The following is a 55535-nucleotide window of genomic DNA, read 5'->3' on the forward strand; positions in this document are numbered from 1 at the left end:
CGAGCCCCGCCGTGCCCGCGGCCGCCGGTGCGGGGGCCCGGCCGCGGACGTCCGGCGGGCGGCTGAGGCTGGGCGGCGGCGAGTTCGACCCGCGCACCGGCCGCCTGCTGCGCCTGTTCGGCCTCGACGTCGAAGGCCCGCGCCTGGACCTCTACCGCGCCCCCACCGACAACGACCGCTACGGCGGCCTGGGCCGCAGGTGGCGTGAGCTCGGCCTGCACCGCCTCACCCACCGCGTGGACGGCGTGCGGACCGGTGACGGACTCGCCGTCGAGACCAGGGTCGCCCCCGCCGCCACCGACCTCGGCATGCGCGTCGCCTGGACGTGGACCGCGCCCTCCGGCGACGCCCTGGAACTGACCGTGGACGTCGAGCCCGAGGGCGAGTGGCGCGACCCCATCCCGCGCCTGGGCGTGCATCTGGCGCTGCCCGGCGAGCTCACCCACGTCACCTGGTACGGCCGGGGGCCGGGGGAGGCCTACCCCGACACCGGCATGGCCGCCCGCGTCGGCCGCTGGAGCGCCACGATCGACGACCTCCAGACGCCCTACGTCTACCCGCAGGAGAACGGCCGCCGCGCCGACGTGCGTTGGGCCGAGCTCGGCGGGCCGGCCGGGACGCCCGGGTTCCGGGTCGCGGGCGAGCCGGCGTTCGGGCTGACCGCGCGCCGGTGGAGCACCGCCGAGCTGGAGGCCGCCCGCCACCGTCCGGACCTGGTGCCCGGCGACCGGGTGCACCTCCACCTGGATCTCGCCCAGCAGGGCATCGGCACCGCCACCTGCGGCCCCGGCGCCCTGCCCCGCTACGACCTGCACGCCGCCCCGGCCACCCTGCGCCTGCGCTTCACCCGGGCCTGACCCGCAGGGCGCCGGCCGGGGTCCCGCGACCCCGGCCGGCCCCGCCCTCCAGGACGGGCGCCCTACAGCGGGATCCACTCCGTGGACGTCGTGATCTCCTCCAGCACCGACGGGATCGGCTCGACGCCGAGCCCCGGCCCCGTGGGCACCTCCAGATGGCCGTCCACCAGCTCGAACGGCTCGGTCACGTCGGTCGCGAAGTAGCGGCGCGACCCCGAGGTGTCGCCCGGCAGCGTGAACCCGGGCAGCGCCGCCAGCGCCACGTTCGCGGCCCGGCCGAGACCGGTCTCCAGCATGCCGCCGCACCACACCGCGATGCCGTTGGCCCGGCACAGGTCGTGGATGCGCCGCGCCTCCAGGTAGCCGCCGATGCGGCCCGGCTTGATGTTGATGATCGAGCAGGAGCCGAGCGCGATGGCGGCCGCCGCGTGCTCGGCCGACTCGATGGACTCGTCCAGGCAGATCGGCGTGCGCAGCTGGCGGGCCAGCGTGGCGTGCTGGACGAGGTCGTCGTTGGCCAGCGGCTGCTCGATCAGCAGCAGGTCGAACGCGTCGAGCCGGGCCAGCCGGCGGGCGTCGGCCAGCGAGTACGCCGCGTTCGCGTCCACCTGGAGCAGCAGGTCGTCGCCGAAGCGCTCGCGCACCGCGCGCACCGGCTCGACGTCCCAGCCGGGCTCGATCTTCAGCTTGATGCGGACGTACCCCTCCTCGACGTAGCCCGCCACGGCGTCGAGGAGCTGCGGGATCGAGTCCATGATGCCCACCGACACCCCGCACGGCACCCGGTCGCGGGCCGCGCCCAGGAAATGGCCGAACGACTCGCCGGCGGCCCGCAGCTGCGCGTCCAGCACGGCGGTCTCCAGCGCGGCCTTGGCCATGCGGTGGCCCTTGATCGGTTCGAGGGCGCGGCCGACGCCGTACGCGTCCACGGCCGGCGGCAGGGCGGGCAGCAGGAACCGGCGGATCACCTCGGCGGCGCCGTCGACGTACTCGCTGGAGTAGAGCGGCTCGGACATGGCCACGCACTCGCCCCACCCCTCGGCGTCGGGGGTCACCACCCTGACCAGCAGGACGTCCCGGGCCGTCTCGGTGCCGAACGACGTGCGGAACGGCGCCACCAACGGCATCGCGATCCGGCGCAGCTCTACTCCTGTGATCTTCACACTCTCTCCAACTCGGTCGGCGCGCAGGTGCTCCCTGGCGACCGTACGACATGCGGCGACATCAGGGTTCGTGCCGGGCCACCAAAGGCCGGCGGTTCTTCGTCGCCGAGCCCCACAGCCCCCCGTGAGCCTCAGACGACGATGCCGGGGGTGCGGGCGATGCGGATCCGGCACGGCGTGTCCTCGCTGAGCCGCACCGCCTCCAGCGGCACCGTCACCTCCGGTGTGCGGTACCGGCCGCCGGAGAACGCCGCCGCCACGCGGGCCCGTACCGACTCGGCCGGCATCTGCCCGTCGATGGAGCCGGCGCCGTCGCGCCCGATCTCCGCCACGCACGCGCCCGGTTGCGTGGCCAGCGCCAGACCGGCCACCGTCGCCCCGGCCAGGGCCGACACGTCGCGCCTGGTCCAGCCGTAGTGCCACATGCCGGCCGCCACCACGGGCGCGGCCGGGCAGGCGGGTTCGGTGATCACCACGTCGAGACCCTGGAGCAGCGCGGCGGCGATCTGTTCGGCGCCTATGAGCGCCCCGGACCCGATCCGCAGGCCGGGCAGCTCGGGCAGCGGGCCGCCGAGCGTGTAGATCAGCTTGATGCCGGTGGTGAAGGGGCCCGGACCGCTGTCGTGCCAGCCACAGGCCACGACGCCGACCGACGGGGCGGCGCCCAGCGTGCCGATCCGCAGCATATGGAAATGACTACCCTCTGCGGCCCCCGATCACACACCGTCAACCCTCCGGTGGACGGATCGGGGCTGGTCAGCGCATGCTCCGGGCGTCGAGGGCGCGCAGCACCCGGGAGACCACCTGGGGGTCGGTCCGCGGGTCGCGGCGGGCGTCCAGCACCGCCTGCCGGGCGGCCGACATCATCTCCTCCTGCACCCGCCGCACCAGCCGGGCCCGCCGCGCCCGCTGCTCGAACGCCTCGCGCCGCTCGTCGTCGGCGGCCTCGGGGCTGATCCGCAGCCCGAGGTCCATCATGCGCCGGCCCAGCAGCTCGACCACCTCCTCGGGCAGGTCCTCGGCCTCGTCGATCTCCCGCAGCCGCCGCTTGGCCGCGTGGGCGGCCCGGATCGCCAGGCGCTTCTCCAGATCGCGCTCGGCCGCCGTGTCGGCCTTGACGCCGAGCCGCGCCACCAGCCACGGCAGCGTCAGCCCCTGCACCACCAGCGTCACCAGGATGACCGCGAACGCGATGAACACGATCACCGGCCGCTGCGGGAACGGCCGCCCGTCATGGATGCGCAGCGGGATGGCCAGCGCCAGCGCCACGGACGCCACGCCGCGCATGCCCGCCCACCACATGACGACGGTCTCGCGCCAGCTCATCGGCACCTCGGTGTCCTCGCGCCGCCCCTTCTTGGCCAGCCACGCGGCCGGCAGCAGCCACAGCAGCCGGACGACCACGACGACGCCCACCACGGCGGCGCTCCACCACAGCACCTCGCCGAACCGGCCGTGGACCGTGCCGAACACCGTGTGCAGCTCCAGCCCGATCAGCCCGAACGCGACCCCCGTCACCAGCGTGTCCACCACCTGCCAGAACGTGGACGAGGCGAACCTGCCGAACACGTCGTCGGCGTCCCACATGCGGTCGCTGAGGTAGAAGGCGGTGGTCAGCACGGCCAGCACGCCCGAGCCGCGCAGCTCGTCGGCCACCGCGTAGCTGACGAACGGCACCACCAGCGACAGGCCCACCTGCAGCGTCGCGTCGCCCAGCAGCGCCATCAGCTTCCCGGCCGCCCAGCCCAGCGCGAACCCCGCCGCCACGGCCACCCCCGCCGACAACACGAACTCGCCCAGCGCCCCCGGCCAGGAGAACACGCCGGTGACGACCGCCGCGACCGCCACGTGGTAGAGCACGATCGCGGTCACGTCGTTGAACAGGCCCTCGCCCTCCAGCAGCGACACCATGCGCCGCGGCAGGCCCAGCCGCCCGGCCACCGCCGTGGCCGCCACCGGGTCGGGCGGCGCGACCAGCGCGCCCAGCGCCACCGCCGCCGCCAGCGGCAGGCCGGGGACGAGCGCGTGCGCCGTGGCTGCCACGGCCGCCGTCGTCACGAACACCAGCGCCACCGCGAGCAGGAAGATCGGCTGCCAGTTCGCCGCGAACTGCCGCCAGGACGTACGCCGCACCGCCGCGTACAACAGCGGCGGCAGCAGCAGCGGCAGCACGATGCCCGGCGGGATGTCCACGTTCGGCACGAACGGCAGCACCGCCAGCAGGATGCCCAGCAGCGTCATCAGCACCGGCGCGGGCAGCCCCAGCCGCTCACCCAGCGGAACCGTGACCAGCGCGCCCAGCAGCACCAGCATGAGCAGCACGAACTGATCCACGACGCCCCCCGGTGATCGTCGTCACCCAGCGTAAGCGCAGGCCGCCTCAGCGGTCGAGGACGTGCAGGGTGTGCGGCCGCGTGCCCAGCGGCACCGGCTCGGCGGCCGTGCAGGCCACCACGTCGGCCACCCGCGCGCCGAACAGGTCGGGCACGTAGATGGCCGGTTCCAGGCAGACCGTCATCCCGGGGGCGAACACCGCGTCCTCGCCGGCCCGCGGCCCCTCGTCGTGGCCCAGGCCCACGCCCCGGCCCACGTGCGGGGCGGCGAAGCGGCCGTACCCGCTGGCGTCGATGACCTCGTGCACCGTCCTGGCCAGCTCCGCGAACGGGACCGACGGCCGCAGCGCCGCCAGCGCCGCGCGGTGGGCGGCCAGCACGACCGAGTACATCGCCTCGTAGTCCTCCGGCGGCTCGGCGACGGCGAACACCCGGCCCGCCTCGGCGCAGTAGCCGTCCCAGCGGCCGCACACCGACACCAGCAGCGCGTCGCCCGGGTTGATCACGCGCCCGCCGGGCACGTGCTCGGGCCGCGCGGTGTGCTCGCCCGCCGACACGCGCAGCGAGATCACCTCCTCGCAGCCCGACTCCAGGGCCAGCAGCCGCAGCCGGCGCGCCATCGCCCGCTCGGTCGCGCCGAACCAGGCCAGCTCGGCCGCCTGCGCCAGCACCGCCTCCGCCGCCGCGACCGCCCGGCCGAGCGCCGTCAGCTCGGCGGGGTCCTTGCGCAGCCGCAGCGGCGCCAGCACCGCGGAGGCGGGCACCAGCTCGGCGGCGATCGCCAGCCGGAACAGCTCGCTCGCCCGCATCTCCGGGTCCACCCCCACCCGGCGCGCGGAGGCGGGCACCAGGCCCGCCGGGTCGCGGGTCTCGACGATCGCCTCGGCCGTCACCACGAGGAACACGCCCGGCCCGGCGCCGCCGTCCGGCGAGCCGTCCTCCGGCAGGACGCCCTCAGGGGAGGTGGCCCCGGGGGAGGCGCTCAGGAACCGGAAGTCGGGCGAGGGCCGCAACACCAGCACGTCGATGCCCTCCTGGGCCATCGCCCGCCGCACGGCCGCCACCCGCGCGGCGTGGCTCCGGCTCACGCCGGCTCGTGCAGCCAGCAGGCGACCGGCCCGAAGTCCGGCTCCTTCTCGCGGCACACCTCCATCACCAGCGGGCAGCGCGGGTTGAACCGGCAGCCGCCCGGCGGGTTCGCCGGATCGGGCACGTCCCCGGCCAGCTCGGCGGGCAGCACGCCCATGCCGTCCGGCTTGGGGATGGCCCCCAGCAACGCCCTGGTGTACGGATGTTTCGGGTCGTCCCACACCTCGGCCGTCGCGCCCACCTCGACGATCTTGCCGAGGTACATGACGGCGATCCGGTCGGCGATCAGCCGCACCACCGACAGGTCGTGGCTGATGAACAGCAGCCCGGCCCCGGAGTCCACCGCGAGGTCGCGCATCAGCCGGGCCACCTGGGCCTGGGCGGAGGCGTCCAGCGCGGAGATCGGCTCGTCGCCGATGAGCAGCCGGGGCCGGGCCGCCAGCGCCCTGGCGATCGCGATGCGCTGCCGCTGGCCGCCGGAGAACTCGTGGGGGTGCCGTCCGGCGAACTCGCGCGGCAGGCCCACCCGCTCCAGCAGGTCGGCCGGGTCGGTACGGGTGTCATCCGCGGTGCGCAGGCCGTCGGCGATCTGGTCGCCCACCCGGCGCCGCGGGTTCAGCGACGCGTACGGGTCCTGGAACACCATCTGGATGCCCGTGAGCTTCCTGCGCCGCAGGCCGAGCGGCGTGACCCGCTGCCCCTCGAACGCGATCGACCCGTGGGTGACCGGGTTCAGCCCGCAGACCGCCCGCGCCAGGGTGGACTTGCCGCACCCCGACTCGCCCACCAGGCCCACGACCTCGCCGGCCCGTACGGTCAGGCTGGCCCCCGCCACCGCCCGCACCACCGGACGCCCGGGGGAGCGGTGCTCGACGACCAGGTCCTCGATGTCCAGCATCAGCCCTCCACGTCCGAAGCAGAATCAGGCAGCGAGTCCAGCAGCGCGCGGGTGTAGGGGTGCTCGGGGTCGCGCAGCACCCGCCCGCGCGGCCCGGTCTCCACGACCAGGCCCTCCTTCATCACGCTCACCTCGTCCGCGACCGCCGACATGACGCCCAGGTCGTGCGTGACCAGCAGGACCGCCAGGCCCAGCTCGTCGCAGAGCCCGCGCAGCAGCCGCAGCACGCCCGCCTGCACGGTCACGTCCAGCGCCGTGGTCGGCTCGTCGGCGATCAGCACCTTGGGCGAGCAGGCCAGCGCGACGGCGATCGCGATGCGCTGCCGCATGCCGCCGGAGAACTGGTGCGGGAAACGCCCGTACGCCTCCTCGGCGCCCGGGATGCGCACCTTGCCCAGCAGCTCGACCGCCCGCGCCTTCGCCTCGGCCTTGCCCAGGCCCAGGTGGTGACGCATGTGCTCGGTGAGCTGCCGGCCGATCGTGAGCATCGGGTGCAGGCTGGTCGCCGGGTCCTGGAAGACCATGGCGACCTCGCCGCCGCGCACCTGGTTGAGCTCCTTGGGCGGCAGCGTCAGCAGGTCCCGCTCGCCGAGCCCGATCCGGCCCGAGACGCGCGCGCCGTGCGGCAGCAGCCCCAGCACGGCCAGGCCGGTCATCGTCTTGCCCGACCCGCTCTCGCCGGCCAGGCCGTGCACGCGCCCGGCGGCCAGCTTCAGGTCGACGCCGCGCAGGATCTCCTTGCCGTGGATCGACACCTTCAGGCCGGTGATGTCCAGCGTCACAACGCACGCTCCTTGATCGCGCGGGCCGTCCGCGGGTCGAGCGCGTCCCGCAGCGTGTCGCCGAGGAAGTTGAACGCCAGCACCACGGTCAGGATCGCCAGGCCGGGGAACGTCGCCACCCACCAGCTGTCGAAGACCTCCACGCCGGAGGCCACCATCGCGCCCCACTCGGGGGACGGCGGCTTGGCGCCCAGGCCCAGGAACGACAGGCCGGACAGCAGCAGCAGCGCCGTGCCGATGTCGAGCGTGGCCAGCACCAGGATCGGGCCGGTCACGTTCGGCAGCACGTCCACCCGCAGCGAGCGCCACACCGAGAAGCCCAGCAGCCGCCCGCTCAGCACGAACTCCCGCTCGCGCACGCCCAGCACCAGCCCGCGGGTGACGCGGGCGTAGGCGGGCCAGGCCACCACCAGCACGGCCAGCACCGCGTTGCCCAGGCTCGCGCCCAGCGCCGCGGCCACCACCATGGCCAGGATCACCGTCGGGAACGCGAACACCAGGTCCGCGATCCGCATGATCGTCTCGCCGACCCACTTGCCGAAGTACCCGGCGCACGCCCCCAGCAGGCCGCCGACCAGCACCGACAGCACGACCAGCAGCAACGTCAGCGGGATCGACACCCGCGCGCCGTACATGACGCGGCTCAGGATGTCGCGTCCGAGCTGGTCGGTGCCGAACCAGTGGCCGGGCCCCGGGGGCGCCAGCCGCGGCAGGTCCTGGGCCAGCGGGTCGTGCGGCGCCAGCCACGGCGCGGCCAGCGCGATCACCAGCCAGGCCACGGCCAGGACGGCGCCCGCGACGGCCAGCGGCTGCCGCCACGCCTCGGGCAGCCTGCCCAGCAGCCCCTTGCCTCTCATTGCAGCCTCACTCGGGGATCGATGACGCCGTACAGCACGTCCACGATCAGGTTGATGACCAGGTAGACCACGCCCACGACCAGGCCGACGCCCATCACGGCGGGCAGGTCGAGGCTGGTGGCGCTCTTGTAGGCGTACTGGCCGACGCCGGGCCAGGCGAAGATCGCCTCGACCAGGACGGTGCCGGACAGCAGGCTGCCGAAGGCCAGACCGGCCACGGTGATGATCGGGACCAGCGCCGAACGCAGCACGTACCTGAACAGGATCACCCGGCCCGGCAGCCCCTTGGCGCGGGCCGCCCGGACGTAGTCCTGGCCCAGCACCTCCAGCACCGCGGAACGGGTGAAACGGGTCAGCAGGCCGATCGTGTACAACGCCAGCACCAGCGCGGGCGTGATCAGATGGCCGACGGCGGAGGTGAAGATGTCCCACCGGCCCGCCAGCAGCGCGTCGACCGTCTGCAGCCCGGTCACCGCCGGCGCCGAGCCGAGCGCCGCGTCCACGCGGCCGCTGCCCGGCGTGATCTGCAACCGGAAGAAGAACACGTAGAACGCCACCAGCGCCAGCCAGAACGTCGGCACCGAGATGCCGACCAGGCTGACCAGCCGCAGCACGTGGTCGGACAGCCGGTCCCTGCGCAGCGCGGCGACCACGCCGAAGGCCACGCCCAGCACCAGCGAGATCAGGATCGCCGCGCCCGCCAGCTCCAGCGTCGCCGGGACGAACTCGGCCAGGTCCTGGCTGACCGGGCGGTGGCTCTGCTGGCTCATGCCCAGGTCACCCTGGACCAGGCCCTGCAGATAGATCGCGTACTGCTGCCACAGCGGCTTGTCCAGGCCGTGCTCGGACCGCCACTGGGCCACGATGGCCGGGTCGCCCAGCGCCCGCTGGCCCAGGTTGGCGGCCACGGGGTCGCCGGGCACCAGGTTCGTCAGCAGGAACGTGACGAGCGTGATGCCCCAGGCCAGCAGCACGGCGATGAGGATGCGCCGGATGAGGAAGCGCGCCAGCGGGTGCACCCCCCGCCGCCGCGCGCCCGCGGCGGCCGCCTCGACCGGGGAGCCGGCGCCGGGGCGCGGCGGTGAGCCCGCCGCGCCCAGGTTGTCGGACACCTGCCGGTCTCCTTACTTCGCGCCGAGGTCGGCGACGTCCACGGTCCAGACCGGGTGGTACTCCAGACCCGTCACGGACCCGGCCGACACGATGTTCTGGCTCGGCTGGATCAGCGGCACGAACGGACCGGAGGTGTTGAGCTTGGTCTGCAGGTCGGCGTAGGCCGTCTTGCGCGCCTCGTCGCCGATCGCGGTCGCGGCCTTGTCAGCGGCGGCCTCGATCTCCTTGGCCGCGCCTTCCTTCCAGCCGGCCCGCAGGCCCACGGTCTTACCGGGCGCGAAGGCCAGGTAGTCGCTCGGGTCCGGGTAGTCCGGGCCCCAGTACCACAGGCCCATCTCCTCCTTGCCGTTGCGGTAGTTGTCCAGCGCGGTCGTCACCGGCGCGGGCTGGAGGTCCACCGTGATGCCGACCTCCTTGAGGTTGGCCTGGATGCGCTCGGCCAGCGGCTGGAACGACAGGCCGTTGACGGTCAGCTCGCTCGGGAACTCCAGCTTGACGGTCGGGTTCGACACGCCGCTGGCCGCCAGGGCCGCCTTGGCGCCCTCGACGTCCCGCTTGGGCGCCTGCTCCGGCGGCAGCGCGCCGAGCAGCTGCGACGGGATCACGCCCGGCGCCTGCGTCGAGCCCTCACCGGCCAGCTCCAGCAGACCCGCGTAGTCCACGCCCTTGCGCACGGCCTCGACGAACTTGGCGTTCGGCGTGGTCTTGCTGACGCCCGAGTCCTGGTTGGCCAGCAGGAAGATGACGTTCGCCGAGGCGGTCTTCTTCACCTGCAGGGTGGAGGGCATGTTGGTGACCTGGTCACCGGACAGGTTCAGCGCCACCTGGCTGTCGCCGCGCTGCACGTTGAGCTTCTGCGTGGCGGCCTCGACGTTGCGGATGACGACCTTGTCGTAGGCCGGCTTGGTGCCGTAGTACTTGGGGTTCGCCTTGAGCGTGACCTGGCTGCTCACGTTGAACGACTCGATCGTGTACGGGCCGGACCCCGCCGAGGAGGCGTTCAGGTACTGCTCGGCCTTGTCCTGGGCGTCGGCCGTCGCGCCGTGCTCCTTGGCGACCTTGCTGTTGAGGATGCCCAGCGCCGGGTTCGGCAGGATGTAGGGCAGCGCCGGGTTCGGCGCCTTCGACGTCAGCGTGATCGTCGAGTCGTCGGTCTTGGCCACCTCGACGCCGTCCAGCAGGAACGACGGGGTGCCCTTCATGTCACGCACGCGGTTGAGCGAGAACACCACGTCGTCGGCGGTGATCGGCGAGCCGTCGGCGAAGGTGGGGCCCTTCTTGAGCTTGAGCGTCAGCGTCTTGCCGTCCTCGCTCAGCTCGTAGGACTCGGCCAGCGCCGGGACCGGCTTGGTCACGTCGGAACCGTCGAAGGTCAGCAGCGTCTCGTAGACGGCCTTGCCGACGATGAGCCCGGTCGGCTCGTAGGTGCGGCCGGGGTCGGCCGTCTTGAGGTCGAACGACGTGTCGATGACGAGCGTCTTCCCACCGCCACCGGAGGCCGCCGGGGTCTGCGAGGTGCCGCCGCTTCCGCAGGCGGCGAGGGCGAGCGCACCGGCGAGCAGCACTGCCGCCGTCTGCGAGCGGGTCGCCATGGGGTCCTCCAAATTGGACGTTCGGGAGAAGGATGTCGAGGATTGTCCGGCAGAACGTCCAGGTCATGTGCGGTCCGCGAGACGGATATAAATGGTCGAGGTGTAATGATGAGTGATATTTCCAGAAATGGTGCCAGCGGCAGCGGTCAGCCTGGACGGATCGGCATCGGTCTCGAGCTGGACGACGTCCACATGAAGATCCTTGAGGTCCTGCGCGAGAACGGCAGGATCTCGGTCGCCGCGCTGGCCGAACGGGTGGGCATCTCCCGCGCGAACGCCTACACGCGCTTCGAGGCGCTGCGCGCCGACGGCGCGATCAAGCGCTTCACCGCGGAGATCGACCACGTGCGCGCCGGGCTCGGCATCACCGCGCTGATCTTCGTGACCGTGCGCCAGCAGATGTGGAAGCAGTTCAGGGCCGAACTGGCCCGGATGCCCGAGGTCGAGTACTGCGCGATCACCACCGGCCAGCACGACGCCATGATCCAGGTACGGGTCTCCGACGTGGCCGCCGTGCACACCATGGTGACCGACCGCCTGGCCAACATCCCGGCGGTCAAGGCCACCGAAACCGTGTTCATCCTGGACGAAGTGCTCAGGCGGCCGTACGTGCTGCCGTCCGACCGGGACGCCTCCCGTCCCGCGCGCCGCACGCCCCAGGAGACGCAAGGGGACGTGCCGCTCGGCAAGATGCGCTTCGTCGGCGCGGCCGAGGGACGCGCCGCCCTCCGCAAGGACGGCTAGCCACCGCCCTGCCGCAAGGAGGGCCGGTCGCCGCCTTCCATGAGGGGGCCGGGCGCTGCCTTTCGTGAGGAGGGCCGGGCGTCGCCTTCCGTAACGGGGCCGGGCGGTGCCTTCCGCAAGGACGGTTGGGCGCCGGCCCTGCGCCGAGGCGGCCGGGTGGCGGGGCGGCCGGGCGGCCGGGTGGGCGGTGCGTCGTCCGCTTCCGGCCGATCGGCCCCCGGCCTTCCGGCTTCCCGTCGGAGGGCCGGTCAGGAGGCCGGGACCTCGGCGCACACGCTGACGTGCAGCGTGTCGTCGCCGTCGAACCGGAACTCCTCGACCAGCCGCAGCAGCCCGTCCTCACCCTGCTCGACGCGGCTGCTGCTCTGGCCGCCCGCCTTGCCGCCCGCCTTGAGCGCGTGGGCGTAGGAGATGGAGACGTCGGCGCCGTCGCGCGTCCCGACGAAGCGGCCGTGGGTCACGGTGTCGCCCGTGTAGCTGCCCCACACCACGCCGTCGGCCTCCCAGTACTGGAACTCCGTCGGGCTATCGGGGTCCACCGCGCTCGCCGTCGAGCTCACCATCACGAATTTACGGCCGTTGAGATTCACGCCGTCCATAGTCACCATTTTTCTGGATCATCACCGACCGGCTGGACGTTTGGTCAGAACACCCGGTCATGATCAACGATCCGTCCAGCGGCGGCGCCGCCCCGGACCCCTGCGCGAGCAGGTTCTCGACCTCCCTGGGCCGCCCCCGGCTGTGTCCTCCGCCGACCTCTCGGCGGCCGACACGCTTGCCGCGACTTTACCTGCCGGTAGCTGACACCAGCGTTGCATAGTGTGATAGTCATGTAACACTGTGTATTCGAGAAGATTTGGGAGATCTTCATGTGGGCGTACACGCTCTCGATCGTGGCGGCCGTGGGCGTGGTGGCGCTCACCGCGCTGGTGTTCCGGCTCACGAAGAAGGGCAGCGAGGATGCCGAGCCCGACGGGGTCTCGGCCGGTCACGCCGGGTCGATGTTGTCGGCCCTGTTCCTGCTGGTGTTCGCGATCGCGATCATCGTGCCGTGGACCACGGCCGACGCCGCCCGCCAGAACGCCCAGGCCGAGAGCCAGGCCGCGATCGACGCCTACTGGGCCGCGGCCGACCTGCCCGGCACCGCTCAGCAGACGGTCCGCACCGCGCTGCGCGACTACGTCACCTTCGTGGTCAGAGACGAGTGGCCGCTGATGGCCGAGGGCCGGATGGACCCGGTCGGCGCCGCCCGGCTCGACGCCATGCGCAGCCGGGTGAGCGCCGTCGCCGCCAAGACCGACGACGACAAGGACGCCCGCGACGCCGTGCTCGAACGCGTCGCCGCGATCGCCGCCGCCCGGTCCCAGCGCTCGATGGACGCCGCCGCCACCCCGCCCCAGGGGCTGCTGTTCCTGACCGTGCTCACCGGCCTGCTGGTCGTCGTCTTCCCCTACCTGGCCGGCGCGCGGCCACGCGGCCTGGCGGTTCTGCCGCTGCTCGCGATGGCCGCGATGCTCGGCTTCGGCACCTATCTGACCTGGGACATCTCCCACGCCTTCGCCGGGCCGCTGGCGGTCGGGCCCCAGGCGTTCCAGGGCGCGCTGCAGGAGTTCTCCCGCATCGCCGGGGGAATGTGACCGTGGGCGTCAGGCGCGCGCCGCTGCTGCTGGCCGCCGCTCTGCTCGCCGCGAGCGCGGCCGGCCCGGCGGCGGCCGACCTGCAATCCCCGGCCTCCGGCACCGTGCGCGTACGTCCGTCGCAGCTCCCGAGCCCGGGGATCACGATCCACGGCGGGCGGGGGCACGACGGCCGTACCGGGCCGGTGGTGTCGGTGCCGGGCGCGCAGATCCGGGAGGACGGTCCGGGGCCGCGCGTGTCGGTGCCGGGCGCGCAGATCTGGGACGATCCTGAGCCGCGGGGGTCGGCGCCGACTTCGGAGGCGATCCGGCCCGGCGGGCGGGCGCCGCGTACCGGCGTCCCCGCGCCGCGCGTGTCGATCGGTCCCGGCTCGGTGTGCGTGTACGGGCCGAGCGGCAGCGTCGAGGTGGGCGACTGCGACGTCCGCCCGTCCCCGCCGCCGTCCCCGCCTCCGCCTCCGCCGCCTCGCTCGTCGCCACGGCCGACACCGCGCCCCACGCCTCCGCCCACTCCGCCGCCGCACACGCCGAGGCCGGTGCACCATCCGACGCCCCGGCCGGTGCGCGTGGCCCCTCCGGTGCGGGTGCCCGTCCAGGAAGTCACGCCGACGCCCAAGCCCACCCCGAGGGTCGCTGTGCGCAAGCGGGTCAAGCAGGTCCAGGCGCCGCCGCGACGCAAGAACCCGCTCGGCACGGTCCTGGTCATGGTGGTCCTGGTGACAGCGATCGCCTCCACGACCGCCGTCGCCTTCAGACCCCGCTGACGCCTCCCTCCCGGCGGGGCCGGGGCTCGACGGCGGTGGCCGGTGCGCGCCGGGATGCGAGGATGGCGGGCGTGTCCGAGGGTGACGAGAAACTGCTGACCGGTGGTTGGTGTGATGGGGAGCCGCTGACCGGTGGCGGTGTGAACCTGGTGGTGCGGGTCGGTGCCACCGTGCGCCGGCCGACCGGCCCCTGGACGCCGGCCGTGCACGCGCTGCTCGCCCACCTGGCCGCCTGCGGCTTCACGGGCGCGCCGGCCGGGCACGGGATCGACGCTCAGGGCCGGGAGGTGCTCGACTTCGTCCCCGGCGAGGTGCCCGGTGATCCGTTGCCCGCCTACGCCCGTTCCGACCAGGCCCTCGGCAACGTCGCTCGACTGCTGCGCCGCTATCACGACGCCACCGAGGGTTTCCGGTCCACCACCGGGGCCGACTGGTACTTCCCGCCGCGCGAACCCGCCGAGGTCATCTGCCATGGGGACGTAGCGCCGTACAACTGCGTGTTCCGCGACGGGCGGCCGGTGGCCCTGATCGACTTCGACACGGCCCACCCGGGGCCGCGTGTGTGGGACGTCGCCTACGCCGCCTACCGGTTCGTCCCGCTGAGCGATCCCCGCCACGACGGGGCCGACCCAGTGCAGGAGCAGGCACGCAGGCTGCGACTGTTCGCCGACGCCTACGGCCTGGCCGAAGGTGACCGTCCGGCGCTGCCCGCCACCGCCGCCGATCGGCTGGCGCACCTCGTACGGCACATGCACGAGCGCGCGGCGGCGGGGGACCAGGCCTTCGCCGCGCACATCGCCCGCGGCGACGATGTGTTGTACGGCGCCGACCGCGAACACATCCTGCGCCACCGCGCTCTGTTCGCCACGGCGCTGACGGAGCCGCCACCCGCCTGATCCGGTGGGGTGTCGCCACCAGACCGGCCGGGCGTCGTTTGCAGGAACGGCCCCGGCGTCGCTGCCTGAGGGGCCGTGTGTCGCCACTGGACCGGCCGGGCGCCGCTGCGGGTCGGCTGGGGTGCCGCTGCTGGGACGGCTGGGTGGGAAGAGCGGGCGGGTGTGTGGGGTTGCACTCGACCGTGGAGACGACCGAGGTTGTGGTGATCGGGGCCGGGCAGGCGGGGCTGTCCAGCGCGTACTTCCTGCGACGGTTCGGGATCGGGACGACCGTGCTCGATGCGGCCGTGGGGCCCGGGGGCGCGTGGCGGCATCGGTCGCCGTCGCTGACCATGGACAAGGTGCACGGGATCTTCGACCTGCCCGGCGTGCCGGACGGGGTGGCGGCGGCCGGTGACCGGCCGGCGGCGGAGGTCGTCCCGGAGTACTACGGAGACTACGAGCGGCGGGTGGGGCTGGAGGTCCTGCGGCCGGTCAAGGTGACGGCCGTCCGGGAGGGTGAGGACGGGCGGCTGGTCGTGGCGGCGGACGCGGGGGAGTGGGCGGCCGGGGCCGTGGTCAACGCGACCGGCACCTGGACCCGTCCGTACTGGCCGTACTACCCGGGGGCCGGCGACTTCCTGGGCGAGCAGCTTCACTACGCGGGTTATCGCGGGCCGGCGGCGTTCGCCGGTCGGCGGGTGGTCGTGGTCGGGGGCGGGGCCTCGGCGATGCACGTGTTGTCGGAGGTCGCCGGGGTCGCCGCCGGCACCGTCTGGGTCACCCGGCGGCCGCCCGTCTTCAGGGGCGACGACTTCGGCGAGGACGCCCGACGCGAGGCCGTCGCCCTGGTGGAGGCGCGGGTTCGGGCCGGGTTGCCGCCGCAGAGCGTGGTCAGCGTCACCGGGCTCGGCTATAGCGTCGTCGTGCGGGAGGCGATGGCCAAGGGGGCGCTGGAGCGGTTGCCGATGTTCCGCCGCCTCACCCCGTACGGCGTGGAGTGGGCGGACGGGCGGCAGACCGCGGCGGACGTCGTCGTGTGGGCCACCGGCTTCCGGTCAGCGCTCGACCACCTCGCGCCGCTGCGTCTGCGGGAGCCGGGCGGCGGCATCAAGGTGGACGGGACGCGGGTCGTCCGGGAGCCGCGGCTGCAACTCGTCGGCTACGGGCCTTCGGCCAGCACGGTCGGAGCCAACCGCGCGGGCCGCACCGCCGCCCGCAACATCCGCACCCTCCTGACCCCCCGCCCAGCCATCCCGGCCGCCTGACCCCGGCCCCAGCCATCCCGGCCGCCTGACCCCCGGCCCCAGCCATCCCGGCCGCCTGACCCCGCGGCCGGTGGTCCCTTCGCGCGGCTTGGCGCGGTGGGTCAGTTCTCGGCGACGCCGAAGGCGGTCCAGCCGAGGTCGGGGAAGCCCGCCGCCTTGGCGACGGCGGCCGAGGCGGTGTTGCTGACCGCGTGCATGTACGTCGGCACCGCGCCCTCGTCCAGCACCCGCCGCGCCGCCTGCGCCACCAGCCGTCTGGCCAGGCCGCGCCCCCGGGCCTCGGGCGCGGTCACCACCGACAGCTCCCGGCCGAACCGGTCGTGCCGCTTGATGCCCACCCCGGCCAGATGCTCGCCGGTCTCGGGGTCCACGGCCACCAGCACCTCGCCGCCGAACACGCGCAGCCATCCGGGGACGGCCTCGTCCGTCGCCGGGACCCACTCGCCGGCGTCGGGCAGGGGCGCGGGGTCGGTGGTCCACCGGAAGACGGCGTCGAACCAGCCGCGATCCCCATATCCGATCAGCCCGGGGATCTCCCGGAGCGTCCGCGCGGCGCGTACCCGGGCGACGTGCTCGGGCGGCACCGACAACACCGCCCCCTCCGGGGTGCCGACGCCGACGGCCGGGTGCACGCGACCGTCCCAGGCGGGCAGCGTACGCAGCGGCGAGCCCGTGACGTCGAGGTTTCCCGTGGGCGGCCAGGCCCCGAGCCATTCGCGCAGATGATCGGTGAGAGCCACGGACCTACTATAGGAAGTAGGAAAAATACCGATTGGGACAGGGGGTCGGTTACTCCAGCGAAGGGACTCGACACGGCCTGTTACCTTCGGCTAGCGTCCTGACATAAGGATCTTTATCCGGTCAGGAGGCCCGACATGGCTGTTCCCGGTTACACGGAGATCCGGGAACTCGGTCACGGAGGAACCGGCCGCGTCATGCTCGCCGTCCGTGACTCCGACGGCTTACCGGTCGCGATCAAGCACCTGTCCGAGTCTCTGCGCGCCGACGGCGAGTTCGCCGCCCGCTTCCGCGCCGAGGCACGGGTCATCGGCGAGATCGACAGCCCCCATACCGCCCGCCTGCTGGACTACGTCGAGGCCGGGGGCACTTCCGCGATCGTGATGGAGCTGGTCGACGGCGTCACGCTGCGCCGCCTGATCGCCGCCGAGGGCGGCACCGGCGTGGAGGCCGCGCTCACCCTGCTGAAGGGGGCCCTGCTCGGCCTCGCCGAGGCGCACCGGCGCGGGGTGGCGCACCGCGACTTCAAGCCCGAGAACGTCATCGTCACCCCGGACGGCGACAGCAAGCTGGTCGACTTCGGCGTCGCGACCCGGTTCGGCGAGACCGGCGCCCTGGCCGGCACCCCCGCCTACATGTCCCCCGAGCAGTGGGAGGACGCCCCGGCCGGCCCGGCCTGCGACGTGTACGCCGCCGCCCTGGTGTTCTACGAATGCCTCACCGGCCGCCGCCCGTTCACCGCCGCGAACCTGGCCGCCCTGGCCTTCCAGCATCAGCACATGCCGCCCCCGCTGGAGCACGTGGACGGACGCCTGCGCGGGCTCGTCGAGCACGGCCTGGCCAAGGACCCCGCCCACCGGCCGGCCTCGGCCGAGGCGTTCCTGGCCGAGCTGGAGGAGGTGGCACGCGGGACGTACGGCGCGGGATGGGAGCTGCGCGGGCGGTCCGGCCTGGCCGTGCTGGCGATGCCGTTCGCCGCGCTGCTGCCGTCGGCCGGGACCGGCGGAGGGATGGGCGAGGGCCTCGGCGGCGGGATCATCGGGAGGAGCGGTGCGGAGAACGGCGTCGCGACGGGCACCAGCGTGGTGCGCAGCTCGTTGGGACCGCCGGCCAAGCTGGCGGTGACCGGCGGGCTGGTGCTGGCGACGGCGGCGGCGGTGGCGTCGACGTTCGTGATCTGGAGCGGCTCGCCCTCGCCCGGCAGCGGCATCGCGATGCCGCCGGAGTCCACGGAGAGCTCGTTCACGACGCCGCCCGTCTCACCCGATCCGGAGCTGCCCGTGCCGAGCGGGTCAGGGACGGTCCCGCCGTCCTCGACGGCCACGGCCGGGCCCAGCGGAGATCCGACCGCGGCGACCGTGCCGACGGTGCCCGGCGTGCCGACCGCGGGGCCCGCGTCGTCCGCGCCTCCGGCGCCGCCCGTCACGAAGGCCCCGAACAGCCGCCCGCCGAGGCCGACCAACGGGCCGTCGGAGTCGGGGCCGCCCAGGTCCGGGCCGCCTTCTGTGCCCCCGAAGTCGGAGCCGCCTTCGGGGCCGCCGTCCACGCGGCCGTCGCCGACATCCACCCGGCAGTCCGCCACCGGCGGCCCGGTTCCCAGACCGCCCGCCACGAGCGCCCCCGCCCCGGAGCCCTCCGCCAAGCCGCCCGCCAAGGGCCACGAACCGCTCCTGTCGGTCTCGGTCGGGTTGTCGCTCGGCGGCTCGCTGCTCGGCCGCGGCGGGGGCGGGCTGCTGGACGCCGACCTCGACGTCGGCCTGGGCTCCAGCCTGCTCGGCATCCTCGTGGTGCCCGGATCTGCCCTGCTCGGAGGCCGTATCGCGGTCAGACGCGCACGAAAATCACGTAGTCAGGAAAAGTCATGAGTTGCGGGGAATGATGCTTGATCCCCTACTATCAGCGTCGGAAAGAGGGCGTCCCGGACTCTGATTAGCTCCTGACCGGAACCTGCCCTGCGGCTCAGGCTAAGGAGGACAGTGGCGGTCGCCTCCTCCGCCGTGGGCCACGTGGCGCGGGCCGTGCTCGCCGTGCTCGTCGCCATGGTCGCCACGATCGCCGGGCCGCCGATGGCGGCGGGCAACGCCTCGGCCGGGCGCGCGGCTCCCAAACCCTCGGTGAAGCAGCTCAAGAAGGAGCTGGCCGCGCTGAGCAAGGAGTCGGACCGGCTCATCGAGGAGTACTACAACAGCCGCCGCGCCCAGCAGCAGGCCGAGAAGACGGAGAAGAGCGCGCGCGAGCGGCTGGCCGCCGCCCAGGAGGTCTACGACCGCGAGTCCCTCCAGCTCAGGACGCTGGCCGTGGCCCAGTACATCGGCGGCGAACCCAACCAGATCGCCCTGTTCACCGGCAGCCAGAACCCGGACGCGCTGCTGAGCCGCCTGGCGCTGAGCCGCCACCTGATCGACGTCCAGGACGCCCGGCTGCGCGGCTACGCCAAGGTCAGGGACGAGCGCCTCAAGGCCGAGCAGGAGGCCGCCGCCCGCGCCGAGGAGCTCGGCACCGCGGTGGCCGACCTGGAGGGGCGCAAGAAGAAGGCCGAGAAGCTGATCGAGAAGATCAGGGACCGGATCGACAAGCTCTACACGGCCCCGGGCGTGCGGCGTCCGGACGGCACGTGGGTGCCGCAGCTCCCGGACGGCTCCGAGAACATCACCCCCCGCATGCGCCTGGTCAAGACGTTGATCAAGGAGCGGTTCGTGGTGCCGTACGGGATCGGCTGCTACCGGACGATCCAGGACGGCGGCGAGCACCCGCTCGGCCGCGCCTGCGACTTCATGCTCAGCCACGGCGGCGCGATGCCGTCGGCGGCCGAGGTCAAGCGCGGCTACGAGATCGCCGAGTGGGCCATCAAGAACTCCCGGCGCCTCGGGATCATGTACATCATCTACCGCCAGCGCATCTGGCACGCCAGGACGGGCACCTGGCGGACGATGTCGAACCGCGGCGGCACGACGGCCAACCACTTCGACCATCCGCACATCTCGGTCTACTAGCGCGTCTCCGGGCGTACCCGTCCGCGCGGCTTCAGGCGGATGGAGGGCAGCGCCGGGGCCGGCAGCGGCTCGCCGTCGAAGCCCTCGACCGCGCCGAAGCCCTCGCCCTCCGCCCACTCCTTGCGGAAGGCGGCGATCTCCTCGTGGGAGCGCCCCACGAAGTTCCACCACATGACGATCTCCTCGCCGAACGGCTCGCCGCCGATCAGCAGCACCCGCCCGCGGCCCGACAGCGGCAACGTGCCGGCGCCCGGCGGCAGGTAGCGCAGCGCTCCGGGCACGGCCTGCTCGACCTCCCCGTCGAGCTGCAGCAGCCCGTGCTCGAAGGCGGGGTCGAGGGGCACCTCGCCGGTGCCGTCGACCGTCACCTCGGCGCCCACCAGCGGGGTGTAGGTGGTGGCGGGGGAGGTCACGCCGCCGAGCGTGCCCATGATCACGGTGGCGTCGAAGCCCGGGCCGGACAACACGGGCAGGGTGGCATGGTGCTCGAAGGCGGGGGCCGTGCGCCGGTGGGCCTCCGGCAGGGCCACCCAGAGCTGCACGCCGTGCAGCGTCGTGCCGGGCGACTCCTCCGAGTGGGAGATGCCGCGCCCGGCCGTCATCAGGTTGAGCCGGCCGGGACGCACCGTGCTCAGGCTGCCGACGCTGTCGCGGTGGAGCACCTCGCCCGCGAGCAGCCAGGTCACCGTCTGCAGGCCGGTGTGCGGGTGGGGCGGCACGCGCATCAGCGCCGGCTCCGGGCCGTAGGCGTCGACGAAGCACCAGGCGCCGATCATCCGCCGGTGCACGCCGGGCAGCGTCCTGCTCACCCGCATCGCGCGTGGGCCGCCCAGCGGTACCTCGCGTCCGGTCAGCACCTCGCTCCGGTCACCGCCGTCGGCGGCGCAGCGGAGTTCGCGGGGGTCACGTTCCATGTTGCTCACCCCACGACTGTAGGGGGCCGTACGGCCCCCCACACCCGGCGTCACCCGGACGTGATGGCTGTCCCGCGGTCTCCCACCGGCTGTCCACGGATGGGACGGTTATCCCAGGGTCTCCCACCGGCTGTCCACGGATGGGACGGTTATCCCAGGGTCTCCCACCGGCTGTCCACGGATGGGACGGTTATCCCAGGGTCTCCCACCAGCCGTCCACGGACGGGACGGCGGTTACGTCGACGCCCTCGCCCGGGCGGGGCACCACGATCTCGACGTCGCGCGCCTTCGCCTCCCGCCACAGCCGGTCCACCGGCTCGGCCCACGGGTGCAGCGCCAGCGTGAACGTCGCCCAGTGGACCGGCAGCAGCAGCTTGCCGCCGAGGTCGAGGTGGGCGTTGACGGCCTCCTCCGGGTTCATGTGGATGTCGGGCCAGGCCGGGCTGTAAGCGCCGATCGGCATCAGGGTCAGGTCGAACGGCCCGTGCGCGGCCCCGATGCCCCGGTAGCCCTGGAAGTATCCTGAGTCGCCGGCGTAGAACACCCGCTTGTTCGCCCCGGCCACCACCCACGAGCCCCACAGGGTGTCGTTCCTGGTGAAGGCCCGCCCCGAGAAGTGCCGGGCGGCGGTGGCGACGAAGCGCAGGCCCGCCACCTCGGCCTCTTCGTCCCAGTCGAGCTCGATGATCCGGTACAGCGGCACGCCCCACCGTTCCAGGTGCGCCCCGATGCCCAGCGGGACCAGGAACGGCGCCTTCTGGGTGCGCGTGAGCGAGCGCACGGTGGCCATGTCGAGGTGGTCGTAGTGGTCGTGCGAGATCGCGATCGCGTCCACCTGCGGCAGGTCGCCGATGTCCACCGGCAGCGGGTGGTGCCGCTTGGGGCCGACGAGCTGGGACGGCGAGACCCGGTTGCTCCACACCGGGTCGAACAGCACCCGCTTGCCCTCGATCTCCACCAGGGTGGAGGCGTGGCCGTACCAGACCGCGCGCAGGCCGTCGGCCGGCGGCGGGCCGGACGGCGGCAGGCGCAGCGGGATGGGCCCGGCGGGATGCCGCTGCTCCTTGTTCCTGGCCATCTCGGCCAGCAGGCCCACCGGCGGCGTGGTCATCAAGGCGGTCGGCTCGGACATGGTGTTGACGAACGTGTCGCCCCTGAACTGCGGCGAGCGCCGCATCCTGCTCACCCGGTCCGGCCCCGACGTCAAAGGCCGCACGCCCAGCTCGGCCGGTATCCCGCGCAACGCCCACCCGGCCGCGGCGGCGAGCGCGCCGCCCGCGAGGATCCGCCGTGCGGTCCGCATTCCTGCCATTGCCCACACTCCCCTGGAGATGATGTCCATCCCGCCCAACCGGGCGGGATTCCCCGGTGTTCCCGTTCTACGATATATCGCGATAGTTCATACCGTCTTGATCGCTCCGCCGTCGATGACGTAGTCGGCGCCGTTGACGCTCCCGGCGTGCGGCGAGGCCAGGTACGTCACCAAGGAGGCGACTTCTTCCGGTTCGACGAACCTACCGGTCGTCATTCCGGTGGCCGACGGCAGCCCCGCGAGCAACTGCTCGTGCTCCATGCCGAGCGAGGCCGCCAGGGCGGCGCCGTACCCGTCGGGGGCCTCCCACAGCGAGGTGCGCGCGGCGCCGGGGGAGACCGTGGCGACCCGCACGCCACGCGGGCCGAACTCCTCGGCCAGGGCCTTGCCGAACGCCGTCAGCGCGGCCTTGGCGGTGGTGTACACGACCGGCCCCATGTGCGGCACGCGGGCGCCGTTGGACGAGACGTTGATCACGGTGCCGCCCCGCCGCAACAGGCTGGGCATCGCGGCTCTGGTGGCTCGCACGGCGCTGAGGAAGTTCAGGTCGTACGACTGGCGCCAGGCGTCGTCGTCGAAGCCGAGGAAGCCGTTGACCTGCCCTTCGCCGCCGTCGCCGCCGCCCACGTTGTTGACCAGGAGGTCGATCTCGCCGAGCTCGGCCAGCGCGCGTTCGACCAGCTCGGCCGGGCCCGCCGCGGTGGACAAGTCAGCGGTCACGGCGATCGCGCCGGTGCGCTCGAGCTCGGGGGAGATCGTGCGGGCCGCGGCCACGACGCGCATGCCTTCAGCCGTCAGCGCCTCGACGATCGCCAGCCCCAGCCCCCTGCTCGCCCCGGTGACGACGGCGGTCTTGCCGGTGAGTCGCATGTCCATGTGAGTCGCCCTTCTTGCATCAGTGGTGATGCGACGACTCTAGAACTTGCAACACTGATGATGCAACTTCGATTCGAAGAGGAACTGTGCTGTACCCTCTGAGGTGTGAGTGGGACTACACGGGCCCTGCGGTCCGACGCGGAGCGGACCGTCCAGGCGATCCTGGAGGCCGCCGAACGGGTGCTCAGCAGGAACCCGGCGGCCAGCATGGAGCAGATCGCCGAGGCGGCCGGCGTGGCGCGCACGACCGTCCACCGGCGCTTCGCCTCCCGGGAGTCGCTGGTGGAGGCCATGACCGAGTGGGCCACCCGGCAGTTCGCCGCCGCCGTGGACGCCGCCCGTCCCGAGCAGGCGCCGCCGCTGGTCGCGCTCTACCAGGTGACGGCGAACGTGCTGCGAGTGAAGATCGACTGGGGGTTCGCGATGAGCCGCGGGCCGTCGGCGGGGGCCGAAGTGGCCCGGGTGCACTCCGAGGTCGAGGCGAGGTGTGAGCGGTTGTTCCAGCAGGCGCGGGCGGCCGGGGTGCTGCGGGAGGACGTGGAGCCGGAGTGGGCCCGGCGGGTGTACTACGCGCTGATCCACGAGGCGGCGCAGAGCCGCGACGGCGAGCCGGAGGCGCTGGCGGGCCGGCTGGTGGACACCTTGTTGCGCGGCGTGGGCCCAGGCTCCGGCCTGCCCTCCACTCCGCTTGCCGCGCCGAGCCCTCCCTCTGGGGTGCCCGCCGCTGCGAGTTCTCCCTCTGTGGCGCCTGCCGCTGGGAGTTCTCCGTCTGTGGCGCCCACCGCTGGGAGTTCTCCTCTGTAGCGCTCGCCTCCGCGAGTTCTCCGTCTGCGGCGCCTGCCTCCGTGAGTTCTCCGCCCGCTTCCGCGAGTCCTTCGGAGTAGGAGGTTCGCGGCTCTCGGGCTCGCGGGTCCCGCCTTCTGTCAGGGGTTGCGGGTCAGGGCGTCGCGGCGCTCGTCCGGGCGGCGTTCCGGGTGGGGCCACGGGTTCGGACGGCAGCGGCCCAGCGACTTCGACTGCTGGACCATCACCGGAGCCGGCAGGCCCGGCCCGGGGCAGGCGCGGTGGCCGTGTCCCAGGCTGTGGCCGACCTCGTGGCTGATGAGGTAGTCGCGGTAGGCGGCCAGGTCGCCCTCGTACTGCGGGACGCCGTCGGCCCAGCGGAGCGCGTTGATGACCGAGCGCGTCCCGTTCCAGCACGACAACGTGCCGCCGGTGCGCAACGGCAGGCACTGGCGGACGGTCAGCCCGGGGCTGGACAGCGCCACCCGTACCCGTACCGGGCCGTGGTCGACGCGCTGGAAGCGGGCCCAGCCGCGCGGGTCGTTGAGGGTCCGGTGCACGGCGGCCGCGAACACGGTCCCGTCGATCGGCAGGCCGCGTTCGACCTCCACCAGGTACCGCACCACCTCGCCCTCTCCCGGCCGGGCGGGCGCGCCGCCGGGCACCACGGCGTACGAGCCGGAGGCGGCGTAGGGGACCTTGACGTGCGCGGCGGGAAGGGGGATCGGCGCGGGGACCGAGGGGCGCGGCGGAGGGGTGACGGCGGGAGCGGCCCGTTCAGTGGGGCTCTGGGGGCCTTCCGCCGGTTCCGGGGCGGTGGCGCATCCGGCGGCCAGCAGCAGGACGATCAGCAGCGCGAACAGCGGCAACGCGGCCTCCCCACGAGATCACGGTGGGGAGAAATCCACCATATCCGCGCAGCACAACCTGGATCATGCCGGGGTCTCGCTAATGCCGACTTACCGCCAATGCCCAGCAGCCGGACGCGGCAGGGCCGCCGTTGGCCGCCCTTTGAGCTGGTTCAGCCTGCTGTCCGAACGCGGTACGGCTGGCTTTCGTCGTGAGGCGTGCCTGCACTTTGGGTGGGGAGTGGTTTCGCTGGGCCGCTCTTCTCGTGGTTCGGTCTGCAGTCTGGATGCGGCATGGCTCCGCCGGCGGCTGTCGTTCCTGGGCCGGCCTGCCGTTTGGGGGCGGTGTCGTCCTGCTGGAACGCTCTGGAGCGGCGGCCGATGGATGCCTTCACGCCCGGTTGGGCCTCACCCGGCTCCACGGGTCGGCCTGGTCGGTGCGGGGCCCGCGCCGGCCAGGCCGGTGGGTCAGGCGGTGCGGGGTGCGTAGGGGGTGAGGTCGATGGGGGGTTGTTCGTCGAGGGCGAGCTTGGCGACGAGTTCGCCGGTGAACGGACCCGCCGTCAGCCCGTACGCGCTCAGCCCCGTCGCCACCACCACCCGCGGCGTGAGCCGCCCGATGAGCGCTGGGCCGGGGGCGTTGACCGGCCGCAGGCCGACCCTGGTCTCCGACACCGTCGCCCCGAACAGGCCGGGCGCCACCCGCAACCCCGCCGCGATCACCTCTTCGAGACCGCCCATCGTGACCCGGGGCGCGAACCCGACGTCCTCCACGGTCGCGCCGATCACGACCCGCGATCCGGGGAACCCCAGCAGGTACGGCCCGCTCCTGGGCAGCACGATGGGCCAGAACGCGGTGTCCACGCCGTCGAGGGTGGCGTGCAGGATCTGTCCGCGCCGGGGGAACACCGGCAGTTCCACCCCGAGTGGACGGCACACCTCGCCCGTCCACGCCCCGGCCGCCACGATCACGACGTCCGCCTCCAGCGGCACGCCTTCGCCGGCGGGCACGCGTTCGGCCACGGAAGGGGCGACGGGTTCGGCCGGTGGGACGGGCACGTCCGGCTCCACGGGCGGGACGGGCGCGGGGACCGGGGCCGGTCCCTCGGGGGAGCCGTCCGGAGGGCCGCCGAAGGGGGCGTCGCCCGCTGCGCCGACCGGTCCCTCGGCGGACGCCTCAAGGGGGCTCTCGGTCAGGTCGCCGGTGGCGGACGGCGGGTAGTCCGGCGTGAGGGGAGCGGCCTGGCGCCACGAGGTCGTCCGGCCGCTCACCGCGCCGGCTCCAGGCCCCGGCTGGGCCCACCGCGGCCCGCTCCCCGCCGGGATGTCCTCGTCGGCGGCGTGCAGGCGCACCTGCCCGTCGGGGGTGAGGACGGCGCTGCCTTGCAGCACCTCGGTGCCCCGGGCGACGGCGGCGCGCAGCAGCGCGTCGCGCACGGCGCTGCCGTCCACCCGGGCGGCGCCCGGCACGAGGAGCGCGCTGAGGTCGTCGGACAGCGGCGGGAACAGGTCGGACGGCGTCAGCACGTCGGTGACCTCGCCCATCTCGGGCGCGTCGGCGTAGCGGCGGCGCAGCAGGGCCCGCACCGGTTCGAGGTCGACCGGGTCCTCCGCCACCAGCAGGGCGCCGACCTTGGCGTAGCCGATGTCCTCGCCCAGCGCCTCGACCAGCCTCGGGTAGTGGCGGGCGCCCTCGCTGGTCAGCCGGTACCAGGAGTCGTCCTCCGGATGGTCCACCCAGGGGCACACGATGCCCGCGCCCGCCTGGGTCGCCTGGCCCTGGGAGCCGCGGTCCACCACGGTCACGGCCACGCCGCGGCCGCTCAGGTAGTAGGCCGCACTCGCCCCGACGATCCCGCTGCCGATCACCACAACACGCATGCACCCATGATCGCAGGCGCGGGCGATCTCGGACGATGACCGGATCGTGCGCTTACCATCCGGATACTCCCTCACGCCCATCCCGGGAGCTACGGGCCCACCCGCCGTAACGGGACCACCCGCCGTAACGGCCCACCCACCGCTAAAGGACCGCCCGCTCTCGTGACGGGACCGCCCGCTGCTACAGGACCGCCTGCTCTCGTGACGGGACCGCCGCCACTGCGGGCGCGAGCGGGGGCGGTGCGGGGAGGATCGGTGCGGGCGTGGGACGACACGGGCGCGGCCGTACGTGGGTCAGCCCACGCCCCACCCGTGCGTCTGCATGAGGACGGAGGCCACCCGCGCGAACCGGTCGCCGTCGAGAACCGCGCCCTCGCGGCGGATGTCGTCCTCGTCCAGGACGAAGACCCGGTCGAGCCGCAGGTACGACACCCGCCCGTCGCGGCCCCACGCGCCGATCTCCAGCCAGTCGGAGCCGTCGTCGCCCTTGCTCGACAACATCATGCCGAGAAGCCTGCGGCCGGTACGGCCCACGACCAGCAGCGGCCGGTCCTTGCCCCGCGACGGATCCTCCTCGTACGGCACCCACGCCCACACGATCTCCCCGGGATCGGCCAGGCCGTCGAGGTCGGGGGAGTAGGCCAGGGCGACGGGACCGTTGAGTGAGTGGACCTCGCGTACGACGCCCCGGGCGGGCCGGGGGTCCTCACCTGCATCACGCATTGGGGGAGCTTACGGTGGCAGGCGACCCGAAATCCACCCGTCCGTGGGGAGCGGAGGAGGCCAGCAGGCGGCGTAGGACCGTCGGGGTGTGGCCGACGTGGCGGCGGATCGTACGGGTCAGGTGGGCCTGGTCGGCGAAGCCGAGGTCGGCGGCGAGCGCGGCCAGGCCGGTCTCGCCGTTCTCCAGCCGGTCGAGCGCCCGGCTCACCCGCACCCGGTTGCGGTAGTGGGTCAGCGAGACGCCCAGCTCGCGGGTGAAGGCCCTGCTGAGCCGGTAGGGGGAGACGGCCAGGAACTCCGCCAGCGGCAACAGCCCGGCGGCCGCCGGATGGTCGGCCGAGATCGCCTCGCGGGCGGCGTCGGCGATGGCCGCGGTGGAGCGGACGGGGGAGGGCGCGGGCCGGCGCGCTCCGGCCGCCCCTTCTGCGACGGCCGGGGTGGTGGGCCCGGCCAGCTGGGTGAGGGTGGCGCCGGTCAGCGACAGCAGGGATTCGACCAGGGCGAAGTCGGGGTCTCCCGCGCGGGCGGCGGCCAGCAGGCGGCGGTGCGCGAGCTCGAAGCGGGCGTCGACGTAGACCGTCGAGCGGGCGAGGCGGGTGGTGTCGCCGGCGAGCGTGCGCCAGAGGGAGGGGGACAGGGACAGGGAGGTGCAGACGTCGCCGCCCGCCGGGTGTGCGAAGCGTTCCTCCTCGCCGGGCGCGCCGAGGTAGGCCATCGTCGGGTCGACGGCGGCCTGGCGGCCGTCGGCCATGCGGCGGAACGCGCCACGGTGGACCAGCACCATGCGGTGGGCCCGGCCCACCTCGGGCCGCGACCAGCCGCGGTGGTCGTCGACGCAGGTCACCAGGTCGAGGGTGAAGCCCTTCCCACGGGCCAGCAGCTTGGAGGATCGCACCCGCCGAACGCTACGCCCCACCACCGACAATCTCCCCGCCGGCCACGGCCCGAGCCGCCCGTGCCCCCTTCGGCCTCCGGGGTTACAACGTCGGAGGGGGATCGCGGCGGAGCCACGGGGCCGGCGCGGTGAGGCCCGAAGCGGAGGCATGGGGCGGCGGGCGTAGGACGGGGGTGCGGCGAGGGGTGGGTTCAGGGGTAGGGCCGGGGCGGCGGTGGGGTGCAAGGATGTTCAAGACCTCCGACGGGGTCAGCGGCAGGGTGGGGGCATGACAACAGTGATGTCCTCCATAGTTTTCGACTGCGCCGACCCCGTCGCCCTGGCGGCCTTCTACGCCAAGGCGACCGGCTGGCAGGTCGGCGACTCCGACCCCGGCTACGCCACCGTCACCGGCGGCCCCGTGCCGCTGGCCTTCCAGCGGATCGACGGCTACCGGGGCCCGGGCTGGCCCAACGACGGCAAGCACGTGCACCTCGACCTGACCGTCCCCGATGTCGAGGAGGCCAGGCGGGCGCTGGTCGCCCTGGGCGCCACCCTGCCCGGCCACCAGCCGGGCGGCGACGACTGGACGGTGCTGCTCGACCCCGAGGGCCACCCGTTCTGCGTGATGCCCGGCTAGAGCAAGGTCACCACAGCGCGGCCAGAGCACGGCCAGAGCACGGCCAGAGCGCGGCTAGAGCTCGGTGAAGAACGACCTGACGTCCTCGGCCAGCAGGGCGGGGGCCTGCAGGGCGGCGTAGTGGCCGCCGCGCGGCGGCTCCGACCAGCGCACCACGTTGTGGGAGCGCTCGGCGTAGCGGCGGACCGTGCTGTCGCCGGGGAAGACGGCCACGGCCGTCGGCGTCCTGCCGGGCTCGGCGGGCGGCCCCCAGTCGCCGCCGCTCTCGCGGTACAGGCGCGCGGAGGAGCCGGCGGTGCCGGTCAGCCAGGTGATGGTGACGTTGGTCAGGATGTCGTCGGGGGCGACCCCGCCGGGGTCCTGGCCCCAGCTCGCGAAGGCGTCCAGGTGCCAGGCGAGCTGGCCGGCGGGCGAGTCGGCCAGGGCGTAGGCGAGGGTCTGCGGCCTGGTTCCCTGGACGGCGGCGTACCCGGAGAACTCGCGGTGCCAGCGCTCGATCCGCCGCGCGCGTTCGGTCTCGGCCTCGGTCAGGCCGGACAGGTCGTCGGAGACGAACGCCGTGAGCGCGTTCAGGTGCACGCCCGTCACCCGGTCGGGGGCCATCCGGGCCAGGGCGGGCGAGACGAGCGAGCCGAAGTCGCCGCCCTGCAGGCCGTACCGGTCGTAGCCGAGGCGGTCCATGAGCTCGATCCAGGCGGCGGCGACCCGGCGCACGCCCCAGCCGGTCTCGGTGGTGGGGCCGGAGAAGGCGAACCCGGGCACGGACGGGATGACGAGGTGGAAATCGCGGCCGAGCGCCTCGGCCACCCGGGAGAAGTCGGCGAACGTGCTCGGCCAGCCGTGCGTCAGCAGCAGCGGCAGCGCGCCCGGACGCGGCGAGCGCACGTGGGCGAAGTGCACGCGCTGGCCGTCGATCTCGGTGGTGTGCTGCGGCAGCTCGTTGAGCCGCGCCTCGTGCGCCCGCCAGTCGTAGCCGTCCAGCCAGTACGCGGCCAGCTCGCGCACGGCCTCGGGCGGCACGCCGTACGACCAGCCGACCCCTTCCAGGGCGTCCGGCCAGCGCGTACGGTCCAGCCGCGCCCGCAGGTCGTCGAGCGCGGACTGCGGGATGTCGATGACGAATCGGTTCATGCCGACCACGCTAGGCAGCATTGCGGCCAGGATCGGGCCACAATGGACCCGTGCTCGACACCTCGGCGCGGCTCCTGCGCCTGCTCTCGCTCCTGCAGACCCGGCGCGAGTGGCCCGGCGCGGAGCTGTCGCAACGGCTCGGCGTGGCCCCGCGCACGCTGCGCCGCGACATCGACCGGCTGCGCAGCCTCGGCTACCCGGTGGGCTCCACGCCGGGGGTGGCCGGCGGCTACCGGCTCGGCCCCGGCGCCGAGCTGCCGCCGCTGCTGCTCGACGACGAGGAGGCCGTCGCGGTCGCGGTCGGCCTGCGCACGGCCGCCGGCGGCACGGTGACCGGCATCGAGGAGACCTCGCTGCGCGCCCTGGCCAAGCTGGAACAGGTGCTGCCCGCCCGCCTGCGGCAGCGCGTCAACGCCCTGCAGACGCACACCGTGCGCGTCGGCGGCCAGGGCCCGACGGTCGACCCCGAGCTGCTGACCCGCATCACCGCCGCCTGCCGCGACCGCGAGCAGCTGCGTTTCGACTACACCGATCACGAGGGCGCCGTCACGCTGCGCAGGGCCGAGCCGCACAGCCTGGTCAGCAAGGGCAGCCGCTGGTACCTGGTCGGCTGGGACGTCGACCGCCGCGACTGGCGCACGTACCGGGCCGACCGGATCGAGGTGCGCACGCCCAACGGCCCGCGCTTCGCCCCGCGCGAGCCGCCGGAGGCCGACGTCGCCGCCTGGGTGCGGCACCGGCTCGGTCACCAGATGTGGCCGGTGCAGGCCCGCTTCCTGATCCACGCCCCGGCCGGACGGCTGGCCGGCCGCATCGGCGGCGAGGTCGAGCCGGTGGACGAGACCGCCTGCGTGCTCACCATGCGCGGCGACGACCTGCGCCTGATGGCCGTGGCCGTGGCCTTTCTCGACCTCGACTTCGAGGTGCTCGAACCGGCCGAGCTGAAGGAACATCTGGACGCGCTGGGACGGCGGCTGCTCGCTTCCAGAATATGATTCGGTGATGGCGACGTCAGCGTTCTTCACGCGCAAGGAGGGCGAGTTCGTGCCCGCCCCGCACGCGCGCAGCCCCTGGTCCCCCGACATGCTCCACGGCCGTCTGCTCGGCGGCCTGGCGGCGAGCGCCCTGGAGGAGCGGCACGGCGAGCCCGGCCTGCACTTCGCCAGGCTGACCGTCGACCTGTTCCGCAACAGTCCCATGCTGCCGGTCACGGTGGAGACCACCCTGGTCAGGGATGGACGGCGGATCCGGGTCGCCGACGCCGTGCTCTCCACCGAACAGGGCGTGATCGGCCGGGCCTCGGCCGTGCTGCTCCGGAAGGGCGAGCAGCCCGCCGGCCGGCTGCCGCACACGCCCGCCTGGGACGAGCCGCCGCCCGCCGGCGACCCGGCCGAGGGGCACGGCTGGAAGCCGCCGTTCGACCTGTGGCGGCTGACCGATTGGGGACAGGGCGGGCGCGACCGGGTCTGGCTGCGGGAGACGCACCCGCTGGTGGACGACGAGCCGCTGACGCCGCTCACCCGCGCCGCCCTGGCCGCCGACTTCGCCAGCCCGCTGGCCAACGTCGGCTCGGCGGGCGTCAGCTTCATCAACGCCGACTACACGCTGACGCTCGCCCGGCTGCCCGAGGGCGAGCTGATCGGCGTCGAGGCCACCGGCCATCTCAGCGCCGACGGCGTCGCGACCGGCCAGGTCACCCTGCACGACGCGGCCGGCCCGATCGGGTTCTGCGTGGTCACGGCGGTGGCCAACCCGGTCGCGCTGACCGGCCGCTGACCGTCCGCCGAGCCCCGGCGGGCGGTCAGGCGGGGTGCTCGGCGCGGTCGCCCGACCAGTCGGTGTGGAAGGCGCCCTCCCGGTCCACCCGGTGGTAGGTGTGCGCGCCGAAGTAGTCGCGCAACCCCTGCACCAGCGCGGCCGGCAGGCGGTCGCGGCGCAGCCCGTCGTAGTAGGCCAGCGCGGAGGAGAAGCCCGGCGTCGGGACGCCGATCCGCACGGCCGTGGTCACCACGCGCCGCCACGCCTCCTGCGCGGCGTTCAGCGCGGCGGCGAAGGTCGGGTCGGCCAGCAGCGTCGGAAGCTGCCGGTCGGCGTCGTAGGCGGCGCGGATGCGGTCGAGGAACTTGGCCCTGATGATGCAGCCGCCGCGCCAGATGGTGGCCATGGCGCCCGGGTCGACGTCCCAGCCGTACTCCTTGGAGGCGGCGGCGATCTGGTCGAAGCCCTGCGCGTAGGCGACGATCTTGGACGCGTACAGGGCCTGGCGCACGTCCTCGATCAGCTCGCGGCCGCCGACGCCGGACAGCTTGGGGCCCTCCAGCGAGGCGGCGGCGGCGCGCTGCTCGGGGTGGCCCGACAGCGCGCGGGCGAAGACCGCCTCGGCGATGCCGGTCACCGGCACGCCCAGGTCGAGGGCGCTCTGCACGGTCCAGCGGCCGGTGCCCTTCTGCTCGGCCTGGTCCACCACGACGTCCACGAACGGCTTGCCCGTGGCCGCGTCGACCTGCTCCAGCACCTCGGCGGTGATCTCGATCAGGTACGAGTCCAGGTCACCCCGGTTCCACTCCCTGAACACCTCGGCCAGCTCGGCCGGCGTCGCCCCCAGGGCCTGGCGCAGCAGGTCGTAGGACTCGGCGATGAGCTGCATGTCCGAGTACTCGATGCCGTTGTGGACCATCTTCACGAAGTGCCCGGCGCCGTCGGGGCCGACGTGCACCGCGCACGGCACCCCGTCCACCTTGGCGGAGATGTCCTGCAGGATCGGGCCCAGCGCCTCCCACGACTCCTTCGAGCCGCCCGGCATGATGCTCGGGCCGAGCAGCGCGCCCTCCTCGCCGCCGGAGATGCCGGTGCCGACGAAATGGATGCCGCGCTCGCGCAGCGCCGCCTCACGCCGCCGGGTGTCCTGGAAATGCGCGTTGCCACCGTCGACGATCATGTCGCCCGGCTCCATCAGCTCGGCCAGCTGGTCGATCACCGCGTCGGTGCCGGGACCGGCCTTCACCATGATGATCGCCCGGCGCGGCCGCTTCAGCGACGCCACGAAAGCGGCCAGCTCCTCGGCCGGCACGAACGTGCCCTCCCCGCCGAACTCCCTGACCAGCTGCTGGGTGCGGGCCGTCGTGCGGTTGTGCACAGCGACGGCGTACCCGTGCCTGGCCAGGTTCCTGGCCAGGTTGCGCCCCATGGTGGCCAGGCCGGTGACGCCGATGTCTGCCAAGTCCATCTCAATGCTCCTCTGTGGGGGATACGCACGATCAAGCTGGGAGGTTCGGCGAGATATTCCCCCCTCGCTCAGGACAGGGAGCGCACGCCGAGCTCGTCCAGCCTGTCGAGCATGTCCGCCGGATCGGCGTACACGCGGAAGGCGCCGGCACGTTCGAGCTCGTCCCTGCCATATCCACCGGACAGCAGCCCGATGCCGAGCGCGCCCGCCCGGCGGGCGGCCAGCAGATCCCAGACGCTGTCGCCCACCACCATCGCATGCAGCGGGTCCACCTGGACGAGCGCCGCACCGGCCAGGAACAGATCCGGGTCCGGCTTGGCCCGCCGCACCTGGTCGCGGGTGACCATCGGGGTGTCCTCCGGCAGGCCGAGCATGCCCAGCGCGAGCCGGGCCGTACGGGCGTAGCCGCTGGTGGCGATGGCCCACGGCACGCCGCGCGCGGTCAGCTCGCCGAGCAGCTCGGCCGCCCCGGGCAGCGGCCGGACCGACGCCACCTGCTGCTCGTACGCCTCGGCGTGGGTGACCTGCAACTCGTCGATCTGCTCCTGGGTCAGCTTCAGGCCGGTCTCGCGCAGCAGCGCGCTGACGAACAGGCCGCCGCTCATGCCGATGCGCCGGTGGATGCGCCACACCGACAGGTCGATCCCCATCCCGGACAGCGCCTGCCGCCAGGCGATGACGTGCTGGTAGACGCTGTCGATCAGGGTGCCGTCGAGGTCGAACAGGAACGCGGGCGTGGGGGCCTGCGGGAAGTCGTTCATGACGTCCATGACACCATGGGGGGCATGCGGATCATCATCGCGGGTGGGCACGGCAAGATCGCGCTGCGGCTGGCCGAGCGGCTCAGGTCCGGCGCCGTCGGCCTGGTGCGCAACCCCGCGCACGTGGCCGACGTCGAGGCCACCGGGGCCGCGGCCGTGCTGTGCGACCTGGAGAAGGCCACCGCCGACGAGGTGACGGAGATCCTGCGCGACGCCGACGCCGTGATCTTCGCGGCCGGCGCCGGCCCGGGCAGCGGCGCGGCCCGCAAGGACACCGTCGACCGGGCCGCGTCCGTCCTGATGGCCGACGCCGCCGAGCGGGCGGGTGTGCGGCGGTTCATCCAGATCTCCTCCATGGGCGCGGGCCGCCCGCCCGCGCCGGGCAGCGACGCGGTCTGGGCCGCCTACATCGAGGCCAAGACCGCCGCCGAGGACGACCTGCGCGCCCGCGACGGCCTGGCCTGGACGATCCTGCGCCCCGGCCGCCTGACCGACGAGCCCGGCACGGGCCTGGTCCGGCTGGCCCCGCAGGTGCCGCCCGGCTCGGTACCGCGTGACGACGTGGCCGCCGTCGTCATGGCGCTGCTGGAGAACCCGGGCACCGCGCATCGCACGCTGGAGCTCGTCTCGGGCGACACCCCCGTGATCGACCTCATAGCCACCGAGTAATGCGTCCCCTTTGCCGATTGCTGGCTATGACTTGCGGCTTCTTCGGCTAGATGTCCCCCTGATGCACTAGGGGGAGATCAAATGTCCGACATGCCGTTCAGGTCGTTCTTCGGAGGAGATCCGTTCAGGGGGTTCGAGGAGCTCACCGGGCGGGTGTTCGGCGGGATGGAGGGCTGGCCGCCGTCCCGTCCCAGCGTGCAGCGGGTCGACGTGGGCAAGCTCCTCAGCGCCTCGGCCAGGGAGGTGCTCAGCCGGGCCCTGGAGGTCGCCGGGCAGCGCGGCGCGCAGGACATGGACGTCCTGGACGTCCTCGACGCGCTGACCGAGTCCGACGCCACCCGCCCGCTGATGCAGGCGGCGGGCGTCGACCTCGGCAGGCTGCGCGACCGCATCGACGCCCTGGCCGGACCCGGCACCGGAACCGAGCAGCCCACCACGCTCACCCCGGCGGCCAAGCGCGCCGTCCTGGACGCCCAGCGCATCTCCCGTGCCCTCCAGTCCTCCTACATCGGCCCCGAGCACCTGCTGCTCGCCCTGGCCGCCAACCCCGACTCCGGGGCCGCCCGCCTGCTCCAGGAGCAGGGCGTCTCGGCCAACGAGCTGCAGCAGGCCATCATGTCCGGCGCGTCCCGCCAGCAGCACGGCGACGGACGGCGGCCCACCGACACGCCCGCGCTCGACGAGTACGGCCGCGACCTGACCGAGGAGGCCAGGCAGGGCAGGATCGACCCGGTCGTCGGCCGCGAGGACGAGATCGAGCAGGCCATCGAGGTGCTCTCGCGGCGCACCAAGAACAACCCGTGCCTGATCGGCGAGCCCGGCGTCGGCAAGACCGCCATCGTCGAGGGCATCGCCCAGCGCATCGTCAACGGCAGCGTGCCCGACACGCTCAAGGACCGCCGCGTCGTCGCGCTCGACCTGACCGGCATGGTCGCCGGGTCGAAGTACCGGGGCGAGTTCGAGGAGCGCATCAAGAAGGTCATCGACGAGGTGCGCGCGCACGCCGACGAGACCATCGTCTTCATCGACGAGGTGCACACCCTGGTCGGCGCCGGCTCGGCCGAGGGCGGCATGGACGCGGCCAACATCCTCAAGCCCGCCCTGGCCCGCGGCGAGCTGCACGTCATCGCCGCCACCACCATCGACGAGTACCGCAAGAACATCGAGAAGGACGCCGCGCTCGAACGCCGTTTCCAGCCCATCCTGGTCAGCGAGCCCACCGTCGAGCAGACGGTCGAGATCCTGGCCGGGCTGCGCGACGCGTACGAGGCCCACCACCAGGTCCGCATCACCGACGAGGCCCTGGACGCCGCCGCCAACCTCTCGGCCCGCTACATCCCCGACCGGTTCCTGCCCGACAAGGCCATCGACCTGATGGACCAGTCCTCGGCCCGGGTCCGGCTGCGCTCGCGCACCCCCGCCAGCGACGTGCGCGAGCTGGAGGAACGCCTCGACGCGCTGCGCCGCGACAAGGACCAGGCGGTCACCTCCGACGACTTCGACCGGGCCAAGGAGCTCACCGTCCAGATCGACAAGCTCCGTCCCGAGCTGGACCGCGCCCGGCAGGGGCACGACAGCGTCCCGCAGGTCATGGTGGAGGACATCGCCGAGGTCGTCTCCCGGCGTACCGGCATTCCCGTCACCCAGCTCACCGAGCAGGAGCGCGAGCGGCTGATGCGGCTGGAGGAGCACCTGCACGAGCGGGTCATCGGCCAGGACGAGGCCGTCACCGCCATCGCCGAGGCCGTCCGCCGCGCCCGAGCGGGCCTGTCGGACCCCAACCGGCCCATCGGCAGCTTCCTGTTCCTCGGCCCGACCGGCGTCGGCAAGACCGAGCTGGCCAGGGCGCTGGCCGCCGCGCTGTTCGGCGGCGAGGACCACATGGTGCGCATCGACATGAGCGAGTTCCAGGAGCGGCACACCGTCTCCCGCCTGATCGGCGCGCCTCCCGGGTACGTCGGCTACGAGGAGGCCGGCCAGCTCACCGAGGCCGTCCGCCGCCGCCCGCACGGCGTCGTCCTGCTCGACGAGATCGAGAAGGCCCACCCCGACGTCATGAACATCCTGCTCCAGATGCTCGACGACGGCCGCCTGACCGACGGCCAGGGCCGCACGGTCGACTTCACCAACACCATCGTCATCATGACCAGCAACATCGGCGCCCAGCTCATCCTGGACGCCGAGGGCGACACCCCGCGCCTGCAGGACGAGCTCATGGACCTGCTGCGCCACTCCCTGCGCCCCGAACTGCTCAACCGCATCGACGAGGTGATCGTCTTCAAGCGGCTGGAACGCGAGCAGCTGCGCCAGATCGTGGACCTGCTGCTGGACCGCACCCGGCAGCGGCTGCGCGGCCAGGACGTCACCCTGGAGGTCAGCGACGAGGCCAAGGACTGGCTGGCCCGGCGCGGCTACCAGCCCGAGTTCGGCGCCCGCCCGCTGCGCCGCACCGTGCAGCGGGAACTGGACAACCGCCTGTCCACGATGCTGCTGACCGGCGAGGTGGCCGAGGGCGGCAAGGTCACCGTGGACGTCGAGGACGACCGGCTCCGGCTCAGGGCCCACAACCCCGAGCCGGTCGGCTGACCGGTCAGCGCCGCGGCAGCCGGGCGCGCTCGCGGCACTCCTCCAGGGTGAGGGCCGCCAGCGCCTCCCGGACGACGGGCACGCACACCGGAGCCATCGACAGGCTGGACACCCCGAGCCCCACCAGCAGCGGCGCGACCGCCGGGTCGCCGGCGGCCTCGCCGCACACCCCGACCGGCTTGCCCGCCCGCAGCCCGGCCTCGGCGCACATGCCGACCAGCCGCAGCAGGGCGGGCTGGGCCGGGTCGAGCAGGTCGGACAGGCCGGGATGCTGCCGGTCGGCGGCGAAGGTGTACTGGGCCAGGTCGTTGGTGCCGACGCTGAGGAAGTCCACCTCGGCCAGCAGCTCGTCGGCCTGGAGTGCGGCGGCTGGCACCTCGACCATCACGCCCGCGCGGGCGATGCCGCGGGCGCGCACGCGGCGGGCGAAGTCGGCCGCCTCGCGCGCGGTGGTCACCATCGGGGCCATCACCCGCACGTCGGCGCCCGTGGCGCGGGCGGCCTCGGCGATGGCGTCGAGCTGGGCGTCCAGGACGCCGGGCAGCACGCGGTCGACGCGCAGGCCGCGCACGCCCAGCGCCGGGTTGGGCTCGGCCGGCAGGCCGAGGAAGGGCAGCGGCTTGTCGGTGCCGGCGTCGAGCGTGCGCACGGTCACCGGCCCGCCCCCGGCGAACACCTCCGCGTAGGCGGCGACCTGCTCCTCGTGGGAGGGCGGCAGCCTGCGGCCGAGGAACAGGAACTCGGTGCGGAACAGGCCCACGCCCTCCGCGCCCGGCCGCAGGTCCGCGGCCGAGCCGATGTTGTGCAGCAGCCTCACCGGGTGGCCGTCGGCGGTCCTGCCGGGCCCGGCGCCGGCGGCCAGCCGCTCCCGGTCGCGCCGGTCGGACTCCCGTACGCCCTCCGCCTCAGCGCCGGTGAGGCCGACCGTGACCTCGCCGGTGACGCCGTCCACGCCGATCACCGTCCCGTCGGGGACGTCCATGACCCCGGCGCAGGCCACCACGGCGGGCAGGCCGCGGCCGCGGGCCAGGATCGCGGTGTGGCTGGTGGGCCCGCCGCGCTCGGTCACCAGCGCCAGCACCCGCGGGCCCAGACCGGCGGTGTCGGCGGGCGCCAGGTCCGCGGCCACCAGCACGAACGGATGGCCGGGGTCGGGCACGCCCGGCATGGACAGGCCCAGGGCGGCGGCCACCGCGCGGGACCTGAGGTCGTCGAGGTCGGCGGCCCGCTCGGCGAGGTAGCCGCCGAGCGCGGCCAGGGCCTCCCGGTGCGCGGAGAAGGCGGCGTCCAGGGCGTGGGGGGCGTCCAGGCCGTCGTCGCGCACGTGCGCCTCGGCCTGCTCGCGCAGCTGCGGGTCGGCGGCCATCATGGCCAGCGCCTCCAGGATCTCGGCCCCTTCGGCGCCGGCGTGGGCGGCGCGGCGTTCCAGGTCGGCGGCGAGGGCGTCGAGGGCCTTCGCGACGGCGGCCGCCTCGGCGCCGGGGTCGGTGACCCGGCGGGGCGCGGGCAGCACGGGCGGCGCCGCCATCCGCACCACGGGCCCGGCGGTGCGGCCCTGGCTGACCCCCACGCCCTTCAGCGCCGCCTCAGGCATCGAGCGCCTCACCGGCCGCAGTTTCAGCCGCGCCGGGCGCGGGGACGGCGTCGAGGTCGCGGGTGAGCAGGGCGGCCAGCGCGTCGAGCGCCTCCTCGGCCCCCGCGCCCTCGGCCTCCAGCGTCACCACCGTGCCCCGCACCGCGCCCAGCGACAACACACCCAGCATGCTGCCGGCCGGCACCGACTTCTCGCCCAGCCGCACCCGCACCGGCACCCCGAGCCGGGCCGCCTCCCGCACGAACACCTTCGCCGGACGCGCGTGCAGGCCGCCGGCAGAGGCCACGGCCACCGTTCGACTCGCCATCGCCAACCTCCTTCAGGGTTCTATCGTCACCTTGATGGCCTTGCCCGTGCTGACGAGGTCGATCCCGTCGAGCACCCGGGGCAGCGGCAGCCGGTGGGTGATCAGGTCGGACACCACGACGGCGCCCTCGGCCACCAGGCGCAGGGCCTCGGCGTTGTGCGCGGGGCTGGAGCCGTTCGCGCCCACGATGGTCAACTCCCGGTAGTGGACCAGGTTGGCGTCGAGGGCGATGACCGGGTCGTCCTTCGGCAGCCCGCCGAAGAAGCTCACGCGGCCCTGCCGGGCGGCCATCCGGACCGCCTGCTCCTGGGCCGCGCCGGAGGCCGCCGCGATGATCACGACGTCGGCGCCGCGGCCGCCGGTCAGCTTGAGCACCTGCCCGACGGCGTCGGAGTCGATCACCGCGTCCGGACGCACCAGCGCGGCCGCCATGGCCAGCCGGTCGGCGTTGACGTCCACGAGGAAGACCCGGGACGCGCCGCGCGCCCGCGCCAGCCGTACGTGCAGGCAGCCGATCGGTCCCGCGCCCATCACCACGACGTCGTCGCCCGGCCCCACCCCGGCCAGCGACTGGCCGTTGAGCACGCAGGCCAGCGGCTCGGCCACCGACGCCTCGGCGAACCCGACGCCGTCCGGAACGGTGTTGACCCCGTTCACCGCCAGCACCTTGGCCGGGACGACCACGTACTCGGCGAAGCCGCCGTCGTAGTGGTAGCCCATCGACTCCTGACGCGGGCAGACGGTCAGGCGGCCCCGGCGGCACTCCGGGCACGTCCCGCACGGGATGGCGGCGATCACCTGCACCCGCGCCCCGGTGCCCACGACCTCGCCGGCGATCTCGTGGCCCATCACGCGCGGCGGCCTGATGTGGTGGTGGCCGTACCGGAAGATCTTGGCGTCGGTGCCGCAGGTCGAGCAGTTGCGCACCCGGATCTTCAGCTCGCCCGGCCCGGCCTGCGGCTCCGGCGCGTCCTCGATCCTGAGGTCGCCCGGGGCGTGGAACCTGGCTACCTTCACGTCAGCTCCTTCAGCACCTGGCCCGGCTCCGTCGCCTCGCGCAACGTCCTGGCCCGTTCGGGGTCGAGCAGGATCTCGGCCAGCGCCGCCAGCAGCGGCACGTGCCCGTCGCCGGCGGCGGCGATGCCCACGCACAGCGTGACGCGCTCGCCGTCCCAGTCGATCCCGCCGGGGAAGCGCACGACGCAGATCGCGTCGCGCGTGACGTCCCGCTTGGAGGCGGCCGTGCCGTGCGGGACGGCCACCCCCTCGCCGACGTAGGTGGAGATCGTGCGCTCGCGTTCGAGCATCGCCTCGACGTACGGCTCCGCGACCGCCCCCACCTCCACCAGCACCCGCCCGCACCGGCGGACGGCCTCCTCGCGCGAGGCCGCGCTCTCGTGCAGCAGGATCGCCCGCGCGTCGAGCAGGTCCTCACGCATCGACGGCGCCGCCGTTCCTGATGGTGTTCACCAGCGCGGTCACCGCCGGGTCGCCGAGGAAGACCTGGAAGGACACCAGCGCCTTGCCCGGCGCGGCGGCCCTGGCCCGGGCGGCCAGCCCGGAGTGGCACACGACGACGTCGGCGTCGGCGGGGATGGAGCTCACCGGCGTGTGCTCGACGGTGACGCCGCTCTCCTTGAGCTGCTTGCGGAGCTGGGAGGCGAGCATGACGCTGCTGCCCATGCCCGCGTCGCAGGCCACGACGATCTTGTGGATGTCCTTGCTGTCGATGCCGGCCACGGCTCACGCCTCCTTGCTGACGGGTTCGGTCCTGACGGGTCGGGTGCCGGCGGGTTCGGGGCTCGCGGGCTCGGAAGTCGCGGGCTCGGGGCTCGCGGGTTCGGGCGCCGGCGGGTCCGCGACGGCGTCCTGCGGGCCGGGGGCGTCCGGCTCCGGCTCCTTCTCGCCTCGGCCGAAGCCCAGCAGCACGGCGGCGACGGCGAACGACACGGCCGCGGCCACCGCGATCCCGGCGATCGAGCCGAGCCAGCCGCCGCGCGGCGTCACCGCGAGGTAGGCGAAGATGCTGCCGGGGGACGGCGTGGCGACCAGGCCCGCGCCGGTGATCATGAAGGTGAACACGCCGGCCGCCCCGCCCGCGATGACGGCCAGGATGAGCCGCGGCTTCATCAGCACGTACGGGAAGTAGATCTCGTGGATGCCGCCGAAGAAGTGGATGATCATCGCGGCGGGCGTGCTCGGCCGCAGCGGACGCGGCCCGAACAGCAGGTACGCCACCAGCAGCCCGAGCCCGGGGCCGGGGTTCGACTCCAGCATGAACAGGATCGACCTGCCCTGCCGCACCGCCTCGGCCACCCCCAGCGGCCCGAGCACGCCGTGGTTGACCGCGTTGTTCAGGAACAGCACCTTGGCCGGCTCGATCAGCACCGAGGCCACCGGCAGCAGGTTGTTGGTGATCAGCCATTCGACCGCCTGGCCCGCCGCATCGGTGACGACCCGGACGACCGGCCCGATGCCCAGCACCCCGGCCACGGCCATCGCGGCGCCCACGATGCCGGCGGTGAAGTTGTCCACCAGCATCTCGAACCCGGCCCGGGTCCGCTGCTCAGTGAACTTGTCCACATATTTCAGGATCACTGCGGCGAGCGGGCCGACGATCATCGCGCCGAGGAACATCGGGATGTCCGAGCCCACGACCACGCCCATCGCCGCCACCGCGCCGACGACCGCGCCGCGCTGCCCGTGGACCATGCGGCCGCCGGTGTAGGCGATGAGGATCGGCAGCAGGGACTTGATGACCGGGTCGACCAGCGCGGCCAGCTCCTTGTCCGGCAGCCAGCCGGTGGGGATGAACAACGCGGTGATCAGGCCCCAGGCGATGAACGCGCCGATGTTCGGCATGATCATCCCGGCCAGATGGCCGCCTAGACGCTGGATGGTGGCCTTGACTCCGGTGCCGTAGACCGGAGGGGTGTAACTGTCGGCCATGGACGTGCTCCTTCGGGGGGATGAGCAGTGGATCAGCCGTGCGGTGCGGGGGCGACCGGCTCCGGGACGGGCGGCGCGTGCGGGACGGTGAGCGGGCGGGCCGGGTCGGGGGCTCCCGTGCGCACCCCGGCGCGGTCGATGTCGGCGGGGCCGGGCATCCTGCTGCCGGGCAGCCGGACCGCCGCCGCGCCCCAGGCCAGCGCCTCGGCCAGGGCGGGGACGCCGTGCCCGCCCGCGGCCAGGAACCCGGCCAGCATGGCGTCGCCGGCCCCGACGGAGCTGCGCGGCCCGGTGACCGCGGCCTCGCCGTACCAGACGCCGTCGTCCTGGACGAGGACGGCGCCGTCGGCCCCGAGGCTGGCCAGCACCGTGCGGGCGCCCGCGGCGCGCAGCCCGGCCGCCGCCTCGACCACGTCGCCGACCCGGCACAACGGCCGGCCGGTCACCGCGGCCAGCTCGTCGAGGTTCGGCTTGACCAGCGCCGGACCGGCCTCCAGCGCCCGGGCGAGCGCGGGGCCGCTGGTGTCCACGGCGACGCGCAGGCCCGCGGCGGCGAATCGGCGGCACAGCCGGGCGTAGACGTCGGCGGGCGCCCCGGGCGGCAGGCTGCCCGAGGCCACCACCCAGTCGGCCTCCCGCGCCGCGGCCAGCACGGTCTCGGCGATCGTGTCCAGCTCGGCCGCCGACAACGCGGGCCCCGGCTCGTTGATCTTGGTGACGGTGCCGTCGGGCTCGGCGAGCGCGACGTTGGACCGGGTCGTGCCCGCCACGGGGACGGTGACCATGTCCAGGCCCTCGGCGGCCAGCAGGCGGACGAGCTGCGCGCCCTCGTCCCCGGCGAAGGGCAGCACGGCGCGGGCGGCGACGCCGTTGGCCAGCAGCGCCCGCGAGACGTTGACGCCCTTGCCGCCCGGGTCGAGCCGGGCCCGCGCGGCCCGGATCACCGCGCCCCTGGCCAGGGCGGCGATCTCGATCGTGCGGTCGAGGCTCGGGTTGAGCGTCAACGTGAGGATCACGCCCGGATCACCTCCGGCCCGGCCGCTGCGACGTCGGCGGCCAGCGCCGGGTCGATCCCGGCGTCGGTGATCACCACGTCGATCTCGCCCAGCTCGGCGAACGTGGCCAGGTAGGTGTTGCCGAACTTGGTGTGGTCGGCCAGCAGCACGCTGCGCTGCGCGGCCCGGACCATGGCCCGCTTGATCGCCGCCTCGGCCGGGTCGGGCGTGGTCAGGCCCCGGTCGGGCGAGCAGCCGTTGGCGCCCATGAACGCGACGTCGACGTTGAGGTGGGCCAGCGGGCGCAGCGCCCAGTCGTCGACCGTGGCCAGCGTCTTGCCGCGCAGCCGCCCGCCCAGCACGATCACCTGGAGGTTGGCCCGCGAGGCCAGGACGGTGGCCAGCGGCGGCGAGTTGACGATCACGGTGAGCTCGCGGTCGGCGGGCAGCGCCTGGACCAGGCGGCCGGTGGTGGTGCCGGCGTCGATGATGACCGAGCCGTCCTCGGGCAGCTCGGCCAGGGCCGCCTTGGCGATGCGCTCCTTCTCCGCGGTCATCACCTCGTCGCGGGCGGCCAGCGCGGGCTCGAACCCCAGGCGTTCCACGGGGATCGCGCCGCCGTGCACCCGGCGCAGCACGCCCGCCCGCTCCAGCGCGGTCAGGTCGCGGCGGATCGTCTCGGTGGTCACGTCGAGCTCGGCGGCCAGCCGCACCACGTCGACGCGGCCCGCGTCCCGCGCTCTGCGGAGGATCTCCTGCTGCCGCTCCTCGGCGTACATGATGTTGGTTCACCGCCGTTTCTGTTTGGTTTCTCCTGTGTTTATACCCGCTTTCGTTGGACGGTCAAGGGGGGGACGACACAATCTGGTAGTTATAGGCGGGTGCGAATGAAGCCCCTGGCCGCCGCGGCGGCGGTCGTCCCCGTCGTGGCCCTGGCCACGCCCGCCCACGCCGCCGTCGCCCGCCCGATCCAGGTGCCCCCGGGCACCACGGCGGCCTGGGTGGTGTTCGACAGGAAGGCGGGCAGGATCGTCGCCGTCCGGAACGCCCACCGCAAATTCCGCTCGGCGTCGGTCGTCAAGATCCTCATCGCGATCGACTACCTGGAGCGGCGCAAGAGCGTGCCGCCGGCCGACGCCCGGCTGCTGAAGATCATGTTGCGCTCCAGCGACGACGACGCCGCCTCGGCGTTCTGGGACCGCGACGGCAAGGGGCAGATCATCGTCCGGACCGCCCGCCGGCTCGGGCTGTCCGACACCACCCCGCCGCCCGCGTCCAAGCCCGGCTTCTGGGGCTACACCTCGCTCAGCGCGTACGACGTCGTCCGGACCTACCGCTACCTGCTCGACACCGCCGACGCCCGGGTGCGCGACATCATCCTCGGCCACCTGCGCGCCGCCACGCCGTGCGGCACCGACGGCTTCGACCAGACCTTCGGCATCCCGCGCGCGGTGCCGAGGCCGTGGGCGGTCAAGCAGGGCTGGTCGGGCTTCGGCACGACGCCGCCCGGCAAGTGCGACCCCAAGGCCCTGGCCGCGCCCGTCTCGTGGATCGCGCAGCGCGCCACCGGCTCGGGCGTGCCCGACTACGGCCGGCCCGTGCTGCACACGACGGGCCTGGCCGGCGCCGGCGACCGCCTGGTCATGGCGGTGCTCACCGCGCACCCGGCGGGCAGCGCGTGGAGCGGCTCGGTCAAACGCGTCACCGACCTGACCGCGGCCCTCCACCGCTCGGTGTCGTAGCCGCGGCGGGACGGCTCAGGAGCCGGTCCGGAGTTGCTGTTCCAGGCGGACCTTCTTCGGGACGCACATGCGCCACGCCTCCAGCACCAGCTCGCGCATCTCCGCCGCGTCGAGGGCGTCCATGCGGGCGACCACCCAGTTGAAGCGCAGGTCGGACTCGCCGGGCATGAGGAACTTGTCCGGCTCGGCCGCCACCAGGGCCTCGCGTTCCTCCTTGGGGAACCCGAAGCCCATCAGCGTCTCGTCCCGCGAGAACGCCACGTAGACGATCTTTCCCACGCGGAACTTGACCCGGTCCCGGATCAGGTGCTCGGACGAGCGCGGAAGGGTGCGCGCGAAGCGCCGGACGTCCTCGACGGTGATCACACAGCCACGTTAGCGGTTGCCCTCCGCGGCCGAGATGTCGGCGAGCGCGGAGTCCGGGTCGCGCTCCACCGCCAGGTCGCCCAGGCTCACGATGCCGACGGGACGGCCGTCCTCGACGACCGGAAGGCGGCGCACGGCGTGCGAGCGCATGATCTGCACGGCCTGGTCGATGCTCGTGTCGGGCCCGACCGCCTCGACCGACGGGCTGCACGCCTCCCTGACCGGCGTCTCCGGCCCCCGCTCGTCGGCCACCACCCGGATCGTGATGTCCCGGTCGGTGACGATGCCCTTCATGCGCCCGTTCTCGTTGACGATCACCGCGCCCGCGTCGTTGTCGCGCATGAGCGCCGCGGCGGCCGACACCGGCTGGTCGCACTCGACCGTCGCCGGGTGCGAAGTCATCACGTCTGCCACGGTCTCTGCCATGGGATCCTCCTGATTGCTCACGTCCCGGCCGCTTACTACCCGGACCGGGGGAGCGCTCACAGGGCTTTGTCGGATCCCGGCGTCCGGCCATGCGTGTCCGGTACGTCCGTGGAGGAGCCCTTTACCGGGCCTCAGAGCGTCTTCGCCGCCAGGCGGATCTCCTCCAGGAGGATCGCCAGGTCGTCCTCGGTGGTGTCGGGATGCAGGAAGCAGGCCCGCAGCGCGTCCCGGCCGCCGAGGCGGGTGCCGGTGAGGAAGGCGTTGCCGCGCGCCTGGACCGCGCCCGGCAGGGCCCGGTTGAGCGCGTCGAGCCCGCCGGGTTCGCCGGGTTCGCCCGTCGCGGGCGTGTGGCGGAAGGCCGTGATGGAGGTGGCGACCGGCGCGAGCAGCTCGAAGTCCGGGGCCTGCTCGACCATGGCGGCCAGCGTGCGCGCCAGCCCGCCGGTGTGCTCCACCAGGCGCGTGACGCCCTCCCTGCCCAGGTACGACAGCGTCGCCCAGGTCTTCAGCGCCCGGAACGGGCGGGTCTGCTCGGGCCCGTACTCGGCGAACCAGCCCAGGTCGTCGGCGTTGTCGTCGATCAGGTACGACGGCACCAGGCTGAAGGCGGCCCGCGCGGCGGCCGGGTCGCGCAGCAGCGCGCAGCCGCAGCCGACCGGGACGCCGAGCCACTTGTGCGGGTCGAGGGCCAGCGAGTCGGCCCGGTCCAGCCCCGCGTAGGCGGGCGCCGAACGCGCGTCGAGCACGCCGAGCGCGCCGTAGGCGCCGTCCACGTGGAACCAGAGCCCGTGCTCGGCGGCCACGTCGGCGATGGCGTCGAGCGGATCGACCGCACCGGAGTTGACGGTGCCCGCGCTGCCCGCCACGCAGAACGGCCGCAGGCCCGCCGCCAGGTCGTCGGCGATCATCGTGCGCAGCGCGCCGACGTCCATGCGGAAGGTGGCGTCCACCGGCACCTTGCGGACGTTCCGGGCGCCGAGGCCGAGCAGCTGGGCCGCCTTGTGCAGGCAGCTGTGGCCCTCCTCGGTGACGTACAGGACCATGGGCGGGCGGCCGTGCAGGCCCTCCTCGCGGGCGTCCCAGCCGTCGGCGAGCGCGGCCTGCTGCCGGGCCGTGGCCAGGCAGACGATCGTGGCCATCGACGCGCCGCTGGTCAGCAGGCCCCCGCCGGGCGGGTGCGGGAAGCCGACCAGCTCGGCCAGCCAGCGCACCACCGTGCGCTCCAGCAGCGGGCCCGCGTGGTCGCCGCCCGCGCAGCTCGGGTTGAGCGCGGCGGCCAGCGGCTCGACCACCACCCCCGCGGGGGAGGGCGGCGAGTTCACCCAGCCGAAGAAGCGCGGGTGCCCGTTGCCCATCGGGTACGGCAGCACATGGGCGCTCACGTCGTCGAGCAGCGCGTCGAGCGGACGCCCGGCGTCGGGCAGCGGCAGCTCGCCCAGCCAGGCGCGCTCGGCGACGGGCACCGGCCGCCACACCGGCCCGGCCGGGACGCCCTCCAGATGGGCGGCCGCGATCTCGGCAGCCCTGACGCCGGCGCGGCGCAGCTCATCCATGCGGGGAATCCCTCCAGGTCTCGTGGTGGCCGCCGCCACCCAGCTCCATGGCCAGGTAGAAGACGCAGTCGGCGGTCCCGTCGTTGGCGAAGGCGTGGCGGTGGTCGCCGGGGTAGGCGGCCGAGTCGCCGGCCGCCAGCTCGTACGGCCGGTCGTCGATCGTCAGGCGCAGCGTGCCGCGTTCGACGGCGAGGTACTCGCGCGAGCCCTTGGCGTGCGGGGCGAACTCGCCCGCGTCCACGCCGGGGCCGATCGTGGTCCGCATGAACTCGAACTCCACCTCGGCCAGCACCGGCGACAACACCCGCCGTTCCCAGCCCGACGGGTCGCGCAGCACCCGCTGCCGGTCGTGCCGCAGCACGCGCACGTCCTCGCGGGCCGGTTCGTCGAGGAGCCGGGAGATCGACGTGCCGAGGGCCGTGGCCAGGCGGTCGAGCACCAGCACGGTCGGCGACTTGGCGCCGCGCTCGACGTCGGAGACCATGCTCCGGCTGATGCCGCTCAGCTCGGCCAGGCGCTCGACGGACAACCCGCGCCCGCGCCGCTCGGCGCGGATGCGCCCGCCCAGCTCGGCCAGGGACAGCCCGCTGGACAGCACGCCTTCACCTTGCATTCCTCCACTATAGCGGAGAAACGTCCTCTTTAGCGGCCTTGGTCTGCTCGTAGGCTGCCAGCACCTGCTTGCGGCGTTTGGCCGGCAGGCGGTCGATGTACAGGTAGCCGTCGAGATGGTCGGTCTCGTGCTGGAGGCAGCGGGCCAGCAGGCCGGTGCCCTCGACGGTGACCGGCCGCCCCTCGGCGTCGAAGCCGTGGACGGTGGCGTGGTCGGGCCGGGGGAGCGGGGCGAACTGGCCGGGGACCGACAGACAGCCCTCGTCGTCGGGATCGAGGCGGCGCTCGCCGAGGCCGGGCAGCTCCAGGGACGGGTTGACCACGACGCCCTTGTGGCCGACCCCCTCGGCGTCGGGGCAGTCGTAGACGAACACGCGCAGCGGCACGCCGATCTGGTTGGCGGCCAGGCCCACGCCCTCGGCCGCGTACATGCTCGCGAACATGTCGTCGACCAGCGCCGCCAGCTCGCCGTCGAACCGGGTGACCGGCTCGCACGGATTGTGCAGCACCGGATCGCCCACGTGCACGATCGGCCGGACCTCTCCCACGACCACGCCTTCCTTTTGCCGGGACATTGCCGCGACCAGTCTATGAGCGACGCCGGACGCGCGATGCCGTCTCAGATAGAAAGACACTTTCTCTCGATAGATGAGACTCGCGCTAGGGTCGGAGCACACATCGTCGTGAAGGAGTCTTTCGATGGACGCCGTCTACACCCACGGGCACCACGAGTCCGTCCTGCGCTCGCACCGGTGGCGCACCGCGGAGAACTCGGCCGCGTACCTGCTGCCGCACCTCCAGCCCGCGATGAAGGTCCTCGACGTGGGCAGCGGGCCCGGCACGATCACCGCGGACCTGGCCGCACTGGTGGCCCACGTGACGGCGTCGGAGGTCACCGAGGACGCCCTGGCGCTGGCCAGGGCCGAGATCGGCGCGCGCGGGCTGGGCAACGTGGACTTCGCCGTCGCCGACGCGCACGCCCTCGACTTCCCCGACGACACCTTCTGCCTGGTCCACGCCCACCAGGTGCTCCAGCACGTGGGAGACCCGGTGCGGGCGCTGCGCGAGATGCGCCGGGTGACCAAGCCCGGCGGGTACGTCGCGGCCAGGGACAGCGACTACTCGGCCTTCGCCTGGTACCCGCGCCTGCCCGCGCTGGACGACTGGATGGCCCTCTACCAGCGCCTCGCCCGCGCGAACGGCGGCGAGCCGGACGCCGGGCGGCGCCTGCTGTCCTGGGCCCGCGCCGCCGGCTTCCAGGAGATCACCGCCACCTCCTCCACCTGGTGCTTCGCCACCCCCGACGACCGCGCGTGGTGGGGCGGCATGTGGGCCGACCGCGTCCGGCGGTCGGCCCTGGCCGAGCAGGCGCTCGCCACGGGCGCGGCCACCGGGTCCGACCTGGAGCGCATGGCCGAAGGCTGGCTGGAATGGGCCGCCGCCGACGACGCCTGGCTCTCGGTCCTGCACGGCGAGATCCTCTGCCGCCCCTGACCCGCCGAGCGCGTGGCGTGGTTCAGAGGCCGAGGGTGCGGGTGCGCTGCCACTGGGGGTCGCGGTAGAGCACCTGGTCGGTGCCCAGCAGCTCGTCGGGGGCCGACAACATGGCGATCTCGCCCGCCGCCTGGAGCTGGAGCAGCAGGTCGCGCACCCGAGGCCCCACCGGCAGCCGCCCGGCCGGCAGCCCGAACCCGGCCCGCACCGTGTCGGCGATCTCCGACAGTCGGAACGGCCCGTCGAGCCCCGCCACGATGCCGCGCACCACGGTCATCGTGATCAGCTCCTCGGCCTCGGTGTGGGCGAGCTGCCAGGTGAGCTGCTCCTTGCGGCCCCCGGTCGCCGCGCAGACCGTGCACCCGCGCGTCAGGTCGGGGGCCAGCTGCTCCACCGCCGAGCCGAGACAGGCCGAGCACCGGCCGTTCTCGGCGGCGTGCAGCTCGGCCGCCATCCGCCCGGCCAGCACCGCGCCGCAGTCGCAGCCGAAGCCGTCGCCCAGGATGCCGCTCTGCGGGGAGATCGTATGCTTCGTCATCAAGCCGACTCTACCGGCCCGGGCCGCCGCCCCCGCGGGCCCGCAGCCGTCTCCCCGCAGTCCTGTCCCTCCGGCCGCGTCCCCCAGCCGCGTCCCCCAGCCCTGTTCCCCTCGCAGCCGCGTCCCCCCGGCCGTGGCCCGTCAGGTGCGGATGTCGGCGAGGCCGCGCAGGCGGCGCAGGGCCTTGCGGGCCGCGGCCGTGACGCGCTCGTCCGGGTGGTGGTCGATGACGACCCGCAGCACCCGTCCCGTCCACGGGTGGTCGCCGAAGGCGAGGATCGCGATCGTGCCCGCCTGCTCCTCCGCGTCCATCCCCATGGCGATCGAGTCGATCACCTCGCCCGCCTCGCCGCCGCCGAACTCCAGCAGCGCCGCCGCCATGTCCACCAGCACCCAGGCGATCTCGTCGGGGGTGGGCCGCCGGTCCTCCCGGCCCGTCCTGGCCGCGACCACCGCGCCCAGCCGGGGCTCCTCCAGCAGCCCGCGCAGCGCCCGGCGGCCCTCCTCGCCGAGGCTCGACTCCAGCAGCTCGACGCCGACCGCCCGGCTCAGCGGGCTCACCCCCGCCAGCGCCCCGGCGATCTCGGCGGCGGCCCGCTCGCGGTCGCGGCCGGCCAGCCAGCCCGTCAGCTCCTCGCTCCGCTCGGCCTCGGGGTAGGAGCGCAGGCCGTGCAGCAGCGTGGCGGCGTCGGCGCCGGCCAGCGTCCCCATGACGGGGATCTCCTGCCCGGCGGTCTCGGCGATGATCAGCCGCGCCACCCACAGCCCGAGCCAGCTCAGCGTGTACGGCTCCGCCTGCCGCACCAGCCCCAGGTCGGTCAGCGCCTGAGGCACCCGCCCGGCGACCGGCTCCCTGGACAGGAACATGCGGATGAGCTCCAGCAGCAGCCGCTCGTCGGCGGCCAGCCGCGCCCGGCACACCCGCGCCCACGCCTCCAGCACCCGCGCGTCGCCGGCCCGCTCGTCGCCCTGCTCCTCTCCCTGCTCGTCGCCTTGCCCGGCCTGCGGGGCGTCGCCTTGCCCGGCCTGCAGGGCGTCGGGGTCGGCCTGCGGGGCGTCGGGCGGGTCGAGCAGGGCCTTCAGCTCGCCGGCGAGCGGCGCGGCGCGGACCGCGGAGGCCAGGGTGGCGGCGTCGGGCAGCCGGATCGGCGGTTGCAGCGGCAGCGCGTCGTCGTCGTAGGACCTCACGGAGCCCATCCTGTCCTCATCGTCGGCCGGGTCGGAATCGTCCCGCCGGATCGCGAAACGCCGGAAACTGGACGCGGTCCAGCGTACTCACGTCGCCCTCCGGCCACGAGGGGAAGATCACGTCCGGGAAAACGGCGGGCGGGCGGCGGCGGGGTGGACTAAAGTGCTGCGAAATGTCGGGAGAAGGGAGGCACTGAGATGTTTGGCAGTGTAAGTGTGGTTTTCATTTCTCGGAGGAACTGTGCTTTTCCGTCCCGCGGCCGAGGCTGACCTCGACCGCCTGCTCGGCTGCGTCGTCGACGAATCCATCAGCTGGGCCCATCCCGACCGGCTGCTCTCCTTCCTGGAGAGCCGCAACTACCGCTACGACCGCATCTGGCTCGCCGAGGAGAACGGCGAGATCCTGGCCCGCGCCGTCTGGTGGGGCTTCGCCGGCGAGGAGCGACCGCTCGCCCTCGACTGCGTCTACGTCCACCCCTCGGTCGAGGACCGGGTGGGGCTGGCCGGTGAGCTGCTGCGCCACGCGCACGCCGCGTTCGGCCGCACGCCGGAGTACCACGTCTTCGTCTCCAACGGCTGGCGTGAGGACCCGAAGGCGTCGGCGGCCATCGCCTGGCGCTGGGAGGCCGCCGGCCGCGCCGGGCTGACCGAGGAGCTGGAACGCCTGCGCTACGCCTGGACGCCCGGCTCGCCCGTGCCCGAGCCGTCCGACCGGCTGGTCTTCCGCGGCGATGACGACGACGAGGTCTTCGTGGACGCCTTCCGCCAGGTCGCCGAGGGCACCCTCGACTTCCACACCCGCCAGGCCCTGATGACCATGGACCCCGTGGAGCAGGCCCGCGAGGACGTCCGCGACAACCGCTCGATGCGGGGCGAGCGGTCCTGGTGGCGGCTGGCCTACGACAAGAGCGGCGACCTGGTCGGCGTCGCGCTGCCCTCGGCCAACGACGCCGGGCCCGTGGTCGGCTACCTCGGCGTGGTGCCCGCGCACCGGGGCCGCGGCTACGTCGACGAGCTGCTCGGCGAGATCACCCGCTTCCACGCCGAACGCGGCGTGCCGGGGATCATGGCCGACACCGACGCGGGCAACGTCCCGATGGCGAGGGCGTTCGAACGCGCCGGGTACGAGAACGTCTCGGTCCGGCTCGTCCTGTCGGCCGACCCCGGCGCCGCCTGACCACCCGTCCCGTCCCTGACCCGCCGCGCCCGTCAGGGGCGGGACGCCAGGCGCGCGCGCACGGCCAGGTCGTGCAGGGCGTCGCCCGCGGTGGCCCGCTCGGGCAGCGCCGAGCCCTCGCGCGCCGCCTCCAGCGCGGCCGTCATCCGCGCCACGTCGTCGGCCACGCCCGCCACCTGCGGCGCCGCGCCGTGCTCCGCCTCCCGCTTGGCCGCCACCAGCTCCGGCAGGTACGGCGGCCCGTACGGCAGCAGCCGGGTCAGGTCGGCCTCCAGCTCCCCGGTGCGCATGAGGTGGGTGCCCGTCGCCAGCACGCGGAAGGTGTACAGCAGCGGCTTCAGCTCGCCCGTACGCCCGAACAACCGCCACTGCGTACGCGCGAACCCCAGGTAGTGGTGGGCGTGGTGCCGCGTCACGCACCCGGCCGCCAGCGCCACCAGCTCCTCGTGCACCGGCGATGAGGCCACCACCAGCGGCGACAGGAGCTGTTCGAGCACGTAGCCGTTGCGGCCGAGCAGCAGCCGGCAGAACTTGACCAGGTCGTGGGTGACCAGGTCCACCTCGACGCCCTCGCGCGTCCACGTCCGGTCCAGCGTCTGCGGCCCGGTGCGCAGCCCGGCCACCTCCTCGACCGGCAGCACGTGCACGCCACGCAGGTCCACGTCGGAGTCCACGGACGGGAAGCCGTACAGGTGGGCGCCGCTCACGGTGGCGAACGCCACCGGGTACGGCTGCTCACCGGGGATCTCCGGCAGCCACGACGGTAACCAGGACGGCAGCGCGTTCACAGGTGCTCCTTCCGCACGCCCACCAGGAAGTCCTCCACACGTTCACGGTCCGGACGCTCCGGCAGGACGCAGGGCGCGGCGGCCAGCTCCGCCGCCAGCCCGGCCCGCCAGGCGTCCACCTCCGCCCACGGGACCTCGCCGCGCCGGACCGCCAGCAGCCGTTCGCGGTGCGCCCCGACATCGACCAGCGGCTCGCCGTGCCGCATCAGGTGCAGGCCGCTGAGCAGCAGCCGCAGCATGTGCATGGCCTGCTTCCACCTGGGCGCGGCCGGGTCGAGACGCCGGAACTGGTCGACGGCGTACCCGGCGAAGGTCTGCCGCGCCCGCCGCGACACGAACGCCCCGCGCAGCTCCAGCAGCCGCCGCCCGGCCGGGGTGGCCACCTCCACGATCGGCGACCACAGGCACTCCAGCACCGTCGGGTTGGCCTCCAGCGCCAGCACGCAGAAGCGCTCCACCTCCCACGAGAACTGCTCGGGCAGCGGCCCGTCGCGGTGCGTGGGCGGCTTGGCCAGCCGCCAGAAGTCCGCGGTGGGGGCCACGAACACGCCGCGCCGGTCGGTGTCGGACGCCGCGGTCTCCAGCCCGTACGCCCGTGAGCCCGTCACGACGGACAGGATGAGATCGTCATTCATCCGGACACCCTCCCACGGGGCTTGCGTTCGGGGGCCGGCGGCTGGTCTGATCGAAAAGTGGGCGGCTATGACGAGGCTTACCGGCGGAGCATCCAGCGCCCGGAGGAGTTCTGGGCGCAGGCGGCGCGCGACATCGACTGGGACGTCGCGCCCGCCGTCGTCAGCGACGGGAAGCGGTGGTTCCCCGACGGACGGCTCAACACCTGCCACAACGCGCTCGACCGGCACGTCGCGGCCGGCCGCGGCGAGCAGGCGGCGCTGATCCACGACAGCCCGGTCACCGGCGCCGTCCGCACGATCACCTACGGCGAACTGCTCGACGAGGTGGCGCGGACGGCGGGCATGCTGAAGGCGCTCGGCGTGACGGCCGGCGACACCGTCGTGATCTACATGCCGATGGTGCCCGAGGCGGTCGTCGCGATGCTGGCCTGCGCCCGGCTCGGCGCGGTGCACTCGGTGGTGTTCGGCGGCTTCGCGGCCAGGGAACTGGCCCTGCGCATCGAGCACGCCGAGCCCAAGGTCGTGCTCTCGGCCTCCTGCGGCATCGAGCCGGCCCGGGTCGTGGCCTACAAGCCGCTGCTCGACGCCGCCCTCGACCAGGCCGCCCACCGGCCCGCCCACTGCGTGATCCTGCAGCGCCCGCAGGGCCCGGCCGAGCTCACGCCCGGCCGCGACCTCGACTGGCACGAGACCGTGCGCGCCGCCGAGCCCGCCGGGTGCGTCAGCGTGGCCGCCACCGACCCGCTCTACGTGCTCTACACCTCCGGCACCACCGGCCTGCCCAAGGGCGTGGTGCGTGACAACGGCGGCCACGCGGTCGCGCTGCGCTGGAGCATGACCAACGTCTACGGCGCCGCCCCCGGCGAGGTCTTCTGGGCCGCCTCCGACGTCGGCTGGGTCGTCGGCCACTCCTACATCGTCTACGCGCCGCTGCTGACCGGCTGCACCACCGTGCTGTACGAGGGCAAGCCCGTCGGCACGCCCGACCCCGGCGCGTTCTGGCGGGTGACCGCCCAGCACGACGTGCGCACGCTGTTCACCGCGCCCACCGCGATCAGGGCCATCAGGAAGGAAGATCCCACGGGCAGTTTCGCGAAGAAGTGGGACCTGTCCGGGTTGCGGCACCTCTTCCTCGCTGGTGAGCGCCTCGACCCCGACACCTACCACTGGGCCAGCGACCTGCTCGGCGTCCCCGTCATCGACCACTGGTGGCAGACCGAGACCGGCTGGCCGGTCGCGGCGAACTGCGTCGGCATCGAGACCCTGCCGATCAAGCCGGGCTCGCCGACGAAACCCGTCCCCGGCTACGACGTGCGCGTGCTCGACGCCGAGGGTCGCGAGTGCCCGCCCGGCGTGGAGGGCGCGGTCACCGTCCGGCTGCCGCTGCCGCCCGGCTGCCTGCCCACCCTCTACCGGGACGAGGAGCGCTTCCAGGCCTCCTACCTGTCCCGCTACCCCGGCCACTACCTGACCGGCGACGGCGGCCACATCGACGCTGACGGCTACCTCTACGTCATGGGCCGCATCGACGACGTGATCAACGTGGCCGGCCACCGCCTGTCCACGGGCGCGATGGAGGAGGTGATCGCCGCCCATCCCGACGTCGCCGAGTGCGCGGTGATCGGGGTGGCCGACGCGCTGAAGGGCCAGCTCCCGGTCGGGTTCGTGGTGCTCAAGTCCGGCTCCGGCCGCGACCCGGCCGACGTCGAGCGCGAGCTGACCGCCCTGGTGCGCGAGCGCGTCGGGCCGGTCGCCGCCTTCCGCCGGGCCGTGGTGGTCGCCCGGCTGCCCAAGACGCGCTCGGGCAAGATCCTTCGCGCCACGATGCGCGACATCGCCGACGGCCGGCCGTACGCCACGCCGTCCACCATCGAGGACCCCGGCGTGCTGCCGGAGATCGCCGACGCGGTGAAAGGCCCATAGCGGAGCGGGCATCCGGGCAGCGCCGGGGCCCCTCCCGGCGCATGATGGGACCTCCCGGTCCCGGAGAGAAGGCTGATGATCGAGACCCCGAGTTACGCCGACGCCCTGAGGGTGCTCGGCTGCAAGGAGGGCAGGCTCGTCAAGGTGGTCGGCTTCGCCGCGGCCGCCGCCCGCACGGGGTGGGCGCTGGCCGGGGGCGGGCTGCTCACCATGGGCCTGGCCGACCTGCGTTCCGACGTCGTGCGCTACGGCGAGGAGGTCATCCGCAGGATGCCCGAGCTGAAGGGCGGCGTGGACCGTTACACCCGCACCCAGCGCCTG

At 73.8% G+C, this 55535-nt stretch carries 58 protein-coding genes (1 of these 58 running past the window's edge); 19 read left to right on the top strand and 39 right to left on the bottom strand.

The window, feature by feature from the left end:
• A partial coding sequence (locus AB0J71_RS41375; protein WP_364419585.1) for a beta-galactosidase small subunit occupies positions 1 to 857 on the top strand: 857 nt, incomplete at its 5' end.
• Positions 858 to 919: 62 nt separating this feature from the next.
• Here the strand turns inward: AB0J71_RS41375 and menC are convergent.
• The 10 genes from menC to AB0J71_RS41425 form a co-directional block, all read right to left on the bottom strand.
• Positions 920 to 2020 carry an o-succinylbenzoate synthase gene (gene menC, locus AB0J71_RS41380; protein WP_364390462.1) on the bottom strand — a complete coding sequence of 367 codons (1101 nt, stop codon included), beginning with the start codon at positions 2018 to 2020 and terminating at the stop codon, positions 920 to 922.
• A 131-nt stretch (positions 2021 to 2151) separates the two neighbouring features.
• Positions 2152 to 2706, bottom strand: a complete 555-nt coding sequence (locus tag AB0J71_RS41385) for an acyclic terpene utilization AtuA family protein (protein WP_352328936.1) — start codon at positions 2704 to 2706, stop codon at positions 2152 to 2154.
• A 70-nt stretch (positions 2707 to 2776) separates the two neighbouring features.
• Positions 2777 to 4354 (bottom strand): Na+/H+ antiporter, encoded by a 1578-nt coding sequence (locus tag AB0J71_RS41390; protein WP_364419586.1) that lies wholly within the window; start codon positions 4352 to 4354, stop codon positions 2777 to 2779.
• A 46-nt stretch (positions 4355 to 4400) separates the two neighbouring features.
• Positions 4401 to 5441 carry a M24 family metallopeptidase gene (locus AB0J71_RS41395; RefSeq protein ID WP_364419588.1) on the bottom strand — a complete coding sequence of 347 codons (1041 nt, stop codon included), beginning with the start codon at positions 5439 to 5441 and terminating at the stop codon, positions 4401 to 4403.
• Positions 5438 to 6340: an ABC transporter ATP-binding protein gene (locus AB0J71_RS41400; protein WP_364419591.1), complete on the bottom strand. Its 903-nt coding sequence runs from the start codon at positions 6338 to 6340 to the stop codon at positions 5438 to 5440. The genes AB0J71_RS41395 and AB0J71_RS41400 overlap by 4 nt, the downstream gene beginning before the upstream one ends.
• Positions 6340 to 7122: an ABC transporter ATP-binding protein gene (locus AB0J71_RS41405; protein WP_352328929.1), complete on the bottom strand. Its 783-nt coding sequence runs from the start codon at positions 7120 to 7122 to the stop codon at positions 6340 to 6342. The genes AB0J71_RS41400 and AB0J71_RS41405 overlap by 1 nt, the downstream gene beginning before the upstream one ends.
• Positions 7119 to 7979 carry an ABC transporter permease gene (locus AB0J71_RS41410; protein WP_352328927.1) on the bottom strand — a complete coding sequence of 287 codons (861 nt, stop codon included), beginning with the start codon at positions 7977 to 7979 and terminating at the stop codon, positions 7119 to 7121. Before AB0J71_RS41410 ends, AB0J71_RS41405 begins: the two co-directional genes overlap by 4 nt.
• Positions 7976 to 9091 (bottom strand): ABC transporter permease, encoded by a 1116-nt coding sequence (locus tag AB0J71_RS41415; protein ID WP_364419593.1) that lies wholly within the window; start codon positions 9089 to 9091, stop codon positions 7976 to 7978. Before AB0J71_RS41415 ends, AB0J71_RS41410 begins: the two co-directional genes overlap by 4 nt.
• A gap of 12 nt (positions 9092 to 9103) precedes the next feature.
• Positions 9104 to 10684: an ABC transporter substrate-binding protein gene (locus AB0J71_RS41420; protein ID WP_352325337.1), complete on the bottom strand. Its 1581-nt coding sequence runs from the start codon at positions 10682 to 10684 to the stop codon at positions 9104 to 9106.
• A gap of 63 nt (positions 10685 to 10747) precedes the next feature.
• Positions 10748 to 10876 carry a hypothetical protein gene (locus AB0J71_RS41425; protein WP_352325338.1) on the bottom strand — a complete coding sequence of 43 codons (129 nt, stop codon included), beginning with the start codon at positions 10874 to 10876 and terminating at the stop codon, positions 10748 to 10750.
• Between AB0J71_RS41425 and AB0J71_RS41430 the strand changes: the two genes are divergently transcribed.
• Positions 10877 to 11428, top strand: a complete 552-nt coding sequence (locus AB0J71_RS41430; RefSeq protein ID WP_357987270.1) for an Lrp/AsnC family transcriptional regulator — start codon at positions 10877 to 10879, stop codon at positions 11426 to 11428.
• 248 nt (positions 11429 to 11676) lie between these two features.
• On the opposite strand, the gene AB0J71_RS41435 is transcribed toward AB0J71_RS41430, so the two are convergent.
• Positions 11677 to 12027: a hypothetical protein gene (locus AB0J71_RS41435; protein ID WP_352325341.1), complete on the bottom strand. Its 351-nt coding sequence runs from the start codon at positions 12025 to 12027 to the stop codon at positions 11677 to 11679.
• A gap of 270 nt (positions 12028 to 12297) precedes the next feature.
• Between AB0J71_RS41435 and AB0J71_RS41440 the strand changes: the two genes are divergently transcribed.
• From AB0J71_RS41440 to AB0J71_RS41455, 4 genes are all read left to right on the top strand, one after another.
• Positions 12298 to 13065 carry a hypothetical protein gene (locus AB0J71_RS41440; protein ID WP_352325342.1) on the top strand — a complete coding sequence of 256 codons (768 nt, stop codon included), beginning with the start codon at positions 12298 to 12300 and terminating at the stop codon, positions 13063 to 13065.
• A 2-nt stretch (positions 13066 to 13067) separates the two neighbouring features.
• Positions 13068 to 13829, top strand: coding sequence for a hypothetical protein (locus AB0J71_RS41445; protein ID WP_352325344.1), 762 nt, complete (start codon positions 13068 to 13070; stop codon positions 13827 to 13829).
• A gap of 71 nt (positions 13830 to 13900) precedes the next feature.
• A complete protein-coding gene (locus tag AB0J71_RS41450; RefSeq protein WP_352325345.1) occupies positions 13901 to 14725 on the top strand; it encodes an aminoglycoside phosphotransferase family protein in 825 nt (274 codons plus the stop codon).
• A gap of 182 nt (positions 14726 to 14907) precedes the next feature.
• Entirely contained in the window at positions 14908 to 15972 is a 1065-nt protein-coding gene (locus AB0J71_RS41455; protein WP_364419595.1) for an NAD(P)-binding domain-containing protein, read from the top strand.
• A 101-nt stretch (positions 15973 to 16073) separates the two neighbouring features.
• Here the strand turns inward: AB0J71_RS41455 and AB0J71_RS41460 are convergent, their stop codons facing one another.
• Complete coding sequence (locus AB0J71_RS41460) at positions 16074 to 16712, bottom strand: GNAT family N-acetyltransferase (RefSeq protein ID WP_364419597.1); 639 nt, start codon at positions 16710 to 16712, stop codon at positions 16074 to 16076.
• Positions 16713 to 16847: 135 nt separating this feature from the next.
• Between AB0J71_RS41460 and AB0J71_RS41465 the strand changes: the two genes are divergently transcribed.
• The gene (locus AB0J71_RS41465) at positions 16848 to 18575 is read left to right on the top strand and encodes a protein kinase (RefSeq protein ID WP_364419599.1); all 1728 of its coding nucleotides are present in this window, start codon (positions 16848 to 16850) and stop codon (positions 18573 to 18575) included.
• Positions 18576 to 18686: 111 nt separating this feature from the next.
• Positions 18687 to 19703: a hypothetical protein gene (locus AB0J71_RS41470; protein WP_364419601.1), complete on the top strand. Its 1017-nt coding sequence runs from the start codon at positions 18687 to 18689 to the stop codon at positions 19701 to 19703.
• Here the strand turns inward: AB0J71_RS41470 and AB0J71_RS41475 are convergent.
• The 3 genes from AB0J71_RS41475 to AB0J71_RS41485 form a co-directional block, all read right to left on the bottom strand.
• Positions 19700 to 20617 (bottom strand): pirin family protein, encoded by a 918-nt coding sequence (locus AB0J71_RS41475; protein WP_364419603.1) that lies wholly within the window; start codon positions 20615 to 20617, stop codon positions 19700 to 19702. The two genes, AB0J71_RS41470 and AB0J71_RS41475, sit on opposite strands and share 4 nt — an antisense overlap.
• 190 nt (positions 20618 to 20807) lie before the next feature.
• Entirely contained in the window at positions 20808 to 21920 is a 1113-nt protein-coding gene (locus AB0J71_RS41480) for an MBL fold metallo-hydrolase (RefSeq protein ID WP_364419605.1), read from the bottom strand.
• A gap of 96 nt (positions 21921 to 22016) precedes the next feature.
• On the bottom strand, positions 22017 to 22805 hold the full coding sequence (locus AB0J71_RS41485; RefSeq protein ID WP_364419607.1) for an SDR family NAD(P)-dependent oxidoreductase: 789 nt from the start codon (positions 22803 to 22805) through the stop codon (positions 22017 to 22019).
• 105 nt (positions 22806 to 22910) lie between these two features.
• Here AB0J71_RS41485 and AB0J71_RS41490 point away from each other — a divergent pair, with 105 nt between their 5' ends.
• Positions 22911 to 23609 (top strand): TetR/AcrR family transcriptional regulator, encoded by a 699-nt coding sequence (locus tag AB0J71_RS41490; RefSeq protein WP_364419609.1) that lies wholly within the window; start codon positions 22911 to 22913, stop codon positions 23607 to 23609.
• Between the two features lie 119 nt (positions 23610 to 23728).
• Here the strand turns inward: AB0J71_RS41490 and AB0J71_RS41495 are convergent, their stop codons facing one another.
• The 4 genes from AB0J71_RS41495 to AB0J71_RS41510 form a co-directional block, all read right to left on the bottom strand.
• Positions 23729 to 24457 carry a DUF3152 domain-containing protein gene (locus AB0J71_RS41495; protein ID WP_352325355.1) on the bottom strand — a complete coding sequence of 243 codons (729 nt, stop codon included), beginning with the start codon at positions 24455 to 24457 and terminating at the stop codon, positions 23729 to 23731.
• Positions 24458 to 24904: 447 nt separating this feature from the next.
• Positions 24905 to 26317, bottom strand: a complete 1413-nt coding sequence (locus AB0J71_RS41500; RefSeq protein ID WP_364419611.1) for an FAD-dependent oxidoreductase — start codon at positions 26315 to 26317, stop codon at positions 24905 to 24907.
• A 294-nt stretch (positions 26318 to 26611) separates the two neighbouring features.
• Positions 26612 to 27040, bottom strand: a complete 429-nt coding sequence (locus AB0J71_RS41505) for a type II toxin-antitoxin system PemK/MazF family toxin (RefSeq protein ID WP_352325357.1) — start codon at positions 27038 to 27040, stop codon at positions 26612 to 26614.
• Positions 27033 to 27935 (bottom strand): helix-turn-helix transcriptional regulator, encoded by a 903-nt coding sequence (locus tag AB0J71_RS41510; protein ID WP_352325358.1) that lies wholly within the window; start codon positions 27933 to 27935, stop codon positions 27033 to 27035. The genes AB0J71_RS41505 and AB0J71_RS41510 overlap by 8 nt, the downstream gene beginning before the upstream one ends.
• Positions 27936 to 28215: 280 nt before the next feature.
• On the opposite strand from AB0J71_RS41510, the gene AB0J71_RS41515 reads away from it, so the two are divergent.
• Positions 28216 to 28554: a VOC family protein gene (locus AB0J71_RS41515; protein WP_364419613.1), complete on the top strand. Its 339-nt coding sequence runs from the start codon at positions 28216 to 28218 to the stop codon at positions 28552 to 28554.
• Positions 28555 to 28608: 54 nt separating this feature from the next.
• Here the strand turns inward: AB0J71_RS41515 and AB0J71_RS41520 are convergent, their stop codons facing one another.
• A complete protein-coding gene (locus AB0J71_RS41520) occupies positions 28609 to 29685 on the bottom strand; it encodes an epoxide hydrolase family protein (protein WP_364419615.1) in 1077 nt (358 codons plus the stop codon).
• A 50-nt stretch (positions 29686 to 29735) separates the two neighbouring features.
• Here AB0J71_RS41520 and AB0J71_RS41525 point away from each other — a divergent pair, with 50 nt between their 5' ends.
• Both AB0J71_RS41525 and AB0J71_RS41530 read left to right on the top strand, forming a co-directional pair.
• Positions 29736 to 30680, top strand: coding sequence for a YafY family protein (locus AB0J71_RS41525; protein WP_364419617.1), 945 nt, complete (start codon positions 29736 to 29738; stop codon positions 30678 to 30680).
• Positions 30681 to 30687: 7 nt separating this feature from the next.
• Positions 30688 to 31461, top strand: coding sequence for a thioesterase family protein (locus tag AB0J71_RS41530; protein ID WP_352329248.1), 774 nt, complete (start codon positions 30688 to 30690; stop codon positions 31459 to 31461).
• Between the two features lie 25 nt (positions 31462 to 31486).
• On the opposite strand, the gene gndA is transcribed toward AB0J71_RS41530, so the two are convergent.
• Together gndA and AB0J71_RS41540 are read right to left on the bottom strand one after the other, a co-directional pair.
• The gene (gndA, locus tag AB0J71_RS41535; RefSeq protein ID WP_352329250.1) at positions 31487 to 32911 is read right to left on the bottom strand and encodes an NADP-dependent phosphogluconate dehydrogenase; all 1425 of its coding nucleotides are present in this window, start codon (positions 32909 to 32911) and stop codon (positions 31487 to 31489) included.
• Positions 32912 to 32979: 68 nt separating this feature from the next.
• Positions 32980 to 33672: an HAD family hydrolase gene (locus AB0J71_RS41540; protein ID WP_364419644.1), complete on the bottom strand. Its 693-nt coding sequence runs from the start codon at positions 33670 to 33672 to the stop codon at positions 32980 to 32982.
• A 24-nt stretch (positions 33673 to 33696) separates the two neighbouring features.
• Between AB0J71_RS41540 and AB0J71_RS41545 the strand changes: the two genes are divergently transcribed.
• Together AB0J71_RS41545 and AB0J71_RS41550 are read left to right on the top strand one after the other, a co-directional pair.
• Positions 33697 to 34341 (top strand): SDR family oxidoreductase, encoded by a 645-nt coding sequence (locus tag AB0J71_RS41545; RefSeq protein ID WP_352329252.1) that lies wholly within the window; start codon positions 33697 to 33699, stop codon positions 34339 to 34341.
• An 81-nt stretch (positions 34342 to 34422) separates the two neighbouring features.
• Positions 34423 to 36927, top strand: a complete 2505-nt coding sequence (locus AB0J71_RS41550) for an ATP-dependent Clp protease ATP-binding subunit (RefSeq protein ID WP_364419619.1) — start codon at positions 34423 to 34425, stop codon at positions 36925 to 36927.
• 4 nt (positions 36928 to 36931) lie between these two features.
• On the opposite strand, the gene ptsP is transcribed toward AB0J71_RS41550, so the two are convergent.
• The 8 genes from ptsP to AB0J71_RS41590 are packed head-to-tail and all read right to left on the bottom strand — an operon-like array spanning position 36932 to position 43551.
• A complete protein-coding gene (ptsP, locus tag AB0J71_RS41555) occupies positions 36932 to 38533 on the bottom strand; it encodes a phosphoenolpyruvate--protein phosphotransferase (RefSeq protein WP_364419621.1) in 1602 nt (533 codons plus the stop codon).
• Entirely contained in the window at positions 38514 to 38828 is a 315-nt protein-coding gene (locus AB0J71_RS41560) for an HPr family phosphocarrier protein (protein ID WP_352329388.1), read from the bottom strand. Before AB0J71_RS41560 ends, ptsP begins: the two co-directional genes overlap by 20 nt.
• Positions 38829 to 38840: 12 nt before the next feature.
• Positions 38841 to 39845: a zinc-dependent dehydrogenase gene (locus AB0J71_RS41565; RefSeq protein WP_364419623.1), complete on the bottom strand. Its 1005-nt coding sequence runs from the start codon at positions 39843 to 39845 to the stop codon at positions 38841 to 38843.
• Positions 39842 to 40267 (bottom strand): PTS sugar transporter subunit IIA, encoded by a 426-nt coding sequence (locus AB0J71_RS41570; RefSeq protein WP_352329385.1) that lies wholly within the window; start codon positions 40265 to 40267, stop codon positions 39842 to 39844. Before AB0J71_RS41570 ends, AB0J71_RS41565 begins: the two co-directional genes overlap by 4 nt.
• Complete coding sequence (locus tag AB0J71_RS41575) at positions 40260 to 40568, bottom strand: PTS lactose transporter subunit IIB (RefSeq protein WP_352329383.1); 309 nt, start codon at positions 40566 to 40568, stop codon at positions 40260 to 40262. Before AB0J71_RS41575 ends, AB0J71_RS41570 begins: the two co-directional genes overlap by 8 nt.
• Before the next feature lie 3 nt (positions 40569 to 40571).
• Complete coding sequence (locus tag AB0J71_RS41580; RefSeq protein ID WP_364419625.1) at positions 40572 to 41777, bottom strand: PTS mannitol transporter subunit IICB; 1206 nt, start codon at positions 41775 to 41777, stop codon at positions 40572 to 40574.
• Positions 41778 to 41809: 32 nt separating this feature from the next.
• On the bottom strand, positions 41810 to 42793 hold the full coding sequence (gene pfkB / locus AB0J71_RS41585; RefSeq protein WP_352329379.1) for a 1-phosphofructokinase: 984 nt from the start codon (positions 42791 to 42793) through the stop codon (positions 41810 to 41812).
• Entirely contained in the window at positions 42790 to 43551 is a 762-nt protein-coding gene (locus tag AB0J71_RS41590; protein ID WP_352329377.1) for a DeoR/GlpR family DNA-binding transcription regulator, read from the bottom strand. The genes pfkB and AB0J71_RS41590 overlap by 4 nt, the downstream gene beginning before the upstream one ends.
• A gap of 108 nt (positions 43552 to 43659) precedes the next feature.
• Between AB0J71_RS41590 and AB0J71_RS41595 the strand changes: the two genes are divergently transcribed.
• Positions 43660 to 44514: a hypothetical protein gene (locus AB0J71_RS41595; protein ID WP_352325247.1), complete on the top strand. Its 855-nt coding sequence runs from the start codon at positions 43660 to 43662 to the stop codon at positions 44512 to 44514.
• A 15-nt stretch (positions 44515 to 44529) separates the two neighbouring features.
• Here the strand turns inward: AB0J71_RS41595 and AB0J71_RS41600 are convergent, their stop codons facing one another.
• The 5 genes from AB0J71_RS41600 to def all read right to left on the bottom strand — a co-directional run bounded on the left by AB0J71_RS41600 (position 44530) and on the right by def (position 48046).
• A complete protein-coding gene (locus AB0J71_RS41600) occupies positions 44530 to 44880 on the bottom strand; it encodes an MmcQ/YjbR family DNA-binding protein (protein ID WP_364419627.1) in 351 nt (116 codons plus the stop codon).
• Positions 44881 to 44889: 9 nt separating this feature from the next.
• Positions 44890 to 45306, bottom strand: a complete 417-nt coding sequence (locus AB0J71_RS41605) for a CBS domain-containing protein (RefSeq protein ID WP_352325227.1) — start codon at positions 45304 to 45306, stop codon at positions 44890 to 44892.
• Positions 45307 to 45437: 131 nt separating this feature from the next.
• A complete protein-coding gene (locus AB0J71_RS41610) occupies positions 45438 to 46859 on the bottom strand; it encodes an aminotransferase class V-fold PLP-dependent enzyme (protein WP_364419629.1) in 1422 nt (473 codons plus the stop codon).
• Positions 46852 to 47472, bottom strand: a complete 621-nt coding sequence (locus AB0J71_RS41615) for an XRE family transcriptional regulator (protein WP_352325230.1) — start codon at positions 47470 to 47472, stop codon at positions 46852 to 46854. Before AB0J71_RS41615 ends, AB0J71_RS41610 begins: the two co-directional genes overlap by 8 nt.
• 7 nt (positions 47473 to 47479) lie before the next feature.
• On the bottom strand, positions 47480 to 48046 hold the full coding sequence (def, locus tag AB0J71_RS41620) for a peptide deformylase (protein ID WP_352325231.1): 567 nt from the start codon (positions 48044 to 48046) through the stop codon (positions 47480 to 47482).
• Positions 48047 to 48170: 124 nt separating this feature from the next.
• On the opposite strand from def, the gene AB0J71_RS41625 reads away from it, so the two are divergent.
• Positions 48171 to 48965, top strand: a complete 795-nt coding sequence (locus tag AB0J71_RS41625) for a methyltransferase domain-containing protein (protein WP_364419632.1) — start codon at positions 48171 to 48173, stop codon at positions 48963 to 48965.
• Between the two features lie 22 nt (positions 48966 to 48987).
• Here the strand turns inward: AB0J71_RS41625 and AB0J71_RS41630 are convergent, their stop codons facing one another.
• Together AB0J71_RS41630 and AB0J71_RS41635 are read right to left on the bottom strand one after the other, a co-directional pair.
• Positions 48988 to 49503, bottom strand: coding sequence for a hypothetical protein (locus AB0J71_RS41630; protein WP_352325233.1), 516 nt, complete (start codon positions 49501 to 49503; stop codon positions 48988 to 48990).
• 141 nt (positions 49504 to 49644) lie between these two features.
• On the bottom strand, positions 49645 to 50691 hold the full coding sequence (locus AB0J71_RS41635) for a hypothetical protein (protein WP_352325234.1): 1047 nt from the start codon (positions 50689 to 50691) through the stop codon (positions 49645 to 49647).
• Positions 50692 to 50932: 241 nt separating this feature from the next.
• Here AB0J71_RS41635 and AB0J71_RS41640 point away from each other — a divergent pair, with 241 nt between their 5' ends.
• Complete coding sequence (locus AB0J71_RS41640; RefSeq protein WP_364419634.1) at positions 50933 to 51868, top strand: GNAT family N-acetyltransferase; 936 nt, start codon at positions 50933 to 50935, stop codon at positions 51866 to 51868.
• A gap of 32 nt (positions 51869 to 51900) precedes the next feature.
• Here AB0J71_RS41640 and AB0J71_RS41645 read toward each other — a convergent pair whose 3' ends face one another.
• Both AB0J71_RS41645 and AB0J71_RS41650 read right to left on the bottom strand, forming a co-directional pair.
• Positions 51901 to 52656 (bottom strand): nucleotidyltransferase domain-containing protein, encoded by a 756-nt coding sequence (locus AB0J71_RS41645; RefSeq protein ID WP_352325237.1) that lies wholly within the window; start codon positions 52654 to 52656, stop codon positions 51901 to 51903.
• Positions 52653 to 53291 carry a nucleotidyltransferase domain-containing protein gene (locus AB0J71_RS41650; RefSeq protein ID WP_352325238.1) on the bottom strand — a complete coding sequence of 213 codons (639 nt, stop codon included), beginning with the start codon at positions 53289 to 53291 and terminating at the stop codon, positions 52653 to 52655. The genes AB0J71_RS41645 and AB0J71_RS41650 overlap by 4 nt, the downstream gene beginning before the upstream one ends.
• A 57-nt stretch (positions 53292 to 53348) precedes the next feature.
• Between AB0J71_RS41650 and AB0J71_RS41655 the strand changes: the two genes are divergently transcribed.
• Positions 53349 to 55214 (top strand): propionyl-CoA synthetase, encoded by a 1866-nt coding sequence (locus tag AB0J71_RS41655; protein ID WP_364419636.1) that lies wholly within the window; start codon positions 53349 to 53351, stop codon positions 55212 to 55214.
• 75 nt (positions 55215 to 55289) lie between these two features.
• On the top strand, positions 55290 to 55535 hold the beginning of the coding sequence (locus AB0J71_RS41660) for a hypothetical protein (RefSeq protein ID WP_364419638.1). It continues 2580 nt past the right edge of the window; only the first 246 of its 2826 coding nucleotides appear in the window; it begins with the start codon at positions 55290 to 55292; its stop codon lies off the right edge, out of view.

The organism is Nonomuraea sp. NPDC049637 (assembly GCF_040675235.1).
Taxonomy (GTDB): Bacteria; Actinomycetota; Actinomycetes; order Streptosporangiales; family Streptosporangiaceae; genus Nonomuraea.

Excerpts from the sequence above, each read along its gene's own strand:
- AB0J71_RS41500 (WP_364419611.1), bottom strand. The coding sequence starts at position 26,317 with ATGCGTGTTGTGGTGATCGGCAGCGGGATCGTCGGGGCGAGTGCGGCC.
- AB0J71_RS41485 (WP_364419607.1), bottom strand. The coding sequence starts at position 22,805 with ATGGACATGCGACTCACCGGCAAGACCGCCGTCGTCACCGGGGCGAGC.
- AB0J71_RS41385 (WP_352328936.1), bottom strand. The coding sequence starts at position 2,706 with ATGCTGCGGATCGGCACGCTGGGCGCCGCCCCGTCGGTCGGCGTCGTG.
- AB0J71_RS41410 (WP_352328927.1), bottom strand. The coding sequence starts at position 7,979 with ATGAGAGGCAAGGGGCTGCTGGGCAGGCTGCCCGAGGCGTGGCGGCAG.
- AB0J71_RS41560 (WP_352329388.1), bottom strand. The coding sequence starts at position 38,828 with ATGGCGAGTCGAACGGTGGCCGTGGCCTCTGCCGGCGGCCTGCACGCG.
- AB0J71_RS41590 (WP_352329377.1), bottom strand. The coding sequence starts at position 43,551 with ATGTACGCCGAGGAGCGGCAGCAGGAGATCCTCCGCAGAGCGCGGGAC.
- gndA (WP_352329250.1), bottom strand. The coding sequence starts at position 32,911 with ATGGACTTGGCAGACATCGGCGTCACCGGCCTGGCCACCATGGGGCGC.
- AB0J71_RS41605 (WP_352325227.1), bottom strand. The coding sequence starts at position 45,306 with ATGGCAGAGACCGTGGCAGACGTGATGACTTCGCACCCGGCGACGGTC.
- AB0J71_RS41420 (WP_352325337.1), bottom strand. The coding sequence starts at position 10,684 with ATGGCGACCCGCTCGCAGACGGCGGCAGTGCTGCTCGCCGGTGCGCTC.
- AB0J71_RS41515 (WP_364419613.1), top strand. The coding sequence starts at position 28,216 with ATGTCCTCCATAGTTTTCGACTGCGCCGACCCCGTCGCCCTGGCGGCC.
- AB0J71_RS41465 (WP_364419599.1), top strand. The coding sequence starts at position 16,848 with ATGGCTGTTCCCGGTTACACGGAGATCCGGGAACTCGGTCACGGAGGA.
- AB0J71_RS41435 (WP_352325341.1), bottom strand. The coding sequence starts at position 12,027 with ATGGACGGCGTGAATCTCAACGGCCGTAAATTCGTGATGGTGAGCTCG.
- AB0J71_RS41625 (WP_364419632.1), top strand. The coding sequence starts at position 48,171 with ATGGACGCCGTCTACACCCACGGGCACCACGAGTCCGTCCTGCGCTCG.
- def (WP_352325231.1), bottom strand. The coding sequence starts at position 48,046 with ATGTCCCGGCAAAAGGAAGGCGTGGTCGTGGGAGAGGTCCGGCCGATC.
- AB0J71_RS41530 (WP_352329248.1), top strand. The coding sequence starts at position 30,688 with ATGGCGACGTCAGCGTTCTTCACGCGCAAGGAGGGCGAGTTCGTGCCC.
- AB0J71_RS41480 (WP_364419605.1), bottom strand. The coding sequence starts at position 21,920 with ATGCGGACCGCACGGCGGATCCTCGCGGGCGGCGCGCTCGCCGCCGCG.
- AB0J71_RS41400 (WP_364419591.1), bottom strand. The coding sequence starts at position 6,340 with ATGCTGGACATCGAGGACCTGGTCGTCGAGCACCGCTCCCCCGGGCGT.
- AB0J71_RS41650 (WP_352325238.1), bottom strand. The coding sequence starts at position 53,291 with ATGAATGACGATCTCATCCTGTCCGTCGTGACGGGCTCACGGGCGTAC.
- AB0J71_RS41630 (WP_352325233.1), bottom strand. The coding sequence starts at position 49,503 with ATGACGAAGCATACGATCTCCCCGCAGAGCGGCATCCTGGGCGACGGC.
- AB0J71_RS41440 (WP_352325342.1), top strand. The coding sequence starts at position 12,298 with ATGTGGGCGTACACGCTCTCGATCGTGGCGGCCGTGGGCGTGGTGGCG.
- AB0J71_RS41570 (WP_352329385.1), bottom strand. The coding sequence starts at position 40,267 with ATGCGTGAGGACCTGCTCGACGCGCGGGCGATCCTGCTGCACGAGAGC.
- AB0J71_RS41520 (WP_364419615.1), bottom strand. The coding sequence starts at position 29,685 with ATGAACCGATTCGTCATCGACATCCCGCAGTCCGCGCTCGACGACCTG.
- AB0J71_RS41505 (WP_352325357.1), bottom strand. The coding sequence starts at position 27,040 with ATGCGTGATGCAGGTGAGGACCCCCGGCCCGCCCGGGGCGTCGTACGC.
- AB0J71_RS41580 (WP_364419625.1), bottom strand. The coding sequence starts at position 41,777 with ATGGCCGACAGTTACACCCCTCCGGTCTACGGCACCGGAGTCAAGGCC.
- AB0J71_RS41430 (WP_357987270.1), top strand. The coding sequence starts at position 10,877 with ATGAAGATCCTTGAGGTCCTGCGCGAGAACGGCAGGATCTCGGTCGCC.
- AB0J71_RS41550 (WP_364419619.1), top strand. The coding sequence starts at position 34,423 with ATGTCCGACATGCCGTTCAGGTCGTTCTTCGGAGGAGATCCGTTCAGG.
- AB0J71_RS41475 (WP_364419603.1), bottom strand. The coding sequence starts at position 20,617 with ATGGAACGTGACCCCCGCGAACTCCGCTGCGCCGCCGACGGCGGTGAC.
- AB0J71_RS41615 (WP_352325230.1), bottom strand. The coding sequence starts at position 47,472 with ATGCAAGGTGAAGGCGTGCTGTCCAGCGGGCTGTCCCTGGCCGAGCTG.
- AB0J71_RS41540 (WP_364419644.1), bottom strand. The coding sequence starts at position 33,672 with ATGAACGACTTCCCGCAGGCCCCCACGCCCGCGTTCCTGTTCGACCTC.
- AB0J71_RS41610 (WP_364419629.1), bottom strand. The coding sequence starts at position 46,859 with ATGGATGAGCTGCGCCGCGCCGGCGTCAGGGCTGCCGAGATCGCGGCC.
- AB0J71_RS41545 (WP_352329252.1), top strand. The coding sequence starts at position 33,697 with ATGCGGATCATCATCGCGGGTGGGCACGGCAAGATCGCGCTGCGGCTG.
- AB0J71_RS41595 (WP_352325247.1), top strand. The coding sequence starts at position 43,660 with ATGAAGCCCCTGGCCGCCGCGGCGGCGGTCGTCCCCGTCGTGGCCCTG.